This window comes from Geodermatophilus sp. YIM 151500, assembly GCF_025716945.1.
Lineage (GTDB): Bacteria > Actinomycetota > Actinomycetes > Mycobacteriales > Geodermatophilaceae > YIM-151500.
In genome coordinates this window covers 1-57,671 of the sequence record NZ_JAOVZT010000017.1, presented here as the reverse complement: position 1 = coordinate 57,671, position 57,671 = coordinate 1, and the positions used below count along the sequence as shown (strand labels likewise).

General features: G+C 75.4%; 49 protein-coding genes (1 of these 49 running past the window's edge). 42 read left to right on the top strand and 7 right to left on the bottom strand.

All coding sequences use genetic code 11. The features are described from left to right. The 5 genes from OF117_RS20510 to OF117_RS20490 form a co-directional block, all read left to right on the top strand. Positions 1 to 354, top strand: partial view of a YggS family pyridoxal phosphate-dependent enzyme gene (locus tag OF117_RS20510; RefSeq protein WP_263554709.1) — the 3' portion only. The gene continues 474 nt to the left of window position 1, outside the view; only the last 354 of its 828 coding nucleotides appear in the window; its start codon lies beyond the left edge, outside the window; its stop codon occupies positions 352 to 354. After that, complete coding sequence (sepF, locus tag OF117_RS22185) at positions 354 to 1,127, top strand: cell division protein SepF (protein WP_318014277.1); 774 nt, start codon at positions 354 to 356, stop codon at positions 1,125 to 1,127. Before OF117_RS20510 ends, sepF begins: the two co-directional genes overlap by 1 nt. Before the next feature lie 85 nt (positions 1,128 to 1,212). Next, a complete protein-coding gene (locus OF117_RS20500) occupies positions 1,213 to 1,506 on the top strand; it encodes a YggT family protein (protein WP_263554708.1) in 294 nt (97 codons plus the stop codon). A gap of 100 nt (positions 1,507 to 1,606) precedes the next feature. After that, positions 1,607 to 2,338 carry a DivIVA domain-containing protein gene (locus OF117_RS20495; RefSeq protein ID WP_263554707.1) on the top strand — a complete coding sequence of 244 codons (732 nt, stop codon included), beginning with the start codon at positions 1,607 to 1,609 and terminating at the stop codon, positions 2,336 to 2,338. 120 nt (positions 2,339 to 2,458) lie between these two features. After that, positions 2,459 to 2,947, top strand: coding sequence for a hypothetical protein (locus tag OF117_RS20490; protein ID WP_263554706.1), 489 nt, complete (start codon positions 2,459 to 2,461; stop codon positions 2,945 to 2,947). A gap of 66 nt (positions 2,948 to 3,013) precedes the next feature. Here OF117_RS20490 and ileS read toward each other — a convergent pair whose 3' ends face one another. Beyond that, complete coding sequence (gene ileS / locus OF117_RS20485; RefSeq protein ID WP_263554705.1) at positions 3,014 to 6,217, bottom strand: isoleucine--tRNA ligase; 3,204 nt, start codon at positions 6,215 to 6,217, stop codon at positions 3,014 to 3,016. A 115-nt stretch (positions 6,218 to 6,332) separates the two neighbouring features. On the opposite strand from ileS, the gene OF117_RS20480 reads away from it, so the two are divergent. The 13 genes from OF117_RS20480 (at position 6,333) to OF117_RS20420 (ending at position 23,304) form a co-directional block, all read left to right on the top strand. Further along, a complete protein-coding gene (locus tag OF117_RS20480) occupies positions 6,333 to 7,844 on the top strand; it encodes a potassium/proton antiporter (protein WP_263554704.1) in 1,512 nt (503 codons plus the stop codon). Positions 7,845 to 7,930: 86 nt separating this feature from the next. Further along, positions 7,931 to 9,289, top strand: coding sequence for a DUF4032 domain-containing protein (locus OF117_RS20475; protein ID WP_263554703.1), 1,359 nt, complete (start codon positions 7,931 to 7,933; stop codon positions 9,287 to 9,289). A gap of 71 nt (positions 9,290 to 9,360) precedes the next feature. Next, positions 9,361 to 10,710: an extracellular solute-binding protein gene (locus OF117_RS20470; RefSeq protein ID WP_263554702.1), complete on the top strand. Its 1,350-nt coding sequence runs from the start codon at positions 9,361 to 9,363 to the stop codon at positions 10,708 to 10,710. Next, positions 10,707 to 11,666 carry a carbohydrate ABC transporter permease gene (locus OF117_RS20465; protein ID WP_263554701.1) on the top strand — a complete coding sequence of 320 codons (960 nt, stop codon included), beginning with the start codon at positions 10,707 to 10,709 and terminating at the stop codon, positions 11,664 to 11,666. Before OF117_RS20470 ends, OF117_RS20465 begins: the two co-directional genes overlap by 4 nt. Beyond that, positions 11,666 to 12,499, top strand: coding sequence for a carbohydrate ABC transporter permease (locus OF117_RS20460; protein ID WP_263554700.1), 834 nt, complete (start codon positions 11,666 to 11,668; stop codon positions 12,497 to 12,499). Before OF117_RS20465 ends, OF117_RS20460 begins: the two co-directional genes overlap by 1 nt. 47 nt (positions 12,500 to 12,546) lie before the next feature. Continuing rightward, a complete protein-coding gene (locus OF117_RS20455) occupies positions 12,547 to 13,821 on the top strand; it encodes an ABC transporter ATP-binding protein (RefSeq protein WP_263554699.1) in 1,275 nt (424 codons plus the stop codon). A gap of 62 nt (positions 13,822 to 13,883) precedes the next feature. Next, positions 13,884 to 15,566 carry a glycoside hydrolase family 13 protein gene (locus OF117_RS20450; RefSeq protein ID WP_263554698.1) on the top strand — a complete coding sequence of 561 codons (1,683 nt, stop codon included), beginning with the start codon at positions 13,884 to 13,886 and terminating at the stop codon, positions 15,564 to 15,566. Positions 15,567 to 15,788: 222 nt separating this feature from the next. After that, on the top strand, positions 15,789 to 16,280 hold the full coding sequence (gene lspA, locus OF117_RS20445) for a signal peptidase II (RefSeq protein WP_263554697.1): 492 nt from the start codon (positions 15,789 to 15,791) through the stop codon (positions 16,278 to 16,280). A gap of 130 nt (positions 16,281 to 16,410) precedes the next feature. After that, on the top strand, positions 16,411 to 17,358 hold the full coding sequence (locus OF117_RS20440) for an RluA family pseudouridine synthase (RefSeq protein ID WP_263554696.1): 948 nt from the start codon (positions 16,411 to 16,413) through the stop codon (positions 17,356 to 17,358). 9 nt (positions 17,359 to 17,367) lie between these two features. Then, positions 17,368 to 18,165, top strand: a complete 798-nt coding sequence (locus tag OF117_RS20435; protein WP_263554695.1) for a CPBP family intramembrane glutamic endopeptidase — start codon at positions 17,368 to 17,370, stop codon at positions 18,163 to 18,165. Beyond that, on the top strand, positions 18,162 to 18,704 hold the full coding sequence (locus OF117_RS20430) for a GNAT family N-acetyltransferase (RefSeq protein ID WP_263554694.1): 543 nt from the start codon (positions 18,162 to 18,164) through the stop codon (positions 18,702 to 18,704). Before OF117_RS20435 ends, OF117_RS20430 begins: the two co-directional genes overlap by 4 nt. Positions 18,705 to 18,913: 209 nt before the next feature. Further along, complete coding sequence (gene dnaE, locus OF117_RS20425; protein ID WP_263554693.1) at positions 18,914 to 22,501, top strand: DNA polymerase III subunit alpha; 3,588 nt, start codon at positions 18,914 to 18,916, stop codon at positions 22,499 to 22,501. A 110-nt stretch (positions 22,502 to 22,611) separates the two neighbouring features. Next, the gene (locus OF117_RS20420) at positions 22,612 to 23,304 is read left to right on the top strand and encodes a hypothetical protein (protein WP_263554692.1); all 693 of its coding nucleotides are present in this window, start codon (positions 22,612 to 22,614) and stop codon (positions 23,302 to 23,304) included. Here the strand turns inward: OF117_RS20420 and OF117_RS20415 are convergent. Next, positions 23,297 to 24,193 carry an LON peptidase substrate-binding domain-containing protein gene (locus tag OF117_RS20415; protein ID WP_263554691.1) on the bottom strand — a complete coding sequence of 299 codons (897 nt, stop codon included), beginning with the start codon at positions 24,191 to 24,193 and terminating at the stop codon, positions 23,297 to 23,299. The two genes, OF117_RS20420 and OF117_RS20415, sit on opposite strands and share 8 nt — an antisense overlap. Positions 24,194 to 24,346: 153 nt before the next feature. Here OF117_RS20415 and hisD point away from each other — a divergent pair, with 153 nt between their 5' ends. The 5 genes from hisD to hisH all read left to right on the top strand — a co-directional run bounded on the left by hisD (position 24,347) and on the right by hisH (position 28,260). Continuing rightward, the gene (gene hisD, locus OF117_RS20410) at positions 24,347 to 25,651 is read left to right on the top strand and encodes a histidinol dehydrogenase (protein WP_263554690.1); all 1,305 of its coding nucleotides are present in this window, start codon (positions 24,347 to 24,349) and stop codon (positions 25,649 to 25,651) included. A 10-nt stretch (positions 25,652 to 25,661) separates the two neighbouring features. Next, complete coding sequence (locus OF117_RS20405) at positions 25,662 to 26,783, top strand: histidinol-phosphate transaminase (protein WP_263554689.1); 1,122 nt, start codon at positions 25,662 to 25,664, stop codon at positions 26,781 to 26,783. After that, complete coding sequence (gene hisB, locus OF117_RS20400) at positions 26,780 to 27,376, top strand: imidazoleglycerol-phosphate dehydratase HisB (protein WP_263554688.1); 597 nt, start codon at positions 26,780 to 26,782, stop codon at positions 27,374 to 27,376. Before OF117_RS20405 ends, hisB begins: the two co-directional genes overlap by 4 nt. 4 nt (positions 27,377 to 27,380) lie before the next feature. Beyond that, positions 27,381 to 27,557, top strand: a complete 177-nt coding sequence (locus tag OF117_RS20395; RefSeq protein WP_263554687.1) for a hypothetical protein — start codon at positions 27,381 to 27,383, stop codon at positions 27,555 to 27,557. 67 nt (positions 27,558 to 27,624) lie between these two features. After that, complete coding sequence (gene hisH / locus OF117_RS20390; protein WP_263554686.1) at positions 27,625 to 28,260, top strand: imidazole glycerol phosphate synthase subunit HisH; 636 nt, start codon at positions 27,625 to 27,627, stop codon at positions 28,258 to 28,260. 335 nt (positions 28,261 to 28,595) lie between these two features. On the opposite strand, the gene OF117_RS20385 is transcribed toward hisH, so the two are convergent. Continuing rightward, positions 28,596 to 29,663 carry a molybdopterin-dependent oxidoreductase gene (locus OF117_RS20385; protein ID WP_263554685.1) on the bottom strand — a complete coding sequence of 356 codons (1,068 nt, stop codon included), beginning with the start codon at positions 29,661 to 29,663 and terminating at the stop codon, positions 28,596 to 28,598. Between the two features lie 91 nt (positions 29,664 to 29,754). Here OF117_RS20385 and OF117_RS20380 point away from each other — a divergent pair, with 91 nt between their 5' ends. Beyond that, positions 29,755 to 32,085 carry a M28 family peptidase gene (locus OF117_RS20380; protein ID WP_263554684.1) on the top strand — a complete coding sequence of 777 codons (2,331 nt, stop codon included), beginning with the start codon at positions 29,755 to 29,757 and terminating at the stop codon, positions 32,083 to 32,085. Between the two features lie 43 nt (positions 32,086 to 32,128). On the opposite strand, the gene OF117_RS20375 is transcribed toward OF117_RS20380, so the two are convergent. The 3 genes from OF117_RS20375 to OF117_RS20365 are packed head-to-tail and all read right to left on the bottom strand — an operon-like array spanning position 32,129 to position 34,255. Further along, on the bottom strand, positions 32,129 to 32,905 hold the full coding sequence (locus tag OF117_RS20375; RefSeq protein ID WP_263554683.1) for an SDR family NAD(P)-dependent oxidoreductase: 777 nt from the start codon (positions 32,903 to 32,905) through the stop codon (positions 32,129 to 32,131). A 22-nt stretch (positions 32,906 to 32,927) separates the two neighbouring features. Then, positions 32,928 to 33,653, bottom strand: coding sequence for a sulfite exporter TauE/SafE family protein (locus OF117_RS20370; RefSeq protein ID WP_263554682.1), 726 nt, complete (start codon positions 33,651 to 33,653; stop codon positions 32,928 to 32,930). Then, complete coding sequence (locus tag OF117_RS20365; RefSeq protein ID WP_263554681.1) at positions 33,650 to 34,255, bottom strand: nitroreductase family protein; 606 nt, start codon at positions 34,253 to 34,255, stop codon at positions 33,650 to 33,652. The genes OF117_RS20370 and OF117_RS20365 overlap by 4 nt, the downstream gene beginning before the upstream one ends. A gap of 136 nt (positions 34,256 to 34,391) precedes the next feature. Between OF117_RS20365 and OF117_RS20360 the strand changes: the two genes are divergently transcribed. From OF117_RS20360 to hisF, 4 genes are all read left to right on the top strand, one after another. Continuing rightward, on the top strand, positions 34,392 to 35,315 hold the full coding sequence (locus tag OF117_RS20360; RefSeq protein WP_263554680.1) for an SDR family oxidoreductase: 924 nt from the start codon (positions 34,392 to 34,394) through the stop codon (positions 35,313 to 35,315). Between the two features lie 75 nt (positions 35,316 to 35,390). Next, a complete protein-coding gene (gene priA, locus OF117_RS20355) occupies positions 35,391 to 36,122 on the top strand; it encodes a bifunctional 1-(5-phosphoribosyl)-5-((5-phosphoribosylamino)methylideneamino)imidazole-4-carboxamide isomerase/phosphoribosylanthranilate isomerase PriA (RefSeq protein ID WP_263554679.1) in 732 nt (243 codons plus the stop codon). Positions 36,123 to 36,171: 49 nt separating this feature from the next. After that, positions 36,172 to 36,564 carry a RidA family protein gene (locus OF117_RS20350; protein ID WP_263554678.1) on the top strand — a complete coding sequence of 131 codons (393 nt, stop codon included), beginning with the start codon at positions 36,172 to 36,174 and terminating at the stop codon, positions 36,562 to 36,564. Between the two features lie 25 nt (positions 36,565 to 36,589). Then, positions 36,590 to 37,384, top strand: coding sequence for an imidazole glycerol phosphate synthase subunit HisF (hisF, locus tag OF117_RS20345; RefSeq protein ID WP_263554677.1), 795 nt, complete (start codon positions 36,590 to 36,592; stop codon positions 37,382 to 37,384). 58 nt (positions 37,385 to 37,442) lie between these two features. On the opposite strand, the gene OF117_RS20340 is transcribed toward hisF, so the two are convergent. Next, entirely contained in the window at positions 37,443 to 38,057 is a 615-nt protein-coding gene (locus OF117_RS20340) for a TIGR03085 family metal-binding protein (protein ID WP_263554676.1), read from the bottom strand. A gap of 102 nt (positions 38,058 to 38,159) precedes the next feature. Between OF117_RS20340 and OF117_RS20335 the strand changes: the two genes are divergently transcribed. The 14 genes from OF117_RS20335 to OF117_RS20270 form a co-directional block, all read left to right on the top strand. Continuing rightward, complete coding sequence (locus OF117_RS20335; RefSeq protein ID WP_263554675.1) at positions 38,160 to 39,947, top strand: ABC transporter ATP-binding protein; 1,788 nt, start codon at positions 38,160 to 38,162, stop codon at positions 39,945 to 39,947. Between the two features lie 55 nt (positions 39,948 to 40,002). Then, positions 40,003 to 41,868 (top strand): ABC transporter ATP-binding protein, encoded by a 1,866-nt coding sequence (locus OF117_RS20330; protein WP_263554674.1) that lies wholly within the window; start codon positions 40,003 to 40,005, stop codon positions 41,866 to 41,868. A 17-nt stretch (positions 41,869 to 41,885) separates the two neighbouring features. Beyond that, complete coding sequence (locus OF117_RS20325) at positions 41,886 to 42,317, top strand: hypothetical protein (protein ID WP_263554673.1); 432 nt, start codon at positions 41,886 to 41,888, stop codon at positions 42,315 to 42,317. 84 nt (positions 42,318 to 42,401) lie between these two features. Next, entirely contained in the window at positions 42,402 to 42,935 is a 534-nt protein-coding gene (locus tag OF117_RS20320) for a hypothetical protein (RefSeq protein ID WP_263554672.1), read from the top strand. Between the two features lie 48 nt (positions 42,936 to 42,983). Continuing rightward, positions 42,984 to 43,730: a hypothetical protein gene (locus OF117_RS20315; protein WP_263554671.1), complete on the top strand. Its 747-nt coding sequence runs from the start codon at positions 42,984 to 42,986 to the stop codon at positions 43,728 to 43,730. Positions 43,731 to 43,755: 25 nt separating this feature from the next. Continuing rightward, a complete protein-coding gene (hisI, locus tag OF117_RS20310) occupies positions 43,756 to 44,133 on the top strand; it encodes a phosphoribosyl-AMP cyclohydrolase (protein ID WP_263554670.1) in 378 nt (125 codons plus the stop codon). A 79-nt stretch (positions 44,134 to 44,212) separates the two neighbouring features. Beyond that, entirely contained in the window at positions 44,213 to 45,721 is a 1,509-nt protein-coding gene (locus tag OF117_RS20305) for an anthranilate synthase component I (protein ID WP_263554669.1), read from the top strand. Positions 45,722 to 45,773: 52 nt separating this feature from the next. Then, entirely contained in the window at positions 45,774 to 46,517 is a 744-nt protein-coding gene (locus OF117_RS20300) for a Trp biosynthesis-associated membrane protein (RefSeq protein WP_263554668.1), read from the top strand. A gap of 129 nt (positions 46,518 to 46,646) precedes the next feature. Continuing rightward, complete coding sequence (gene trpC, locus OF117_RS20295) at positions 46,647 to 47,456, top strand: indole-3-glycerol phosphate synthase TrpC (protein WP_318014278.1); 810 nt, start codon at positions 46,647 to 46,649, stop codon at positions 47,454 to 47,456. A 180-nt stretch (positions 47,457 to 47,636) separates the two neighbouring features. After that, positions 47,637 to 48,998, top strand: coding sequence for a tryptophan synthase subunit beta (gene trpB, locus OF117_RS20290; RefSeq protein WP_263554666.1), 1,362 nt, complete (start codon positions 47,637 to 47,639; stop codon positions 48,996 to 48,998). Then, positions 48,995 to 49,810: a tryptophan synthase subunit alpha gene (gene trpA / locus OF117_RS20285; protein ID WP_263554665.1), complete on the top strand. Its 816-nt coding sequence runs from the start codon at positions 48,995 to 48,997 to the stop codon at positions 49,808 to 49,810. Before trpB ends, trpA begins: the two co-directional genes overlap by 4 nt. Then, positions 49,807 to 50,916 (top strand): prolipoprotein diacylglyceryl transferase, encoded by a 1,110-nt coding sequence (gene lgt, locus OF117_RS20280; protein WP_263554664.1) that lies wholly within the window; start codon positions 49,807 to 49,809, stop codon positions 50,914 to 50,916. Before trpA ends, lgt begins: the two co-directional genes overlap by 4 nt. A gap of 522 nt (positions 50,917 to 51,438) precedes the next feature. Then, positions 51,439 to 56,112, top strand: coding sequence for a glutamate synthase large subunit (gene gltB / locus OF117_RS20275; RefSeq protein ID WP_263554663.1), 4,674 nt, complete (start codon positions 51,439 to 51,441; stop codon positions 56,110 to 56,112). Positions 56,113 to 56,162: 50 nt separating this feature from the next. Next, a partial coding sequence (locus OF117_RS20270) for a glutamate synthase subunit beta (RefSeq protein WP_263554662.1) occupies positions 56,163 to 57,671 on the top strand: 1,509 nt, incomplete at its 3' end.

Sequence of the window (57,671 nt, the reverse complement as noted above, 5' to 3'; positions counted from 1 at the left end):
CTGCGGCTGCGCGGGTTGATGGCGGTCGCACCCCGCGGGATCGAGCCGGGGCCCGCGTTCGCGGCGCTGGCCGAGCTCGCCGCGCAGGTGCGCGCCGACCACCCGGAGGCGACCGAGCTGTCGGCGGGGATGAGCGGCGACCTGGAGGAGGCCATCGCGGCCGGGGCGACCGTCGTGCGTGTCGGAACCGCGATCTTCGGCGACCGGCCCCTACCCTCCGGTCAGCATTCGGAAGTCACACCAGCCCCAGAGGTCCCGGGCGCCTCGGGGGCGACGACGTGGCAGGCGCCACGGAAGGCGCGACGGAACGCCGGACGGACGCCGCTGGGAGCAGCGGCGGAGGGGGAGGTCTGATGGCCGGAGCCATGCGGAGGATGGGCATCTACCTGGGGCTCGTCGAGGACGACGACGCGCGCGGCTACGCCCGCTACGACGCCCGTCAGCCCGAGCAGCCCGACCTCGACCGCCGGTACGGGCGCTACCCGGCCGGCGACGAGCGGTACGCCGACGACGACTACGACGAGCACTACGACGGGGAGTTCGCCTCCGACAAGTACGGCTCCGACGACTTCGCCACGGAGGGCTACGCGGCCGGCTCCTACGCTGCCGAGCCCCAGGCCGAGCGGCGCTCCGCCGTCCGCGAGGCCGACCCGCTGCCCGCGCGCCGTCCCGCGGCCGCCCGGTCGCTGGGCCTGGCGTCCCCGGCCGGCGCCCCGTCGTCCACGCGAGGCGCCGTCCTCGCCGGGTCCGCCGGCTCGGCCGGGTCGCTGGGCTCCGCCGGGCTGGCCGTCCGGGAGCCGGTGTCCGCCGCGCCCGAGCCGACCCCGGCGCCCACCCCCGCGCCGCAGCCCTACCGGATCACCACGCTGCACCCGCGCACCTACAACGAGGCGCGCACCATCGGCGAGCGGTTCCGCGACGGCATGCCGGTGATCATGAACCTCACCGAGATGGACGACGCGGACGCCAAGCGGCTGGTCGACTTCGCCGCCGGTCTGTCGTTCGGCCTGCGCGGTAGCATCGAGCGCGTCACGGCCAAGGTGTTCCTGCTGAGTCCGCAGAACGTCGACGTGACGGCTGAGGACAAGGCACGGATCCGCGAGGGCGGGTTCTTCAACCAGTCCTGAAGTCGTGGCAGGCTGGGCCCCGCGTGGCGGGTGACCGGCGCGCCCGTGCACACGGCACCGCTGGTGCCCCGAACGATCGAGGACCGTGGCTCTCTTCTGGCAGATCGTGTCGTCGGTCCTGCTCGTCTTCCTCGTGCTGCTGTTCGCGCGGTTCGTCGCCGACTGGGTCATGGTGCTGTCGCGCAACTGGCGCCCGTCCGGCCTGGTCGCCGCCGGGCTCGAGGTCGTCTACACGACCACCGACCCGCCGCTGAAGGCCGTCCGCAAGGTCATCCCGCCGTTGAACCTGGGGTCCATCAGGCTGGACCTCGGGTTTATGGTGCTGCTCATCGCCGTGCTGTTCCTGCGGAGCATCACGAGCTCGCTCGCGGTCGGGTGAGCGCCGGCCCCGGCGGGACCGTCGCCACCGCGCGGGCACCTGCAGCCCTGTCCGCCCGAGACCGATCCCGTGCCCGCCGCCCGACCCGAGGTGACCTCCGATGCCACTGACGCCTGCCGACGTGCACAACGTCGTCTTCAAGAAGCCGCCCATCGGCAAGCGGGGCTACGACGAGGACGAGGTCGACGCCTTCCTCGACGTCGTGGAGGCCGAGCTCGCGCGGCTCATCGAGGAGAACAACGAGCTGCGCGCCGGCGGCCTGGGCGGCCCGCGGAGCGACGAGCGACCCGAGCAGCCGGCGCCGGCCCCCCTGCCGGTCGCGCCCCCACCGCCGCCGGCCCAGCCGCAGCCGCGGGAGGACGACAGCGCCCGCGCGTCGCGGATGCTCGCGCTGGCCACCGAGACCGCCGACCGCTACGTCAACGAGGCCAAGACCCAGGCCGAGCAGATGGTCGGCAGCGCCAAGAGCAACAGCGACCGGATGCTGTCGGAGTCGCGGGCCAAGAGCGAGCAGATGGTCGCCGAGGCCAAGCACCGAGCCGACACGATGATCGGTGACGCCCGCACCCGCTCCGAGACGATGGAGCGCGAGGCGCGCGCCAAGGCCGCCGCGCTCGAGCAGGAGGCCGAGCGCCGCCACCGCGAGGTCATGGGCACGCTCGAGGAGAAGCGGAGCAGCCTCGAGCGCAAGATCGAGGAGCTGCGCACCTTCGAGCGGGAGTACCGGACGCGGCTGCGCTCCTACCTGGAGTCGCACCTGCGTGACCTCGACAGCCGCGGCTCCGCCGAGCCCGCGGCCGCCGGGCGGCAGAGCCAGCACGCCCCCGCCTGATCCGCGCGCCGAGCCCCGGCAGGGCCCCCGGACGACGCCGTCCGGGGGCCCTGCCGGGGCCGCGGCCGCTCGCGGTCAGGAACCGCGGATGCGGCCCGCCGCGGTCCTAGAGTCGTCGGGGTGGTCGTCGCCGCCGGCGTGCTCGTCCTGTCCGGCCTGGTCCTGTTCGCGGCCGGCATCGCCACGGGGGTGACGGTGCTGCACTGGGCCTGCGTCGCGGTCTGCGCCGTGGCGGGGTTCCTGCTGGTGCGGGCCCGGCGGCAGCTCGCGCGGGCCGCCGCGGGCGAGGGCGCTCGGCAGGGGTCGGGGGAGGGCGCGGCCCTCCGCCGGACGGCGGATCCCGGCGGGCCGGACGGCGAGCCGCCGGTCGAGCAGGTGGAGCCGCCCGACGCGCTGGCGACGACCGGCCTGGGTGACGAGGTGCTCGTCGTCGACGAGCGCCCGCGTTACCACCTCGACGGCTGTCCGGGGCTCACCGGCCGGGCCGCCGTCCCGCTCCCGCTGGACGAGGCGCGCGCCGACGGGTTCACCCCCTGCGGCGCCTGCGCGCCCGACCGGCACCTCGCCGCCCGCGCGCGGGCCCGCCGCGTCCCGCGCGACGGCAGCTGACCGCCGGCCCCGGCGCGCGCGGCGCCCCGGCCCCCGACGCGCGGCGCCGGCGCGCGGGCCGGACGCTCAGGAGTCGCGGGCCAGCCAGACGCGCAGCCCGGCCGGGCCCTCGACCGCCGCGCCGGGTCCCGGCTCGCCGGCGTGCACCCGTGTCGCCAGCACCTCGGCGGCCAGCTGCTCGGCGTGCTCGGCGAGCGCCTGCGCCACCTGCTGCGCGGGCTCCCGCTCCGGACCTGTCCCCTCGGCGGTCCACCACAGCTCGATCCGGTCGCTGACCTCGAGGCCGGCGTTCTTGCGGGCCTCCTGGACCAGCCGGACCACCTCCCGGGCCAGGCCGGCGCGCTCCAGCTCGGGGGTCACCGTGAGGTCGAGGGCGACGGTCAACCCGCTCTCGCTGGCCACGGTCCAGCCCTCGCGCGGCGTCTCGGTCACGACCAGGTCGCCGTCCTCCAGCGCCACCTGCGCGCCGTCCACGGACACCGAGGCGGTCCCGGCCCGGTAGGCCGCGACGAGCGCGGCCGCGTCGGCCGCCGCCACCGCGCGGGCCACCGCCTGCACCTGCCCGCCGAGCCGCCGGCCCACCGCACGGAAGTCGACCTTCGCGCTCACGTCCACCAGGTCGCCACCGACCGAGGCCAGCTCGGCCATCTCGACGACGTTCAGCTCGTCGGCCACCTCGGCGACCAGCTCCCGCGGCAGCTCGGCCCAGCCCGGCGCGGCGACGACGGCCCGGGCGAGCGGCTGCCGGGTCCGGACCTTCGCCGACGTGCGGGCCGCACGACCGAGCTCGACCAGCCGGCGGACCAGCGCCACCTGCGCGACCAGCGCATCGTCGCGGGCCCCCTCGTCGACCGCCGGCCACGACGCGAGGTGCACCGAGTCGACCGCGTCCTCGCGGCCGGGCGTCACCGCCCGCGTCCACACCTCCTCGGTGACGAACGGCGTGAACGGCGCCATGAGCCGGGTCAGTCCGTCGAGCACCTCGTGCAGCGTGCCCAGCGCGGCGGGATCGCCGTCCCAGAACCGCCGCCGCGACCGGCGCACGTACCAGTTGGACAGGTCGTCGACGAATCCGGCGAGCAGCCGGCCGGCGCCCTGGGTGTCGAAGTGCTCGAGGGCCTCGGTGACGTCGGCGGTGACCGAGGCCAGCTCGGCCAGCGCCCAGCGGTCCAGCAGTCCCCGCTGCTCGCGGGGCGGGGCGGGGGCGGCCGCCGGACCCCAGCCGTTCACCCCGGCGTAGAGGGTGAAGAACGACGCGGTGTTCCAGTAGGTGAGCAGCACCTTGCGGACGACCTCGGACAGCGTCTCGTGCCCGACCCGGCGGGCCGACCAGGGCGACCCGCCGGCCAGCATGAACCAGCGCACGGCGTCGGCGCCGTGCCGGTCCATCAGCGGGATCGGCTCGAGGATGTTGCCCAGGTGCTTGCTCATCTTGCGGCCGTCCTCGGCGAGGATGTGGCCCAGGCAGAGCACGTTCTCGTACGAGTTCTCCCCGAACACCAGCGTGCCGACCGCCATGAGCGAGTAGAACCAGCCGCGCGTCTGGTCGATCGCCTCGCAGATGAACTGCGCCGGGTAGGCCGCCTCGAACTCGTCCTGGTTGCGGTACGGAGCGCCCCACTGGGCGAACGGCATCGACCCGGAGTCGTACCAGGCGTCGATGACCTGCGGCACCCGCCGGTAGGTGCCCTCCTCGCCGGGGCGCGTGAAGGTCACCTCGTCGATGAACGGCCGGTGCGGGTCGAGCCCGGACAGGTCGCGGCCGGCCAGCTCCGACAGCTCGGCCAGCGAGCCGACCACCACCATCTGGTCCGGATCGGCGTCGTTGCGCCAGATCGGGAGTGGCGTGCCCCAGTAGCGGTCGCGGGACAGCGCCCAGTCGACGTTGTTGCGCAGCCAGTCGCCGTAGCGGCCCCAGCGGATGGTCTCGGGGTGCCAGGCGGTCTTCTCGTTCTCCGCGAGGAGCTGGTCCTTGATCGCCGACGTCCGGATGTACCAGGACGGCTGCGCGTAGTACATCAGCGGCGTGTGGCAGCGCCAGCAGTGCGGGTAGCTGTGCTCGTAACGCTGCTCGCGGAACAGCACGCCGCGGGACTTCAGGTCCTCGACCAGCGCCGGGTCGGCGGCCTTGAAGAAGTGCCGGCCGACCAGGCCCACCTCGGGCAGGAAGTGGCCGGTCGCGTCGATCGGGTTGACCACCGGCAGCCCGTAGGCGCGGCAGACGGCGAGGTCGTCCGCGCCGAAGGCGGGGGACTGGTGGACCAGCCCGGTGCCGTCGTCGGTGGTCACGTAGTCGGCCAGGACGACGATGTGCGCCGGCTCGGGGAACTCGACCAGCTCGAACGGACGGCGGTAGGTCGCCCGCTCCCAGTCGCGGCCGGTGGTGCGGGCCAGCACCTCGATCCCGCTGTCGGGGCCCTCGCCCCCGAGCACCGCGGCCAGCAGCGGCTCGGCGACCACGACCGGCGTCTCCTCGCCGCGGCGGGCGACCAGGTAGGTCACGTCGGGGTGCACGGCGACGGCGGTGTTCGAGGGCAGCGTCCACGGCGTCGTCGTCCAGACCAGCAGGTCGGCCCTGCCGGCCCACTCGCCGCCGGTCACCGGCAGCCGGACGTACACCGACGGGTCGGTGATGGACTCGTAGCCCTGGGCGACCTCGTGGTCGGACAGGCCGGTGCCGCAGCGCGGGCAGTACGGCGCCACCCGGTGGTCCTCGACCAGCAGCCCCTTGTCGAAGACCTGCTTGAGCGACCACCAGACGCTCTCGATGTAGGCCGGGTCCATCGTCCAGTAGGCCTCGGACAGGTCGACCCAGTAGCCCATGCGCCGGGTGAGGTCGGCGAACGCGTCGACGTGCCGCTCGACGGACTCGCGGCAGCGGGCGTTGAACTCGGCGATGCCGTACCGCTCGATGTCGGGCTTGCCCGCGAAGCCGAGCTCCTGCTCGACGGCGATCTCCACCGGCAGCCCGTGGCAGTCCCAGCCGGCCCGACGGGGCACGTGCCAGCCCTGCATGGTCTTGAACCGCGGGAAGACGTCCTTGAACGCCCGGGCCTCGATGTGGTGGGTGCCCGGCCGCCCGTTGGCCGTGGGCGGCCCCTCGTAGAAGTTCCACTGCGGGCGGCCCGTCGACGCCTCGAGCGACCGGGCGAAGACCTTGTCGGCCTCCCACCGCTGCAGGATGCGCTGCTCGAGCGCGGGCAGGTCGACCTGCGGCGGCAGGGCCGAGAAGGGGCCGGACGGCCGGGCGGCGGGGGCGGCTTCGGTCACGCCGGCCATTCTCCCCGAACGGTCGACCGCGACCGCCGTCACGTCCGGCCGGCGGCCCGGTGCGGCGTCCGGCGACCTGCCGGTACGGGAGACTGCGCGGCATGGCGGGCGCGCGGTGAACGACACGGTCACCGTCGCCCTGGCCCTCGGCGCGCTCGTCGTCCTGGTCTCCGCCGTCGCGCTGCGGCTGGCCGACCGGCTGGGCCTGCCCAGCCTGCTGCTGTACCTGGCGCTCGGGGTGGCCCTGGGGGAGCGGGGGCTCGGGATCCCCTTCGAGGACGCCGAACTGACGCTCACCCTGGGATTCGCCGCGCTCGTCGTCATCCTCGCCGAGGGCGGCCTCACCACCCGGTGGTCCGACGTGCGGCGGGCCATCGGCCCCGGCGTCACCCTGGCGACGGTCGGCGTGGCGGTCAGCGTCGGGGCGACGGCCGCGGTCGTCGTCTGGCTGCTCGGCTTCGACTGGCCGTTCGCCCTGCTGCTCGCGGCGGTGATCAGCTCGACCGACGCGGCCGCGGTCTTCGCCACGCTCCGCCGGCTGCCGCTGCCGCGCCGGGTGGCCGCCTCGCTGGAGGCCGAGAGCGGGCTGAACGACGCCCCGGTGATCCTGCTCGTGACCATCCTGGCCGAGTTCCTGACCGGGGAGGCCCCCGGGGTCTGGTGGGTGGCCGCGCTGATCGTGGCGGGCGAGCTGGCCGGGGGTGCCGTCGTCGGCGTCGGCTTCGGCTTCGCCGGGGCGGCGCTGCTGCGACGGGTGGCGCTGCCGGTCGCCGGGTTCTACCCGCTCGCGACGCTCGCGCTGTGCGTGCTCGCCTACTCCTCGGCGGTGCTGCTGCACACGTCGGGCTTCGTGGCGGTGTACCTCTGCGGGGTGGTGCTGGGCAACGCGGCACTTCCGCACCGCACCGCCAGCGTGGGGTTCGCCGAGGGCATGGCCTCCCTCGCGCAGATCGGGCTGTTCGTGCTGCTCGGACTCCTGGTGTCGCCGTCCCGGCTGCCCGATGCGCTGGTGCCCGCGCTCGTCGCCGGCGCCGCGCTGCTCCTCGTCGGCCGGCCGCTCTCGGTGCTGGTGAGCCTGGTCTGGTTCCGCTTCCCGTGGGCCCAGCAGGTGTTCATCTCGTGGGCGGGACTGCGCGGCGCGGTCCCGATCGTCGTCGCCACCATCCCGTTGACCGTCGGGGCACCCCGGGCGCCGCTCGTGTTCGACACCGTGTTCGTCCTCGTCGTGGTGTTCACCCTCGTGCAGGGCTGGTCGCTGCCGTGGGTGGCCCGGCGACTGGGCATCGGGGCGCCGGTGACCCCGCGGGAGGTGCAGGTCGAGGCCGCGCCGCTGGGGGAGCTCGACGCCGAGCTGCTCCAGCTCACGGTGCCGCCCAGCTCCCGGCTGCACGGCGTCTACCTGCCCGAGCTGCGGCTGCCCGAGGACGCCGCCGTCGTGCTCGTCGTCCGCGACGGCCGGCCGTTCGTGCCCGACCACACCACCCGGCTGATGCGCGGCGACCAGGCGTTGCTGGTCTCCGCGCGCCGGTCCCGGGCCGAGGCCGAGCGGCGGCTGCGGGCGGTGAGCCGCGCGGGCCGGCTGGCCACCTGGCGCGGCGAGCGCGGCGCCGCCTCGGGGACCGATTGAGGGTGCCGGCCCTCCGGCGTGGGATGGTGACCCCGGTCACCGCCGGGTGCGGCGCTGACCCGTGACCCGCCGTCCCCGGAGCAGCCATGAGGTTCCTGTTCCGTCCCCCGGCCGCCGAGGCCGCCGGGCTGCTGAGCATGCCCTGGGAGCAGCCGCTGGAGGAGTGGGACCCGGAACTGCTGCTGCGCATCCCGCAGCGCGGCATCTCGCGGCACGTCGTCCGTTTCGTCGCCTGCGAGGGGCAGGTCTACGCGCTCAAGGAGATCAACGAGTCGCTGGCCCGGCACGAGTACGCGCTGCTCGGCGACTTCCAGGAGGAGGGCCTGCCGGCCGTGTCGGTGCTCGGCATCTGCGTCGACCGCCCCGACGAGCAGGACGCCATCCTGGTGACGCGCTACCTCGAGTACTCGATGTCCTACCGCTACCTGTTCTCCAGCCCCCGCATCGGCCACTCGCCCGACCGCCTGCTCGACACCCTCGTCGAGCTGCTCGTCCGGCTCCACCTGGCCGGCGTCTTCTGGGGTGACTGCTCGCTGTCGAACACGCTGTTCCGGCTCGACGCCGGCCGGTTCGCCGCCTACCTCGTCGATGCCGAGACCGCCGAGCGCCACCACCCGCTGTCATCGGGCAAGCGGGCCTACGACGTCGACCTGACCCGGGAGCGCGTCGGCGCGGAGCTGCTCGACCTGCAGTTCGGCGGGCTGCTCCCGGAGGGCATCGACCCCATCGAGGTCGCCGACAGCGTGCCGGACCGCTACGCGGCGCTCTGGGACGAGGTGACGCGCGAGGAGGTGTTCCGGCCCGAGGAGCAGCGCTACCGGGTGGCCGAGCGCCTGCGGCGGCTCAACGACCTCGGGTTCGACGTCGGCGAGGTGGAGCTGGTCACCGACGCCGAGGGCGCCCGGCTGCGGGTCGAGACCCGCGTCGCGGAGCCCGGTCAGCAGCGCCGCGAGCTGTTCCGCCTCACCGGCATCGAGGCGCAGGAGAACCAGGCCCGGCGGCTGCTCAACGACCTGCGCTCGTTCCGCGCCTGGCTGGAGCAGCGCGCCGGCGGCCCGGTGCCGGAGAGCATCGCCGGGCACCGCTGGCTGGCCGAGGTGTACCAGCCGGTCGTCGACGCCATCCCGGCCGACCTGGTCGGCCGGCTGGCGCCGGCCGAGGTATTCCACGAGGTGCTGGAGCACCGGTGGTTCCTGTCCGAGCGGGCCGGGCGGGACGTCGGGACGACGGCCGCCGTCCGGTCGTACGTCGAGACCGTGCTCCCGCGGACGCCGGAGGAGCTCACCACCGCCTCCGCGCTCGCCGACCGCTCGGCGGCCGCGGTGCGACCGGTGCCGCCCGCCGCCCAGGTGGCGCGCCCCGAGGAGCCGGCGGCCGGGCACCCGGCCGGAGGCCCGGCCGCGCCGGCGGACGGCCGTGTTGCACCAAGGTCACGCTCCGGTTGACACCCCCTGTGAGCTGGGCCACGCTCCGGGGACGGCGGTGACGGTGGGTCACCGCGAACCGGGAGGAGGCGGTGTCCGTGCCCGACGGGGCGACCGGCGCGCGACGAGGGAGGACGGTCACCACCCGGTCGGCCGAGCACCGCCGGGGGCGGCTGGCGGGGGCGTCCGCGGCCGCACTGCTGGCCTCGACGCTGGCCGCCTGCGGGGGCGACACCGGGGCGTCGTCGCAGCTGACCTGGTACATCAACCCGGACTCCGGCGGCCAGGCGGAGATCGCCAGCCGCTGCACCGAGGCGGCGGGCGGGGCCTACACGATCGAGGTCGCCCAGCTGCCCCGTGAGTCGAACGCGCAGCGTGAGCAGCTCATCCGCCGGTTGGCGGCCGAGGACGACTCGATCGACCTAATGAGCCTCGACCCGCCCTACATCCCGGAGTTCGCCGAGGCGGGTTTCCTGGCGCCGGTCCCGGAGGACGTCGCCCAGCGCGTCACCGAGGGTGTCGTCGAGAGCGCCGTGCAGGGTTCGACGTGGGACGACGAGCTCGTCGCCGTCCCGTTCTGGGCGAACACCCAGCTGCTCTGGTACAAGAAGTCGGTCGTCGAGCAGGCCGGGCTGGACATGGAGCAGCCGGTGACCTGGGAGCAGATGGTGCAGGTCGCCGAGGACCAGGGCACGACCATCGCCGCGCAGGGCATCCGGGCGGAGGCGCTCACCGTCTGGCTCAACGCGCTCGTCGAGTCGGCGGGTGGGTCGATCATCACCGAGACCGCCGAGAACCCGGAGGACATCCAGCTCGGGCTGACGGAGGACCCGGCGGTGCGGGCCGCCGAGGTGATGAACGCGGTCGCCCCGGTCGGGGGGCCGGCGTTCTCCACCGCGGGCGAGGACGCGAACGTCACCGACTTCGAGGAGGGTGACGCCGCCTTCATGGTCAACTGGCCGTTCGTCTGGCCGCGGGCGCTGAGCGCCGTCGAGGCCGGCACGCTCGACGCCTCGGTCCCCGAGGACTACGGCTGGACGCTGTACCCGCGGGTCGACGAGGGCGAGCCGAGCGCTCCGCCCTACGGCGGCATCAACATCGGGGTCGGTGCCTTCAGCCGGAACGTCGAGGCCGCCTACGAGGCCGCCGAGTGCATCGTCTCCGAGGAGAACCAGTCCTACTACTTCACGACCAACGGCAACCCGGCGTCCAAGGCCGCGGTCTACGACGATCCCGAGGTCCTCGAGATCTTCCCGATGGCCCCCGCCATCCGGGAGTCGCTGGAGCTGGCGGCGCCACGGCCGCAGACGGTCTATTACAGCGAGGTCTCCGGCGCGCTGCAGCGGGTGTACCACCCCGCGAGCGCGGTGGTGCCCGGGGAGACCGGCGCGGAGGCCGCTGACCTCATCCTGGCCGTCCTGCGAGGGGAGCAGCTGCTGTGACCACGACCACGCTTCCACCGACCGAGAAGACCCGACCGAAGTCGGCGCCACCGTCGGTGAGCGACCGGGCGCGGGCCGAACGGCGGCTCGGCTGGATGCTGGCCGGCCCGGCGTTCGTGATCATGCTGCTGGTCACGGCCTACCCGATCCTCCAAGCCGTCTACGAGTCGCTGTTCTCCTACCGGCTCACCGACCCGGCGAACCGGGCGTTCAACGGGCTGGGCAACTACGTCGTGGTCCTCACCGACCCGATCTGGTGGCAGTCGATCGGTGTCACGCTGCTCATCACCGTGGTCACCGTGGCCGTCGAGCTGGTCCTCGGCTTCGCGCTGGCGATGGTGATGGCGAAGGCGCTGCAGAGCCTGCGACCGATCCTCCGGGCCGCCATCCTCATCCCGTACGCGGTGATCACCGTGGTGTCGGCCTTCGCCTGGCAGTTCGCCTTCGACATCAACACCGGCTTCGTCAACAGCTGGTTCGCCTGGCTGCCCGGCATCGCCGAGACCACGGACTGGTTCGGCGGGTGGGGCACCTCGATCCTGGTGATCTGCCTGGCGGAGATCTGGAAGACGACGCCGTTCATCTCGCTGCTGCTGCTCGCGGGCCTCGCCCAGGTGCCCGAGGTGCTGCAGGAGGCGGCCAAGGTCGACGGCGCGAGCTGGTGGCAGCGGCTGTGGCGGGTGACCGTCCCGAACATGAAGGCGGCGATCATGGTCGCCCTGCTGTTCCGCACCCTGGACGCGTTCCGGGTCTTCGACAGCATCTTCATCATGACGGCCGGCGCCAACGGCACCGAGTCGGTCTCCTTCCTGGCCTACCGCCAGACCATCGCGCGGCTGGAGATCGGCCTCGGGTCGGCGGTGTCGGTGCTGCTGTTCGTCGCCGTGGTGATCATCGCCTTCGGCTTCATCAAGGGCTTCAGGGTCGACCTGTCGCAGGCGAGAGGGGACAAGTGATGTCGCGCCGGGAGAAGACCTGGTGGATCGTCGGCGGCGTCGCGATCATCGTCTACGCGCTGTTCCCCATCGCGTGGATCATCTCGATCTCGCTCAAGGCGCCGTCCGACATCGCCAACGGCCAGTTCACGCCCACCGACGTGTCCTTCACCAACTACAGCACCATCCTCACCGGTAGTGCGAGCGAGCTGTTCCTGCCGGCGCTGCGGAACTCCTTCGGCATCTGCCTGATCGCCACGGCGATCTCCTGCGTGCTGGCGATGTTCGCCGCCTACGCCATCGCCCGGCTGGACTTCCCGGGCAAGCGGGTCATCCTGTCGACCGCGCTGGCGGTGGCGATCTTCCCGGTCATCTCCATCGTCACGCCGCTGTTCAACGTGTGGCGCCAGATCGGGCTGTACGACACCTGGCCGGGGCTGATCCTCCCCTACCTGTCGCTCACCCTGCCGATCTCGATCTGGACCATGTCGGCCTTCTTCCGCGAGATCCCGTGGGAGATGGAGCAGGCCGCCCAGGTCGACGGGGCGACCACCTGGCAGGCCTTCCGCCGGGTGATCGTGCCGCTGGCCGCGCCGGGTGTCTTCACCACCGCGATCATCGCCTTCTTCATCGCGTGGAACGACTTCGTCTACGGCATCGTGCTGACCTCCACCGAGGCCGCCCGGCCGGTGCCCGCGGCGCTCGGCCTGTTCTCCGGTGCCTCGCAGTTCGAGGACCCGACCGGGGCGATCGCGGCCGCCGCGGTCATCGTCACCATCCCGGTCGTCGTCCTGGTGCTGCTGTTCCAGCGCCGCATCGTCGCCGGCCTCACCAACGGTGCCGTCAAGGGCTGACGCCCCTCCGATCCTGCACACCTCCCGACTCCGAGGGGACACCCACCATGGCCTCGATCGAGATGAAGAACATCGTCAAGCAGTACGGCGACGGCTTCCCGGCCGTGAACGACGTCAGCCTCGACATCGCCGACGGGGAGTTCATGATCCTCGTCGGCCCGTCCGGCTGCGGGAAGTCGACGCTGCTGCGGATGATCGTCGGGCTGGAGGACATCACCAGCGGCGACATGGTCATCGGCGGCACCCGGGTCAACGACAAGGCGCCGCGCGACCGCAACCTGTCGATGGTGTTCCAGAACTACGCGCTCTACCCGCACATGAGCGTCTTCGAAAACATCGCCTTCCCGCTGCGGCTGTCCAAGACCCCCGACGACGAGGTGCGCAAGCGGGTCACCGAGGCCGCTGACGTGCTCGAGCTCAAGGAACACCTGGAGCGCAAGCCGGCCAATCTCTCCGGCGGCCAGCGGCAGCGGGTGGCGATGGGCCGGGCCATCGTCCGGCACGCCGAGGCCTTCCTCTTCGACGAGCCGCTGTCGAACCTCGACGCCAAGCTCCGCGGGCAGATGCGCACGGAGATCTCCCGGCTGCAGCGCCGGCTGGGCATCACCACGGTGTACGTCACGCACGACCAGACCGAGGCCATGACCCTCGGCGACCGGGTCTGCGTGCTGCGCAAGGGCGTCATCCAGCAGGTCGCCTCGCCCCGCGAGCTCTACGAGCAGCCGGTCAACCTGTTCGTCGCCGGCTTCATCGGTTCTCCGCCGATGAACTTCCTGCCGGCGACCCTCGACGGTCGCACGTTGACGACCCCGTTCGGCGACATCGAGCTCGACGAGGAGCGCGCCGCCGCCGTCGCCGGCCGCGACCTGCTGCTCGTCGGCATCCGCCCCGAGCACTTCGAGGACGCCTCGTTGGTCGACGAGGCCAAGCGCCCCCACGGCACCACCTTCCGGGCGCAGGTCGACGTCACCGAGTGGCTCGGCGACCAGCAGTTCGCCTACATCCCCTACGACGCGCCCGAGCAGATCCAGGCGCAGCTGCGGGATCTCTCCCGCGAGCTGGACTCCGAGGCGCTGCGCACCCAGGCGGTCATCGGCATCGACTCCACCAGCCGGATCCGCGAGGGCCGCGAGGCGGAGTTCTGGATGGACAGCCGCAAGGCGCACGTCTTCGACCCGAAGACCGGCGAGAACCTCACGCGCGACGCCGAGGCCGGCGCCCGGCTCACCCGCGAGGCCGAGGAGGACCGGCAGGAACAGGTCGAGGAGGCGCGCGCCCACGGCGGCGGCATCAGCGGGCCGGAGGGCGCCGAGGTCGCCTGAGGGTCGCCCCGCCCACGGACCCCGCCTCGGCGAGGCGGGGCCGTCCGGGCAGACTTCTGCCCGTGACGTCCTTCCAGCCGGCGGAGCCGGGCACGATCGACGGCGCGCGCGCCCCGTGGTGGCGCTCGGCCGTCGTCTACGAGGTGTACCTGCGCAGCTTCGCCGACGGCGACGGCGACGGGGTGGGCGACCTCGCCGGCCTGCGCTCGCGGCTGGACCACCTGGCCGACCTCGGCGTCGACGCCGTCTGGATCACGCCCTGGTACCCGTCGCCGATGGCCGACGGCGGCTACGACGTGAGCGACTACCGCGACATCGACCCGCGCTACGGCACGCTCGCCGACGCCGACGCGCTGCTCGCCGCGGCGCACGACCGCGGCCTGCGGGTCGTGGTCGACCTGGTCGCCAACCACACCTCGGTCGAGCACCCGTGGTTCCGCGCGGCGCTGGCCGCGGGCCCCGGCTCGCCCGAGCGGGCGCGGTACTTCTTCCGCGACGGCCGCGACGGCGGCGAGTCCCCGCCCAACGACTGGATCAGCGCCTTCGGCGGGCGGGCGTGGACGCGGGTCACCGAGCCCGACGGCCGGCCCGGCCAGTGGTACCTGCACCTGTTCGCCCCCCAGCAGCCCGACCTGGACTGGGAGAACCCTCAGGTCCAGGCGGACTTCGACGACATCCTCCGGTTCTGGTTCGACCGCGGCGTCGACGGCGTCCGGGTCGACGCCGCGCCGGCGATGGCCAAGGAAGCCGGGCTGCCCGACGCCGGCCACGGGCCCGGCGCGGTGTTCGACTCCGCCCGCTGGGTGGGCAACCCGCACTGGGACGTCGACGGCGTGCACGAGGTCCTCCGCCGGTGGCGGCGGCTGGCCGACGCCCACGGGGACCGCCTCATCGTCACCGAGTCGGTGGTCAACGGGCCCGAGCGGCTGGCCCGCTACGTGCGCCCGGACGAGGCGCACACCACCTTCAACTTCGACTACCTGCACGCCCCCTGGGACGGCCCGACGCTGCGGGCGGTGGTCGACGCGACGCTGGCCACCCTGGAGCCGCACGGTGCTCCGGCGACCTGGGTGTTCTCCAGCCACGACGAGACCCGGCACGTCACCCGCTTCGGCCGGGCCGAGACCGGGGTGGCGCTCATGGGCACCGGCTCGACCGGCGAGCCCACCGACCTCGCCCTCGGTCTGCGCCGCGCCCGGGCCGCCGTGCTGCTCACCCTCGCCCTACCCGGCGGCGTCTACCTGTACCAGGGGGAGGAGCTGGGCCTGCCCGAGGTGGAGGACCTGCCCGAGGAGGTGCTGCAGGACCCGACGTGGGAGCGCTCCGGCCGCACGGTGCGCGGCCGGGACGGCTGCCGGGTGCCGCTGCCGTGGTCGGGCACCCGCCCGCCGTTCGGCTTCGGCCCGGACGGAAGCGTGCCCTGGCTGCCGCAGCCCGCGACCTGGGCCGCGCTCACCGCCGAGGCGCAGCGGGCCGACCCGGGTTCGACGCTCTCGCTCTACCGGTCCGCGCTGCACCTGCGGCGCCGCCGGGCCGAGCTGCACGAGGCGCCGCTCACCTGGGTCGACGACCTCGCCGGGCGGCCGGGGGTGCTCGCGTTCGACCGCGGTCCGGCGTTCCGCTGCCTGGTCAACCTGTCGGCCGAGCCGCTGCCGCTCGCCGGGCACGGCCGCGTGCTGTTGGCCAGCGGGCCGGGCGACGGCGCGCTGGCGCCCGACACCGCCGTCTGGCTCGACCGGGGCTGACCGGCGGTCCGGCTCGACCGGGGCTGACCGCGAGGTCCGGCTCGACCGGGGCTGACCGCGAGGTCGGCCGGCGGCGCGGCCCGGGCGGCTATCGTCGTCGGCACCGGCGCCCCCCGGCGTCCCGACAGAGGAGCCGTCCTGGCCGAGTCGCCCGACACCCCGTCCGGCCCCGAGCCCACGGGGCCGCGCCGCACGCGGCTGCTGGCCGCCCTGGCCGCGGCCGTGTTCGCGGCCGACCTGCTCACCAAGGTCGTGGTCGTCGCCACGATCGAGCCCGGCGCGGACATCCGGGTGCTCGGGGGCCTGCTCTACCTGACCCAGCTGCGCAACCTCGGCGCGGCCTTCTCCTTCGCCGAGGGCGCCACCGTCCTGTTCAGCCTCATCGCGATCGCGGTGTCGGTGGTCATCGTGCGCACCGCCCGGCGGCTGCACTCCGCCGCCTGGGCGACGGCTCTCGGGCTCGTGCTCGGCGGTGCGCTCGGCAACCTGGTCGACCGGCTGTTCCGGGCGCCGGGTTTCCTGCGCGGCGGCGTGGTCGACTTCCTCTCCGTCCTCGCTCCCGACGGGCGGATCTGGCCGGTGTTCAACGTGGCCGACTCGGCCATCGTCTGCGGCGGCGTCCTCGGCGCCCTGCTCGCCGTCCGGGGGATCGAGTTCGACGGCAGCCGCAGCGCGGGGAGCACCCGTGCCCGCCGGGAGGACCGGTCGGCCTGAGCGCCGCGTCCACGCCCGGCCCGTCCGCGCCCGGCCCGTCCGCGCCCTGCTCGTCCGCGCCGGGCCCGTCCGCGCCCGGCCCGTGCCTGCCCGGCCGGGCACGGCCCGGTCCGTCGGCCCGCCCGTCACAATGGACGTCGTGACCTCGTCGGCCGGCCTGCACCGTGCGCTGCCCGTGCCGGACGGCCTGGAGGGCCAGCGGGTCGACCAGGCGCTGTCCCGGCTGTTCGGGCTCTCCCGCGCCGCCGCGGCCGAGGTGGCCGACGCCGGGCTCGTCGTCGTCGACGGGCGCGTCCGGGGCAAGGGCGACCGGCTCGCCGGGGGCAGCTGGCTCGAGGTGGAGCTGCCCCCGCCGCCGGGGGAGCCCCCGGCGCCGCAGCCGGTCGAGGGGATGACCGTGCTGTACGACGACGACGACGTCGTCGTCGTCGACAAGCCGGTGGGCGTGGCCGCGCACCCGAGCCCGGGCTGGGACGGGCCGACCGTCGTCGGCGGGCTGGCCGCGGCGGGCTACCGCATCGCCACCTCCGGTGCCGCCGAGCGGCAGGGGGTCGTGCACCGGCTCGACGCCGCCACCACCGGCGTGATGGCCGTCGCCAAGAGCGAGCGCGCCTACACCGCGCTCAAGGCGGCCTTCCGCGAGCGCACGGTCGAGAAGCACTACGCCGCCCTCGTCCAGGGCCACCCCGACCCGTCCCGCGGCACCATCGACGCGCCGATCGACCGGCACCCGACGAAGGACTGGCGGTTCGCCGTGGTCAGCGGCGGCCGCCCCTCGGTGACCCACTACGAGGTCGTGGAGGCCTTCCCGGCCGCCAGCCTGGTCGACATCCGGTTGGAGACCGGGCGCACGCACCAGATCCGCGTGCACTTCGCCGCGCTGCGCCACCCCTGCGTCGGCGACCTGACCTACGGGGCCGACCCGGCCCTGGCCGCCCGGCTCGGCGTCGACCGCCAGTGGCTGCACGCGGTCCGGCTGGGTTTCCCCCACCCCGCCGACGGCCGGTGGGTCGAGGTCACCAGCGACGTCCCACCCGACCTCGCCGGCGCGCTGGCCGTCCTGCGGGCCGAGGCCTGACCGCCGTCCGTGACCGGGCTGCCCACCTCGCTGGCCGACTTCGGGCCGGCCGCGCTGGCCGCCGTCGTCGTGGCGGGCTACCTCGTGGTCGGCGAGCCGGCGGTCGGCGCGGTGCTGCACCGCCGCTTCGAGGGCCGGCTGCGCACCGACCCCGGTGCCCGGCGGTCGTTCTACCGTCGACTCCTGGTGCTCGAGTGGGGTCTCGCGGTGCTGGTCCTGGTGACGTGGCTCTCGGCGCCCGCCGTCGGCGCGGCCGCCGTCGGCCTGCGGTGGCCGCAGGCCCTGCCCGGCCCGGTCCCGCTGGCGCTGGTCGCGCTCGTCCTCCTGTTCGTGGTCGTCTCGACGCGGGCGCTGCGCTCCGGCGCCCTGCTGCAGGCGGCCGCCGAGCGTGCGCGGCGGCCGAGGGAGGGCCGGCACGCCGCGGCCGAGCCGCCGAGCTCGGCCACGCTGGCGCTGCTGCCGCGCAGCCCCGCCGAGCGCCGGCTGTTCACGGTGGTCGGAGTGACCGCCGGCATCTGCGAGGAGTGGCTCTACCGCGCGTTCTTCCTGGCCGTGGTGAGCGCCGCCGCCGGCGGACTGCCGACGCCGGCGCTCGTGCTGGCCGGGGCGGTGGCCTTCGGCGTGGCGCACGCCTACCAGGGGGTGGCCGGGATCGCGCTGACCGGTGTGCTGGGCGGCGTGTTCGCGGCGCTCTACCTGCAGACCGGGTCGTTGTTGCTGCCCGTCCTGCTGCACGCGCTGGTCGACCTGCGGTTCCTGCTCGTCCCCGCCCGGATGCTGCCGGCGGTCAGCGGGGGAGCCCGGTGACCGGCCCCGTCCTCCCGCCCGGCCCCCCGCCACCGGCGGACGCGGACGCGGGTGCGCCCGTCGCACGCCTGGCGACCGCGGCGGACCTGCCCGGGCTGACCGCCCTGCGCACCCGCGTCTTCGTCGAGGAGCAGGGCGTGCCACCGGAGGTCGAGCGCGACGACCGGGACGCCACGGCGGTGCACGTGGTGAGCCTCGGCCTGCCCGCCGACGGCGCGCCGGCCGGCCGGGTCGTGGCCACCGGCCGGCTGCTCGTCGACGGCCGGCGCGCGAGCATCGGCCGGATGGCCGCGGACGCCGCCGTCCGCGGGCGGGGGCACGGCGCCGCCGTCCTCGCGGAGCTGCACCGGCAGGCCCGGCTCCGCGGAGCCACCGAGGTCGAGCTGCACGCCCAGGTGACCGCCCGGGGCTTCTACGAGCGCGCCGGCTACGCCGCCGTCGGCGCGGAGTACCTCGAGGCGGGCATCCGGCACGTGACGATGCGCCGCACGCTCGCGCCGGACGGCGACGACCGTCACGCGGACCGCGCGGCACCGTGACGGGCAGGTCCGGCCGGCCGGGACACGCTTCTGTCAGACCCCCCGCGTACACCTCCGGGGGTGCGAGGATCGACGCCACGGGCGGGCCGGCCGGACCGGTCGCCGCCGGGGCGCCGACCTCGCAGCCGCCCCGCCGGTCTTCCCCGCCGGTCGCCCGCCGCCGTCCTGCCGGACGGGCACGCACGACCAGTTGAGGAGCGCAGACCCAGGTGAGCAGCACCGCCGAGCCCCGGCCCGCGAGCGACTCCTTCGTGCACCTGCACGTGCACACCGAGTACTCGATGCTCGACGGGGCGGCCAAGCTGCCCGAGGTGACCGCGGCGGCGGCCGCCGCCGGGATGCCGGCGCTGGCGATGACCGACCACGGCAACGTGTTCGGCGCCTACGACTTCCACAAGCAGGCCACCGCGGCCGGGGTCAAGCCGATCATCGGCATGGAGGGCTACTACACCCCGGGCTCGCGGTTCGACCGCGCCCCCTTCGACTTCGGCGACAACCTGGTCGACGAAGAGGGTGAGGGAGCCGGCGAGGGTTCCAGATCCCGCGGCAAGGCCGCGTACACCCACATGACCCTGCTGGCCCGCACCACCGAGGGCATGCACAACCTGTTCCGCATCTCCTCGCTGGCCAGCCTGGAGGGGCAGTACCGCAAGCCGCGGTTCGACCGCGACCTGCTCGAGCGCTACGGCACCGGCCTCGTCGCCACCACCGGCTGCCCGTCGGGCGAGGTCAACATGTGGCTGCGCGCGGGCAAGGAGGACCGCGCCCGCCAGGCGGCCGCCGACTTCCAGGACATCTTCGGCAAGGAGAACTTCTACGCCGAGCTGATGGACCACGGGCTGTCCATCGAGAAGAAGACCCGCCCGGCGCTGCTGGCCATCGCCCGGGACCTCGGCATCCCGCTGCTGGCCACCAACGACCTCCACTACACCCACCGCGACGACGCCGAGGCGCACGACGCGCTGCTGTGCATCCAGACCGGCTCTCGCCTCAACGAGCCCAACCGCTTCAAGTTCAACGGCGACGGCTACTACCTGAAGTCGGCCGCCGAGATGCGGGCGCTGTTCACCGACCTGCCCGAGGCCTGCGACAACACCCTGCTCGTCGCCGAGCAGTGCGAGGTGTCGTTCACCGAGGGCGCCGACCTCATGCCGCGCTTCCCCCTGCCGCCGGGGGAGGACGAGACCTCCTGGTTCGTCAAGGAGGTCGAGCGGGGCCTGCACAAGCGGTGGCCTGGCGGCGTTCCCGACCACGTGCGCACGCAGTCCGACTACGAGGTCTCGATCATCACCCAGATGGGCTTCCCGGGGTACTTCCTCGTGGTCGCCGACTTCATCAACTGGGCGAAGGACAACGGCATCCGGGTCGGCCCGGGCCGCGGTTCGGCCGCCGGGTCGCTGGCCGCCTACGCGCTGGGCATCACCGACCTCGACCCGTTGGCCCACGGGCTGATCTTCGAGCGGTTCCTCAACCCCGAGCGCGTCTCCATGCCGGACGTCGACATCGACTTCGACGAGCGCCGGCGCGGCGAGGTCATCCGGTACGTCTCGGAGAAGTACGGGGAGGAGCGGGTCAGCCAGATCGTCACCTACGGCACCATCAAGGCCAAGGCGGCGATCAAGGACGCCGCACGGGTGCTCGACCGCCCCTACTCCGTCGGTGACGAGCTCACCAAGCTGATGCCGCCGGCGGTCATGGGCAAGGACATCCCGCTCGCGGGGATCTTCGACCCGGCCCACCCGCGCTACAAGGAGGCCGCGGAGTTCCGCGCCCGCTACGAATCCGACCCGGGCGCCGCCGAGGTGGTCGACCAGGCCCGCAAGCTCGAGGGCCTCAAGCGGCAGTGGGGGGTGCACGCCGCCGGAGTCATCATCGGCCGCCACCCGCTCATCGACAGCATCCCGATCATGCGGCGCGAGGCCGACGGTGCGGTGATCACGCAGTTCGACTACCCGACCTGCGAGACGCTCGGCCTGCTCAAGATGGACTTCCTGGGGCTGCGCAACCTCACCGTCATCGACGACGCGCTGCGCAACATCGTGGCCAACGGCAAGGAGCCGATCGACCTCGACGCCATCAGCAAGGACCTGACCGACAAGAACACCTACGACCTGCTCGCGCGGGGTGACACGCTCGGCGTCTTCCAGTTCGACGGCGGGCCGATGCGCTCGCTGCTGCGGCTCATGCGGCCGGACAACTTCGAGGACATCTCCGCGGTCGGCGCGCTCTACCGGCCCGGTCCGATGGGCGCCAACTCGCACACCAACTACGCGCTGCGCAAGAACGGCCAGCAGGAGATCACGCCGATCCATCCGGAACTGGCCGAGCCGCTGGCCGAGATCCTCGGCCAGACCTACGGCCTGATCGTCTACCAGGAGCAGGTCATGGCGATCGCGCAGAAGGTCGCCGGGTACTCGCTCGGCAAGGCCGACCTGCTGCGGCGCGCCATGGGCAAGAAGAAGAAGTCGGTGCTCGACGCGGAGTTCGTCGGCTTCGAGGCCGGGATGAAGGAGCGCGGCTACTCCGACGCGGCGATCAAAACGCTCTGGGACATCCTCGTCCCGTTCGCCGACTACGCCTTCAACAAGGCGCACTCGGCGGCCTACGGCCTGGTCTCGTACTGGACCGCCTACCTGAAGGCCAACTACCCGGCCGAGTACATGGCCGCGCTGCTCACCAGCGTCGGCGACGACAAGGACAAGCGGCCCATCTACCTGGCCGAGTGCCGCCGGATGGGCATCAAGGTGCTGCCGCCCGACGTCAACGAGTCCGCCGCGGACTTCACGCCGGTCGGCACCGACATCCGCTTCGGGCTGGCCTCCATCCGCAACGTCGGGCGCAACGTGGTCGACGCGGTCGTGCGCGCCCGCGAGGAGCAGGGCGCCTTCGCGGGCTTCGCCGACTTCCTGCGCAAGGTCGACGCCGTCGTCTGCAACAAGAAGGTCATCGAGTCGCTGTGCAAGGCCGGCGCCTTCGACTCGCTCGGCCACTCGCGGCAGGGGCTGGTCACCATCCACGCCAACGCCGTCGAGCTCGCCATGGGGCTCAAGCGGCGCGAGGCCGAGGGGCAGTTCGACCTGTTCGGCGGCTTCGGTGGCGGCGACGGCGCCGACGACCCGTTCGGGTCGACGCTGGACGTCGCCATCCCCACGGCGGACTGGTCGAAGTCCGAGCGGCTGATGTTCGAGCGCGACATGCTCGGCCTCTACGTCTCCGACCACCCGTTGCACGGCGTCGAGCACGTCCTCACCGCGCACGCCGACACCCCGATCGCCGAGATCAACGCCGGCGGGGTGGAGGACGGCGCGAACGTCACGATCGCCGGGATCCTCACCTCGGTGGCCCCGCGCACCAACAAGCAGGGCGCACCGTGGGCGATCGCCACGCTGGAAGACCTCGAGTCCGGCATCGAGGTGCTGTTCTTCCCGAAGACCTGGGCGGACTTCTCGGAGAAGGTCGTGCGGGACCAGATCGTCGTCATCAAGGGGCGGATCAGCCGCCGCGACGACCAGCCCTCGCTGTTCGCCGCCGAGGTCACGGTCCCCGAGCTGACGGAGGGCCCGCGCGGACCGGTGCTGGTCTCGATGCCGGCCGCCCGTTGCACGCCGCCGGTCGTGGAGCGGCTGCGCGAGGTGCTCGGCAGCCACCCGGGCACGACCGAGGTCCAGCTGAAGCTCGTCAACGGCAGCCGGGAGACGGTCCTGCGACTCGACCAGGGCCTGAGGGTGCGGCCGAGCACCGCGCTGATGGGCGACATCAAGGCCCTGCTCGGGCCGACCAGCGTGGCCATCCTCTGAGCGGCACCGCCTCCTCGAGCCTGCCGCGCGGCGCCGCCCGGTCCGCGGCGACGGTGCCGACCACCGCCGCCGACGTGCTCCGCGCCCGGACCGCGGGGTTCACTGGACGCGTGAGCTCCCCCTACGGTTCCCGCCCCGGCCCGTCCGACCCGGTCCTCGGGCCGGCGCCCGACGGGAGGCGGGTGCTCCTCGGCAGGGGCGCGGTGCCGCCGGAGGACCGCTGGGGCGGATGGCCGGAGGTGCGGGCCGATCTGCGGGCCGCGGTCGTCGTGGTCGCCGTCCTGACGGTGGCCGGTGCGCCCCTGGGCGTGGCGTGGTGGGCGCTGGCGCCCCGCGCCGACTTCCGCGTCACCGAGGACGGGCCGCAGCCGGTCGGCGATCCTCCGCTGGAGCTGGCGGTCGCGGACGACGGCGTCCTGGTCCTGCTGCTGCTCGCCGCCGGTCTGCTGGCCGGCGCCCTCGCCTGGCTGCCGCGTCGACGACGCGGGGTGGCCCTGCTGGCCGCCCTGGCGCTCGGCATGGTCTCCGCCGGCGTCGTGGCCTGGCAGGTCGGGGAGATGCTCGCTCCCGGGCCGACGGACGCGCAGCTGGCCGAGGTGGGCGCGGTGGTGACCACGCCGCTGCACCTGGCGGCGGTGCCGGCCCTGGCCGCCGGGCCGTTCGCCGCGGCGCTGGCCTACGTCCTGGCCGCGCTGCTGACGCGCACCGACGACCTGCGCCGCACCCGGCTCCCGGCCGGCGCGGAGCGCGCGCCCGACGGCACCGGCGCGCAGAGCCCCGAGGAGGCGGGCGCGCTCAGTTGACCGTCATCGGCGCGGCGAACTGGGCGAGCGGGACCGGCACCGCACCGAGCGCCCGCAGCAGGGTCAGCTCACGGCGGAGCATGCGCGCCTCGGCGGCCAGCCGCCGGCGGGTCGCCGACTCCGCGAGCAGCGCCTGCCGGTCCTCGGTGGTGAGCAGGGCCGTGGAGGCGACCAGGTAGGACAGCGCCGTGGGGTCGCCGGCGACGGCCCTCAGCAGTCCGGCGACCTCGGGGTCGTCGGTGTCCCCGGCGGCGGACACCGCGGCCGGTGCGAGCTCCTCCAGCCCGCCGGCGTCGTCCCCGGGCCTCCCACCGCCGTCGTCCTCGCGGCCGGTCCGGAGTGCGGCGACCTCGGTGACGTAGCGGGCGAACAAGCCCCCGACCACCCGGACCAGCACGCGCATCGACCCGCGCGCCACCGACGAGGCCACCTCGTCGACCTCGTCGCGCGCGCTGCCCGGGCCGCCCAGCGCGGGCGGGCCGACGAGGCCCTCGTGGTCGCCGGCGGCCTCCTCCGCCGCCTCCTCCTCGGCCAGCCACTCGATCTCGGCCTGGAGGTACGGCGGGTCCTCGCCGGCGACGACGTCGAGCAGCCGGAAGCGGTCACCGCCGACGGTGACCAGCTGGAAGGTGCCGTCCTGCTGCGGGCGGACCACCTGCAGCCGCGCGGTGCAGCCGATGTCGTACAGCGCCTCCGCCGGCGCCACCTTCTCGACCTCCCAGCCCTGCCGGATCGCCACGACGCCGAAGAACTGCCGGTCGCTGCCGGCGGGCAGGGCGAGCAGGTCCCGCACGAGCCTGCGGTAGCGCGGCTCGAAGATCCGCAGGGGCAGGACCACCCCCGGGAACAGGGGCGTCCCGAGCGGGAACAGCGGGATCAGCTCGCCCATCCCGGCAGCCTACGGTCCGCCGCGCGCTCCGCGCCGGGCGCGGGCCCGGCCCCGCGCCACGGGTGCCCGACCGGCGCCGCGAGCGGGCCCGGCGCTCCGGTGGGCCCTCCTGGCTACCCTGGGGTTCCCGCCCGCCCGCCTCGGAGGTGGCCCGTGCTCGCCCGCATCGACCTGCGTGGATCCGCGCTGCCCGGGCCGCGCGCCCTCGCCGGACTGCTCCCGCGGGCCGCGACCGACATCGACTCCGTGTTGGCCACGGTCCGCCCGCTGTGCGAGGACGTCCGCGTCCGGGGCGCCCAGGCGGTCCGCGAGATCACCGCCCGCCTCGACGGGGTCGACCTGGAGGACTTCGCCGTCCCACCGGCGGCGCTGCAGCAGGCGCTCGGCGCGTGCGACCCCGCCGTCCGCGCCGCGCTGGAGGAGGCGATCGCCCGCGTCCGGCGGGTGCACGCCGACCAGCGGCGGACCGACGTCACGACCGAGGTCGTCCGCGGGGGCACGGTGACCGAGCGCTGGCTGCCGGTGCGCCGGGTCGGTCTGTACGTGCCGGGTGGGCTGGCGCCGCTGCTGTCCAGCGTGGTCATGAACGTCGTGCCCGCGCAGATCGCCGGCGTCGAGTCGATCGCGGTCGCCTCCCCGCCGCAGCGCGACAACGGCGGGCTGCCCGACGCCGGCGTGCTGGCCGCCTGCGCGCTGCTCGGCGTGACCGAGGTGTACGCCGTCGGCGGGGCGCAGGCCGTCGCCGTCTTCGGCTACGGCGCGGGCTCCTGCGAGCCGGTCGACATGGTCACCGGACCGGGCAACGTCTACGTCACCGCGGCCAAGCGGCTGCTGCGGGGCCTCATCGGGATCGATTCCGAGGCCGGGCCCACCGAGGTGGCCATCCTGGCCGACGACACCGCCGATCCTGCGCACGTGGCCGCCGACCTGATCAGCCAGGCCGAGCACGATCCGCTCGCCGGCGCCGTCCTGGTCACGACGAGCGAGCGGCTCGCCGACGCCGTCCTCGACCTGGTGCCCGCACAGGTCACGGCGACCAAGCACAGCGACCGCATCCTGACCGCGCTCGACGGCCGCCAGTCGGGCATCGTCCTCGTCGACGATCTCGACGCCGGGCTCGCCGTCGTCGACGCCTACGCCGCCGAGCACCTCGAGATCCAGACCGCCGGCGCCCGCGAGGTGGCGATGCGGGTGCGCAACGCCGGGGCGGTGTTCGTCGGGGCCTGGTCGCCGGTCTCCCTCGGTGACTACGTCGCCGGCTCCAACCACGTCCTGCCCACGGGCGGGTGCGCCCGGCACTCCAGCGGGCTCTCGGTGCAGTCGTTCCTGCGCGGCATCCACGTGGTCGAGTACGACCGGCAGGCGCTGGCCGAGGTGGCCGGCCACGTCGACGCGCTCGCGGGCGCCGAGGACCTCCCCGCGCACGCCGCCGCGGTGCGCATCCGGCAGAAGCGGTGACCGGGTGCGCATGACCTCCCTCGACGGGCTCCCGCTGCGGCCGGAGCTGCGGGGGCGCACGCCCTACGGCGCCCCGCAGCTGCAGGTGAAGCACCGGCTCAACACGAACGAGAACCCGCACCCGCTGCCCGATGCGCTGCTGGCCGACCTGGCCGACGCGCTCGGCCGGGCCGCCGCCGGCCTCAACCGCTACCCCGACCGCGACGCGCTCGCGCTGCGCGGCGACCTGGCGCGCTACCTGAGGCAGACCTCCGGGGTGGCGCTGGAGCCGGCCCAGGTGTGGGCGGCCAACGGCTCCAACGAGGTGCTGCAGCAAGTCCTCCAGGCCTTCGGCGGCGCCGGCCGGACGGCGCTGGGCTTCACACCGTCCTACTCGATGCACCCGATCATCTCCGCGGGCACCGGCACCGGGTGGGTCGACGGGCGGCGCCGGGCCGACTTCACCATCGACACCGCCGACGCGGTCGCGCAGGTGCGGGCGGTGCGCCCGGACGTCGTCTTCGTGACCAGCCCGAACAACCCGACCGGCACCGCGGTGGCGCTCGGGACGATCGAGGCCATCCACGACGCCACGGAGGGCATCGTGGTCGTCGACGAGGCGTACGCCGAGTTCGCCCGCGCCGGTACGCCGTCCGCCCTGACCCTGCTGGCCGGCCGGCCACGGCTGGTGGTCAGCCGGACGATGAGCAAGGCCTTCGGGATGGCCGGGCTGCGCCTGGGCTACCTCGCGGCCGACCGCGCCGTGGTCGACGCGCTCCAGCTGGTCCGGCTGCCGTACCACCTCGGCTCGCTGACGCAGGCGGCCGCCCGCACCGCGCTGGCGCACACCGACGCGCTGCTGGCCACCGTCGACGCGGTCAAGGCCGAGCGCGACCGGATCGTCGCCGCGCTGCCCGCGCTCGGGTTGACCAGCGTGCCCAGCGACGCCAACTTCGTGCTGTTCGGCCGGTTCGCCGACGCCCGCGCGGCCTGGCAGGCGCTGCTCGACCGCGACGTCCTCGTCCGCGACGTCGGGTTGCCCGGCTGGCTGCGGGTGACCGCCGGCACCGCGGAGGAGACGGATGCCTTCCTCACCGCGCTGGGGGAGGTCGCCGCGACGGCGGCCGGGCATGGGGGAGGATCGGCGGCATGAACCGCACCGCGCGCGTCGAGCGGGCCACCAGCGAGACCAAGCTCGTCGTCGAGCTCGACCTCGACGGCACCGGCCAGAGCAGCATCAGCACCGGCGTCGGCTTCTACGACCACATGCTGACCTCGCTGTCCAAGCACAGCGGCATCGACCTGACCGTGCGGGCCGACGGAGACCTGCACATCGACGCGCACCACACCGTCGAGGACGTCGCGATCGCGCTGGGCCAGGCGTTCGCCGAGGCGCTCGGCGACAAGAGGGGCATCACCCGCTACGGCGACGCGACGGTGCCGATGGACGAGGTGCTGGTGCAGGCCGCGGTCGACCTCTCGGGCAGGCCGTACTTCGTGCACGCCGAGCCCGAGGGCATGACCCCGGTGATCGGGCCGGACTACCCGACGTCGCTGACCCGGCACGTGCTCGAGTCGTTCGCCTTCAACGCCCGGATCAGCCTCCACGTGCGGGTGCTCTACGGCGGCCGCGATGCCCACCACATCGTCGAGGGCCAGTTCAAGGCGCTGGCCCGGGCGCTGCGGGCCGCGGTGGCGATCGACCCGCGGGTGGCCGACGTGCCCTCCACCAAGGGCGCGCTGTAGCGGCGTGACCTTCGGCGTCGTCCTCGTCGTGCTGGGCGGGTTCCTGCTCGGCGGGGCGTGGAGCATCTGGAAGGCCGACTCGGAGACCAGGGGGCGGACCGGCCCGCAGGTCGCCATCGCCGTCGTGCTGCTGGCCGCCGCGCTGCTGGCCACCGTGTCCGGCGTCCTGCGGCTGGTGTGAGCGACCGCCTGCGGGCTGCGCCGGAATGCCGGCGGAGTGGTGTCGGCTGTTGGCTAGCGTGGGAAGCGTGAAGAAGGTCGTCGTCCTCGATTACGGGTCGGGCAACCTGCGTTCGGCCGAGCGCGCCCTGGCGCGCGTGGGCGCCGACGTCACGGTCACCTCGGACTTCCGGACCGCCATGGACGCCGACGGCCTCGTGGTGCCCGGCGTGGGTGCGTTCGCCGCCTGCATGACCGGCCTGCGCGCCGTCGACGGGCCGAAGCTGATCGGCCGGCGGCTGGCCGGCGGTCGCCCGGTGCTCGGCGTGTGCGTCGGGATGCAGGTGCTCTTCGAGCGCGGCGTCGAGCACGGCTACGACGCCGAGGGTTGCGGGGAGTGGCCCGGGGTGGTCGAGCAGCTGGACGCGCCGGTGCTGCCGCACATGGGCTGGAACACGGTGCAGGTGCCGCAGCGGAGCGTCCTCTTCGACGGTCTGGCCGACCAGCGCTTCTACTTCGTGCACTCCTACGGTGTCCGCACCTTCACGCTCGGTGCCGAGGGGCCGCCGAGCCCGTTGGCGCCGCCGCTGGTCACCTGGGCGGAGCACGGCGACCGGTTCGTCGCCGGGGTCGAGAACGGTGCGTTGTCGGCCACGCAGTTCCACCCCGAGAAGAGCGGGGACGCCGGGGCCGCCCTGCTGGCCAACTGGCTGGGCACGCTCTGAGCTGCCCGTGCCGGGCCTGCTTCCGTCACGGCGGTGGGTGTGAACAGCCGGCCCGCAGAGAACCAGGTCGTCGGTCTCGCGCTGGTGATGTACGACACCTCGTTCGCCCAGGAGGTGCTCCCCGTGCCAGCGACCGCGGGCGCAGCAAGCTGACGCGCGGGGCTCCGCGCGCCTGGCCTCGCCGGCGACGAGATCGGTGGGGCCCCGACCACGGCTGACCATGGTCCGGGTCACGGCTCGACCGTCGACGCCCACGGGCCGCCCACGGGCCGACCACGGATCCGGCGGCCGAACACGGGGCGGACCATGGTCCGGTCGGGGTGCGGGTGGGCCGGTCACTGCAGCGGGAACGGCGGCTGCGCCCACGACGGCGCGTCGACGACCTCGATACGCGCCACCCACTTGACCCACCAGAAGCCGCGTCGTCCGGGCGCCACCAGGCGGACCGGAGCTCCGTGACCGGCCGACAGGGGCCGGCCGGCCGCCGAGGTGGCCAGCAGCAGGTCGGCGGCGTCCCGCAGCGGCAGCCGTCGCCGGTAGCCGGTCACCGACACGACCTCGATGCTGCCGTCGTCCGGCAGCCGCACGTCGCCGAGGTGCTGCGCCAGCACCCGGTCCAGCCGGGTGCCACGCCAGGTCTGGACGGCGTACCAGCCGCCGGTGCAGTCGAGCGCCGCGCGCACCGCATCGTCCCCGGCCAGGTCGGCCACCGGCACCCGGACCACGCGGCCTCCGCCGGCGATCGCCACCGCGTCGTGGTCCACCGCCGGCACCGCATCGGTGAACCACTGGGTCACCGGCATCGCCGCCGGATCGTCGGTGCCGCGCTCGAACGACCCCGTGACCCGCCGCTCGGCGCCGGGCGCACCGGTCAGCCGCAGCAACCCCTCGCCGGCACCCCAGACCGCCGCCGCGCCGGCCACCAGTGCCGACGTCCGCAGCAGCGAGCGCCGCGACAGATCGGTCCGGCGCGGACGCTGCCGCCGCCCCCGGGCGTGCGCGACCAGGGCGACCAGCGTGGCGACCGCCAGTCCCACGTGCAGGTGGAGCACCGGCAGGCCGGCCGTCGCCGGCCACGGGCCGGTCGCACCGGCCGAGTGCAGCACCCCGGTCAGCAGGGTCAGGACGGCGAGCCCCGCCAGTGCCCACGCCCCGACCGGCGCCCGGGCGACGAGCGGACGACGGGCCGCCCGCCGGACCACGACCGACTTCCACGGCACGAGCAGCAGCAGGCCGAGCCCGGCCGCTCCGTGCGCCGCGACCACCCAGCGGGCGGGCCCCGGTGCGCCCACGCCGAACGCCAGCACACCGGTGCCGCCGGCGGCGAGCGACAGCCCGAGCAGGCCGAGGTTGGTCCGCCGCCCGGCGCGCTCGGGCAGGCGCGCCCGCAGGAACGGGGACATCTCCTCAGTCTGCGCCGGGCGCGCGTACCGGGGAGTCGTCGCCGGCACACCTAGGGTGACGGCATCCCGTCCCCGGCCCCAGGAGGCAGCGTTGCCCGCCGGACGCACCCCGACCGGTGCTGCCGTCCGCCGTCCGGCGCGGCTGGCGGGCGTGGTCGTCGTCGCCCTCCTGCTCGGGCTGACGGCGTGGAGCGTCCTCGCCCTCCGCCCGCCAACGCCCGCGGCCGCGGACGCGCCGGCAGACACCTTCAGCGCCGCCCGTGCCTTCCCGCACGTGCAGGCGATCGCCGACGACGTCCACGTCGCCGGCAGCGCGGCGAACGACGAGGTCGTCGAGTACCTGACCGCCACGCTCGCCGGACTGGGCCTGGACACCCGGGTGCAGAACGCCGTCGGCACCTGGCAGGCGGGACCGGGCTCGGCGGAGATGGCCCGCGTCCGCAACGTCGTCGCCGTCCTGCCGGGCAGCGACTCGACGGGCCGGCTGTTCCTCGTGGCCCACCACGACTCGGTCGAGACCGGGCCCGGCGCGGGCGACGACGCGGCGGGCGTCGCCGCGCTGCTCGAGTCGGTCCGCGCCCTCACCGCCGGCCAGCCGCTGCGCAACGACGTCGTCGTCGTGCTCACCGACGCCGAGGAGGCGTGCCTCTGCGGGGCCGAGGCGTTCGCATCGAGGCACGCCCTCGCCGGTGAGGGCGGGGTGGTGCTCAACCTCGAGGCCCGCGGCACCACCGGGCCGCCGATCCTGTTCGAGACCTCGCCCGGCAACGCCCGGCTGGCCGAGGCCTACGCCGCGGCGGCCCCGAACCCGGTGGCGACGAGCTTCGCCGTCGAGGTCTACCGCACCCTGCCCAACGACACCGACTTCAGCGTGTTGCTGGCCGACGGCCGCTTCACCGGCCTCAACACCGCCTTCATCGACGGCGCCGCCGCGTACCACACCCCGCAGGACACCCCCGAGCGGCTGGACCGCCGCACCCTCCAGGCCCTCGGCGACAACACCCTCGCGCTGGTGCGCGAGCTGGGCAGCCGCGACCTCGCCCCGCTCGCCCGGCCCGCGGAAGAGGACGCCACCTACTTCCCGGTGCTCGACCGCGTCGTGCACTACCCCGGCTCGCTGGTGCGGCCGCTCGCCGCCGGAGCGCTGGGCGCGGTCGCCGTCCTCGTGCTCGTCGTCCGCCGCCGGGGCCTGGCCTCGCTGCCGCGGACGGCGGCCGGCACCGCCGCGGCCACCGTCCCGCTGGTGCTCGCGCCGCTCGCGGTGCACGGCCTCTGGCGGCTGCTGGTCGCCGCGCGGCCCGGCTACGCGGCGATGCTGGACCCCTGGCGTCCCGGCGCCTACCGGCTCGCGGCCGTCGTGCTCGTCGCCGCCGTCGTGCTGGCCTGGTACGCGCTGCTGCGCCGCCGCGTCGGCCCGACCGCGCTGGCGGTCGGCGCGCTCGTCTGGCTGGCCGTGCTGGGCGCCGTCCTGGCGGTGGTGGCCCCGGGCGGCTCCTACCTGACCGCGCTGCCCGCCCTCGCCGGGGCGGTCGCCGGCCTGCCGGTGGCGCTGACCTCCTCCCGTCCGGTTGCCGCGCTCGGCGCCGTGGCCGCCGGCGCGGTCGCCGTCGTCGTCCTCGCCCCGACCGTCGCCTTGTTCCTGCCGGCGCTCGGGATGTCGGACGCGGTCGCGCCCGCCGCCGTCGCCACGCTGCTCGCGCTGGCCCTGCTGCCGGCCTTCGAGCTGCTGTTCCCCGAGCCCGGACGCCGCCTCGCGTCGGCGCTGGTCCCGGCCGCGGCGGTCGTCCTGGCCGCCGTCCTCACCGCGGCGGGCCTGGCGGCCGACCGCTCCGGCCCCGACCACCCGGTGCCCAGCCAGCTGGCCTATGCGCTCGACGCCGACGCCGGCCGCGCGTGGTGGACCAGCACCGAGGAGCGGCCCGGCGCGTACACGGCGCGCTACGTCGGCGGTCGCGCCGACCTGCCGGTCGACTTCCCGTACCTGGACGGCGAGCTCGCCGTCGGACCCGCCGAGGTCGCCGACCTCCCGCCGCCGGAGGTCGCGGTCGTCTCCGACGTCGTGACCGGCGCCGGCCGGCAGCTCACCGTCCGGGTCGATCCCCGGCGCGACGTGCGGCTGCTCGCTCTCGAGCTGGCCACGGACGGCGGCACGGTCACCGGGGCGCAGGTCCAGGGCCGGCACGTGCCGGAGGTGGCGCTGGGCGGCGAGCGGTTGACCGTCACCTTCCACGCCCCGCCGGCCGACGGCGTGGAGGCGGTGCTCACCGTCGAGGGCGGCGGGTCGCCGTCGCTGCGCGCCGTCGACGGCAGCGACGGGCTGGCCGGCCTGCCCGGTTTCGAGCCGCGCCCGCCGGGCGTCGACGCGGCCGGCACGCACAGCTCCGACCTCGTCGTCGTCTCCCGGACGACGTCCCTCGGGTGACCGGGCCGGGTGCCCGCACCCGCCCGGCGAGGGCCCCGCTCCCTCAGCTGCGCAGGTAGGAGGCCCCGTTCACGTCGACGATCGTCCCGGTGCTGAAGCGGGCCTCCGGCGAGGCCAGCCAGAGCACGGCCGAGGCGACCTCCTCCGGCCGCGCCACCCGCCCGAACGGCGACTGCGCGCGGACGGCGGCCCCACCCGGGCCGTCCAGCACCTCGCGGGCCATCTCCGTCTGCACGAACCCCGGGGCCACGCAGCTCACCGAGATGCCGAGCGGGGCCAGCGCGACCGCCATCGACTGGGCGAACGCGTTGAGCCCGGCCTTCGACGCGCCGTAGGCCGGGTTGTCCGGCTCGCCGCGGAAGGCGCCGCGGCTGGAGACGTTCATGACCGCCCCGCCGCCGGCGGCACGCAGGTGCGGGACGGCGCGGAACGTGGCGTTGGCCGCGCCGACCAGGTTGACCGCGAGGGTCCGCGCCCAGACCTCCTGCCACCGCTCGTAGGACGACGACAGCGGCGGGGAGGCGGTGAACACCCCGGCGTTGTTCACCAGGACGTCGAGGCCCCCGAGCGCGTCCGCGGCGGAGTCGACCATCGCGGCGACCGCCCCGGCGTCGGTCAGGTCGGCCTGCACCAGCACGTGCCCCGAGCCGGGCAGCTCGGCCAGCACCGCCTCGGCACGGTCCCGCGACTCGCCCCAGTGCACCGCGACCCGGTCGCCCCGCGCGGCGAAGGCCCGCGCGATCGCGCGACCGATGCCGCGCGAGCCACCGGTGACCAGCACGGCGCGGGAGGACGGGGGAGGCGTCGGGTCGTTCGTCACGAGCGGGCAGTCAACCAGCCGGTCACAGCTCGGCCAGACCCCGGACCACGGCCGCCACCCCGCCGGCCAGCGCGACGGCGATCACCAGCCGCAGGCCCCGCGCGGCGTCGAGGCGGCGGCTCACCGCCTCACCGGCCACCAGCCCGGCGACCAGGGCGCAACCGGAGACCGCCCACACCGCCGCGCCCAGTGACGGGACACCCTTGCCGAGCAGCGAGGCCACGTTGACGGTGAGCAGGGTGGCCTGCGCGGTCGGGATGAACACCGGCAGCGGCCAGCGCCGGGACACCGCGTACGCGCTGACCATCGGGCCGCCGACGCCGGCGGTCACGTTCATGAAGCCCGACAGCGCCCCGGCCAGCAGCGCCGACCGGCGGCCCGGCAGCAGCTCCCGCCGCCGGCCCACCGCGACGACCAGCACGGCGGCGATCGACAGCGTCCCGACGGCGACGAGCAGCGGCCCGTCCGGCAGGGTGCGCACGACCAGCACCCCCAGCGGGATGACCAGCAGCGCCGGCACGGCGAGCAGCGCGACCTCCCGCCACAACGCCCGCCGCCAGGTCCGGGCCAGGACCAGCGCGCACAGCGAGGCCGAGAGCGCGTTGCTGAGCGAGACGCCGACGGCCGGCCCGGTGACCAGCACCAGGAACGGGGCGGCGACCAGGGCGAACCCCAGGCCGGTGGCCCGCTGGGTGAGTGCGCCGAGCAGGACGGCGGCGGCCAGCAGGCCGGTCTCGAGCCCGCTCACCAGCGACCGCGGTGGACGACCTCGTCCAGCGGGCGCCGCCCGCGGCGCAGCGACGGCGACCGGCGGTCGTCGGACCCGGGGTAGCCGACCGACACGACGCCCACCGGCCGGTGACCCTCCGGCACGCCGAACGCGGCGCGGAAGGCGTCGACCCGCTCGGCGGGCACGCCGAAGAAGCAGGCGCCCAGCCCCTCGTCGACCGCGGTCAGCAGCATGAGCAGCGCGGCCATGCCGGTGTCGACGTCCCAGTAGGGCACCGGCCAGCGGGCCTCGTCGCGGTCGGTCCAGCCCTTGTCCGGTTCGGCGTACCGGTCGAGGTACGCATCCCGGTGCGAGAGCGCCACGACCAGCAGGGGAGCCCGGCGCATCCGGGTCAGCCAGCGGTCCGGCCGGGCCGGGGGAGGCGGCGCCGTGGCCGTCCAGAACCGGCCCCGCTCCTCGGCGGTCTCCAGCACCAGGAACCCCCAGCCCTGGCTGAAGCCGGCCGACGGGGCGCGGACCGCGTGCGCGAGCAGCCGGTCGCGCACCTCCGGGGGCACCGGCCGGTACGGGTCGTAGTCGCGCACCATCCGGCGCCGCCGCACCACCTCTCGGAACTCCACCGGGTCACCCTGTCACCCGGCCGGCCGCGGCCCCACGCACGCCACCGGCGACCACGGGTCCCCGGCGCCCGGGGGCCCGGCGCCCGGGGGTGCCCGGCGCCCGAGAAGTGTCACCGGTGCCTGGCACCGTGACCCCGTGGACTACACCGCACCGGACCTGAGCGGCCGCGTCGCGCTGGTGGCGGGTGCCACCCGCGGCGCCGGCCGGGGGATCGCGGTCGCGCTGGGCGCCGCCGGGGCCACCGTGTGGTGCACCGGGCGGAGCACCGCGGGACGGCGGTCGGAGTACGACCGCCCCGAGACGATCGAGGAGACCGCCGAGCTGGTGACCGCGGCCGGCGGCCGGGGGCTGCCCGCCGTCGTCGACCACCTGGATCCCGGGCAGGTCGACGAGCTGGTGAGCCGGATCGAGCAGCGCTCGGGGCGGCTCGACGTGCTGGTCAACGACGTCTGGGGCGGTGAGCGGCTGTTCCAGGAGGGCGTCCCGCTGTGGGAGAGCGACCTGGTCCGCGGGCTGCGGCTGCTGCGCCTGGGCGTCGAGACCCACCTGGTCACCAGCGCGCACGCGCTGCGCCTGCTCGTCCGCCGGCCCGGCGGGCTGGTGGTCGAGATGACCGACGGGACCGCCGCCTACAACGGCCGCACCTACCGGGTCTCGGCCTTCTACGACCTGGTCAAGGTCGCCGTGACCCGGCTGGCGTTCTCCCAGGCCCACGAGCTGCGCCCGTTCGGGGGCACGGCCGTCGCCCTGACGCCGGGCTGGCTGCGCTCGGAGATGATGCTCGACCTGTTCGGCGTGACCGAGCAGAACTGGCGCGACGCCACCGCCGACCAGCCGCACTTCTGCATCTCCGAGAGCCCGCTCTTCGTGGGGCGGGCGGTCGCCGCGCTCGCCGCCGACCCCGACCGGGGGCGGTGGTCGGGGACGTCGACGTCCAGCGGTGAGCTCTCCCGGGTGTACGGCTTCCCCGACGTCGACGGGACCCGGCCCGACTGCTGGCGCTACCTCGTCGAGGTGCAGGAGGCCGGGCGCCCCGCGGGCGACGTGGGCTACCGCTGACGCGCTCCGGGTGAGGGGCGGCGCCGCGGGACACGGTGATCCCGGCCACGGGCCGCCGGTCCCTACGCTGTCGGCGTGCCGAAGCTGCAGCTGCTGCCCGCCGTCGACGTCGCCGACGGCCAGGCCGTCCGCCTCGTGCAGGGGGAGGCGGGCAGCGAGACCTCCTACGGCGACCCGCTCGAGGCCGCGCTGGCCTGGCAGCGGGACGGCGCCGAGTGGGTGCACCTGGTCGACCTGGACGCCGCGTTCGGCCGGGGCGGCAACCGGGAGCTGCTGGCCCGGGTGGTCGGCGAGCTCGACGTCGACGTCGAGCTCTCCGGCGGCATCCGGGACGACGAGTCGCTGGCCGCCGCGCTGGCGACCGGCTGCCGCCGGGTCAACCTCGGCACCGCCGCGCTGGAGTCGCCCGAGTGGTGCGCCCGGGCCATCGCCGAGCACGGCGACCGCATCGCGGTCGGCCTCGACGTCCGCGGCACCCGGCTGGCCGCCCGCGGGTGGACCCGCGAGGGCGGCGAGCTGTACGAGACGCTCGCCCGCCTCGACGCCGAGGGGTGCGCGCGCTACGTGGTCACCGACATCACCAAGGACGGCACGCTGCGCGGCCCCAACCTCGACCTGCTGCGCGAGGTGTGCGCCGCGACGCCGCGGCCGGTCGTCGCCTCCGGCGGGGTGAGCTCGCTCGACGACATCCGGGCGCTGGCCGGGCTGACCGCCGTCGGCGTCGAGGGCGCGATCGTCGGCAAGGCGCTCTACGCCGGTGCCTTCACGCTGCCCGAGGCGCTGGCCGTCACGGAGGAGGCCGCATGACCGACCGGGCGGGGGACGGGACGTCCCGCGGGAGCGACCGGGGCACGGCGTGAGCGTCGTCCGCCTCGGCTCCGGCACGCCCTGGGAGGGCGTGGTCGGGTACAGCCGGGTCCTGGTGCGCGGTGACACGGCCTGGGTCAGCGGCACGACGGCGGTCGTGGACGGCGTCGTCGTCCACCCCGGCGACGCGGCGGGCCAGACCCGCCAGATCCTGGCCGCCATCGAGGAGGCGCTCGCACGCGCCGGCTTCTCCCTGGCCGACGTCGTCCGCACCCGCATGTACGTCACCGACATCACGCGCTGGGAGGAGGTCGGCCGGGTGCACGGCGAGTTCTTCCGCGAGATCCGCCCGGCCACCTCGATGGTGCAGGTCGCGGCCCTCATCGATCCAGCGATGCTGGTCGAGATCGAGGCCGAGGCGGTCCGGTCGGTGCCGGCGTGAGCGACCCGGACCGCGGAGCCGGGAGATGAGTCTGGCCGTCCGCGTCATCCCCTGCCTGGACGTCGACGCGGGGCGGGTGGTCAAGGGCGTCCGGTTCGTCGACCTGCGCGACGCCGGCGACCCGGTCGAGATGGCCCGCGTGTACGACGCCGAGGGCGCCGACGAGCTGACCTTCCTCGACATCACGGCCAGCTCCGGCGACCGGGAGACCACCTACGACGTGGTCCGCCGGACCGCGGAGAGCGTGTTCATCCCGCTCACCGTGGGCGGCGGGGTGCGCAGTCCCGACGACGTCGACCGGCTGCTCCGCGCCGGCGCCGACAAGGTGGCCGTGAACACCGCCGCCGTCGCGCGGCCGGAGCTGATCGCCGAGATCGCCGACCGGTTCGGCCGCCAGGTGCTGGTGCTCTCCCTCGACGCCCGCCGCTGCCCGGAGGGCACGAGGACGGACTCGGGGTGGGAGGTCACCACGCACGGCGGCCGGCGCAGCACCGGCATCGACGCCGTCGGGTGGGTCGTGCGGGCGGCCGAGCTCGGCGCGGGGGAGGTCCTGCTCAACTCCATGGACGCCGACGGCACGCAGGCCGGCTTCGACACCGAGCTGATCCGGGCCGCGCGGGCGGCGGTGACCGTGCCGCTGATCGCCAGCGGGGGAGCCGGCGCGGTCGAGCACTTCCCGCCCGCGGTCGAGGCCGGCGCCGACGCGGTGCTGGCCGCGAGCGTCTTCCACTTCGGCCGGCTGCGGATCGGCGACGTCAAGGCCGGTCTCGCCCGCGCCGGCATCCCGGTGCGCGAGGGGGGCGACTCGCCCCTGACCTGAGCCGGACGCGCGTGACCGGAGACAGGACGTGCGCGTGACCCGCACGGATCCACTCCGGTCAGGTGACGTCGACGCGGGCCGCGTCGCGGCGGCCGCCGGCCCACAGCAGCAGCTCGAGCGGCTCGCCGCGCACCGTCGTCACCGGTCCCGAGCCGAACCGGCGGTGCTGGTCCGGCGCGTCCGAGCGGGCCAGCACCAGCGCGCCGGGCGCGCGGCCGGCGGCCGCCCGGCCGAAGACGGCGACCTCGCGCCACAGCCGGTCCTGGTCGGCCCGCGGCAGGACGCGCGGCTCCCACTCGCGCTGCGCGCGGCGGACGTCCTCGTGGTGGATCGCGAACTCCACGGTGTTCACCAGCCCGGCGAGCACCGGCCAGCCGACCGGCGACCACGCCGGCGGGCCGGAGCGCACCCGCGCCACCAGCTCGGCGTAGGGCAGCGACGCCCGCAACCGGTCCTCCAGCGCGTGCGCCCGGTCGGTCAGCCGACGCGCGGCGCGCACACCCTCCAGCGCGAAGCCGGGCATGGCGTCGGGCCGGGAGTCGCGGACGACGACGTGCGCGGCCAGATGCGCCGTGCGCCAGCCCGCGCAGCGGGTCGGTGCGTCCGGACCCAGCCGGTCGAGGAGGTCGGCCAGCGCCGCGCGCTCGCGCGCGGCCAGGGAAGAGTCGCCCACCGCCGGTGGTTACCGCCCCTGCGGTCCCCGAAAACGAGTGGTTAGCGGAGCTAACGAAAGCGTAGGGTTCCGCAGGAGACCGTGCGAGACCCGAGGAGTGCCGTGCCCCGCCGTCCAGACGCCGCCGTCCTGCGGCGCGGGCTCCGCCACGCGGGCCGGGCCATCCGCGAGCAACGCGGCATGTTCGCGCTCGCCTTCACCGCGAGCTGCCTGTACGGCGTCATGACCGTGGCCAGCGCCTACGTCATCGGCGAGGTCACCGACGGGGTCCTGCTGCCCGCCTTCGAGAACGGCGCCACGACCGCGGGCGCGCTCGCGCTGGCGGCGACGGCGATCCTCGGGGTCGCCGTCCTGAAGATCCTGGGCATCCTCGGCCGCCGGCTGTTCGCCGGCGTCATGGGCTACCGCCTGCAGGCCGACTACCGGCGCCGGGTCACCGGCCAGTACCTGCGGCTGCCGCTGTCCTGGCACACCCGGCACCCCACCGGGCAGCTGCTGTCCAACGCCAACGCCGACGTCGAGGCGGCCTGGTTCTTCGTCGCGCCGCTGCCCTTCGCCTGCGGCGCCATCGTGATGATCGCGATCACGGCCGTGGTCCTGGTGCTCACCGATCCACTGCTCGCGCTGGTCGGCCTGGTCGTCTTCCCCGCCGTCCTGCTCGCCAACTACTTCTACTCCCGGGCCATGTCGCCGCGGATGCGGCGGGCACAGCAGCTGCGCGCCGAGGTCAGCGAGATCGCGCACGAGAGCTTCGACGCGGCCCTGGTCGTCAAGACCCTCGGGCGCGAGGGCGGCGAGACCGACCGCTTCGCCGCCCGGGCCGGGCAGCTGCGCGACGGGCTGGTCGCCGTCGGCCGGGTGCGCGGCCTGTTCGACCCGATCATGGAGGCGCTGCCCAACCTGGGCGTCCTCGCGGTGCTGCTCCTCGGCGCCGGCCGGGTCGTCGACGGCGTCACCGGCGCCGGCGACCTGGTGTCGATCGCCTACCTGTTCACGCTCCTCGTGCTCCCGATCCGCGCGATCGGCTGGGTGCTCGCCGACCTGCCGCGCGCCCTGGCCGGCTTCGACCGGGTCGCGCCGGTGCTCGCGGCGACCGGCGAGACGCCCTTCGGCACCGAACCGGCCCCGCGCGGGACGGCGGGGGCCGGGCTCGACGTCCGCGGCGTCGGCTTCGCCTTCGACGGGTCGCCCCGCCGCACCCTGGACGGCGTCACCTTCGACGTCGCCGCCGGCAGCACGGTGGCCGTCGTCGGGCCCACCGGCTCGGGGAAGTCCACCCTCGCCGGCCTGCTGGTCCGCCTGGTCGACCCGGCCGACGGCGCGGTGCTGCTCGACGACGTCGACCTCCGCCGCCTGCGCGAGGGCGAGGTGAGCGGCGCGGTCGCGTTCGTCGCGCAGAGCACCTTCCTGTTCGACGACACGGTGCGCGAGAACGTCACGCTCGGCGGGCCGTACGACGACGAGCAGGTGCGGGCCGCGCTGCGGGTGGCCGCCGCCGAGGAGTTCGTCGACGCGCTGCCCGACGGTCTCGACACCCGGGTCGGCGAGCGCGGCGCGTCGCTGTCCGGCGGGCAGCGGCAGCGGCTGGCGCTGGCGCGGGCGGTCGTCCGGCGCCCCCGGCTGCTGGTCCTCGACGACGCGACCAGCGCGGTCGACCCCGCGGTCGAGGCGCAGATCCTCGACGCGCTGCGCGCCGCCGACCGCCCCTCCACGGTCGTCGTGGTCGCGTACCGGCAGGCCACCATCGCGCTGGCCGACGAGGTGGTGTGGCTCGAGCACGGGCGGGTGCTGGCCCGCGGCAGCCACGAGCAGCTGCTCGCCGAGGTGCCCGGCTACGCCGCGCTGGTGCGGGCCTACGCCCAGGCCGACGGCGTCGGGGTGTCGGCGTGACCGGCGGGGGACGAGCGGGCAGCGGAGCGCCCCGCGGGAGCGAACGGACGGACCGGTGAGCGAGATCGACCTGCCCGCCGACCGGCGCCCCGAGGGCGCGCTGGCCACGCTGCGCCGGGGCCTGCGGATGATGCCCGAGTTCCGCCGGGGACTGCCGGTGACCTTCGCCCTGGCGCTCCTGGCCACCGCCGGGCGCGTGGTGGTGCCGATCGCGGTGCAGCAGACGATCGACCGCGGCCTGACCGCGCCGGGTGGCCCGGACGTCGAGCTGGTCCAGCGCCTGGTGCTGGTCAGCGCCGCCGTGGTGCTGCTCACCGCGGTGGCGGTCTACCGGATGAACGTCCGGTTGTTCAGGACGACGGAGACCGCGCTGGCCGGTCTGCGGGTGCGGGCCTTCCGGCACGTGCACGACCTGTCGGTGCTGCACCAGCAGGCCCAGCGGCGCGGGTCGCTGGTCTCCCGGGTCACCAGCGACGTCGACCAGCTGTCGACGTTCATGCAGTGGGGCGGCGTGCTCGGCGTCATCAGCCTCGGGCAGCTGACCGTGGCCACCGTCGTCATGGCCGTCTACTCCTGGCAGCTGACGCTGCTCGTGCTCGCCTGCTTCGTGCCGCTGACCGTCGCCGTCCGCCTCTTCGCCCGCCGGCTGGCCACCCGCTACGGCGTCGTCCGCGAGCGGGTCGGCGACGTGCTCGCCGCGGTCTCCGAGTCGGTGGTCGGCGCCTCGACCGTGCGGGCCTACGGGGTCCGCGAGCGCACCGCCGCCCGCATCGAGCGGGCGATCGACCGGCACTACCGCGCCTCGGTCCGCGCCCAGCGCACCACCGCGGCGGTCTTCGTCACCGGCGAGTTCGTCGCCGCGGTGGCCAACGCCGCCGTCGTCGTCGTCGGCGTGTGGCTCGGCCTGGCCGGCGACATCACCGCGGGCACGTTGGTCGCCTTCCTCTTCCTCGTCACGCTGTTCGTCGCCCCGGTGCAGATGGCCAGCGAGGTGCTCACCGAGGCGCAGAACGCCCTGGCCGGCTTCCGCCGCGTGCTCGACGTCCTCGACACCGCCCCCGACGTCGCCGACCCCGCGACCTCCGGCACCGGCGCGGCGCGGGAGCTGCCGGACGGCCCGCTGGGCGTCCGCTTCGAGCGGGTGTCCTTCCGCTACGCGCCGGCGGCGCGCAACGCCCTGGACGGCGTCGACCTGACCATCGCCCCCCGCACGCGGGTCGCCGTCGTGGGGGAGACCGGGTCGGGCAAGACCACCTTCGCCAAGCTGGTGACCCGGCTGATGGACCCGACCGAGGGACGGGTGCTGCTCGGCTCCGACGCCGGCTCGGACGCCGGTGGCGACGCCGCACCCGGCGGCTGGGTCCCGCTGCCGGAGGTCGCCTTCGCCTCGCTGCGCGAGCGGGTCGTCATGGTCCCGCAGGACGGCTTCCTGTTCGACGCGACGGTGGCCGACAACGTCCGCTACGGAAGGCCCGGGATGACCGATGCGCACGTGGCCGCCGCCTTCGACGAGCTCGGGCTCGGCGCCTGGGTCGAGGGCCTGGCGCAGGGGGTGGCCACGCCGGTCGGGCAGCGCGGCGAGTCGCTGTCGGCGGGCGAGCGCCAGCTGGTCGCCGTCGCCCGGGCGTACGTGGCCGATCCCGACCTGCTCGTGCTCGACGAGGCGACCAGCGCCGTCGACCCGGCCACCGAGCGCCGGCTCACCCGGGCGCTGGACACGCTGACGGCGGGGCGGACGACGCTGACCATCGCCCACCGGCTGTCGACCGCCGAGCGCGCCGACGAGGTGCTCGTCGTCGACGCCGGCCGCATCGTGCAGCGCGGCACGCACGCCGAGCTGGTGGACGCCGAGGGCCCCTACGCCCGGCTGCACGCCTCCTGGCGGCGGTCCTCGGCCGGTGAGCCGGAGCCCGTGGGCTGACCACCTAGGCTGCGCCCGTGCCCGACCAGCCGCCCGCCGGCTCCGTTCCGCGCCGCCCTCCGGCCGCCGCGATCGCCGCCGCCCTCCTGGCCCTGGTCAGCGCCCTGGTGCCCGCGGCGTTCGCCTTGGTGGCGGTCGCCTTCTCCGGCGGCTCGCCGGGAGCGGCGGGGGTGGCGCTGATCGCGCTGCCGCTCGTGGTGCTCGCCGGGCTGCTCGTCGGAGCGGTGCTGCTGCTGCTCGGCCGGTCATGGCTGCCGCTCGCCTTGTCGGCCGCGCTGGTCACCGGCGTCGTCCTGTTCGGCCTGCTGTCCGGCGGCCTGAGCGGTGACGACCGGGCGTTCGCGCTGCCGTCGCTGCTCGTCCCGGGGGCGGCCGTCGTGCTGGCGGTGCTGCCCGGCGTGCGCCGGTGGGTGGCCGCCCGGCGCGCCGAGCGCGTCGCCCGGCCCTGAGGCCGCCCGGGCGGGAGGGTCGTCCGGCCCTGACGCCCTCGCCGGCCGCGGCGCCGGCCGGGGACGGCGACCTACCCTCCGGGCATGCCGTCGTCCCGGAGACCGCCCCGGTCGGCACCGGCCCGTCGGTCCCCGCGGGCCGCGCCGGTCCGCCGGTCCCCGCGGGCGGCGCCGCGTGCGGTCGCGCCGACCCGACCGCAGGCCCGGCCGACCGCAGCCGTCCTCGCCGCGGTCTTCGGCGTGCTCGTCGCGGTGGTCGACGGGTACCTGGCCTGGCTCCTGCGCGAGCCCGGGGCCGGGCTGGACCGCTTCCTCGCCGTCCCCCTCGTCCTCGCCGCCGTCGCGCTCGCCGGCTCGGTCCTCGTGTTCACCGGCCGCGCGCGGGGCTGGCTCGTGCTCGCCGTCGCCAGCGCCGTCCCGCTCGTGTCGCTGCTCGGCCTGGCGCTGCTCTTCGGCGCCCTCGGCGGGGGCGCGCCGCTGTGGTCGTCGCTGCTGCTGCTCGTCGCCCCGGTCGGGGCGCTGGCCACCTGCCTGCGGCGCCCGGTCCGCGCGTGGAGCGCCCCGGCCGCGGTGCGCCGTCCCGCCCGGGGAGGGCGTCGCGGTCGGACGGGCGGCTAGCGTCGCGCCGAGCGCGGAGCGGAGCGCCCCGCGGGAGGGAGGGGTTCGGTGACGCGCTGGGAACCGGACGGCGGGGACGGCGGGCGGTCGCCGTCCGGGGACCCCTGGGCCGACCCGGCCACGGTGACCGAGCCGGGGCCGCCGTACACCGGCCCGCCGCCGACCGCGCCGCCGCCGCACCCCTACGCGGGATGGGGCCGGCCCGCCGCCGCCCTCGGCCCCCCGTACGGGCCGGCGTGGGAACCCGTCCCCGGCTGGCCCGGCTGGACGACGCCTCGGCGCCCGGCCGCCCCCTCCCGCCCGGGACGGCTGGTGGCCGCGGCCGTGCTGGCCTTCGTGCAGGCGGGGCTCGTGCTGCTCGCCTCGCTCTACGTCTGGTTCTTCGCCTCGCTGGCCGAGCTCGCGGTCAGCGGCGCGCCGGGTTACTCGTCGGCGCGCACCACCGCGCTGGCGAGCGAGGGGACGGTGCTCGCCGCCGTCCAGCTGGTGTCGGTCGTCCCGCTGGTCGCGGGCGGGGTGCTCGTGCTGCAGCGCCGCGCGAGGCCGGTCCGCCTCGGTCGGTGGACCGTGCGGCTCGGTCCGCGGGCCGCCTGGCGCGCGCTGGTCGCCGGGCTCGGCGGCCAGGTCGCGCTGGCGCTGTACTGGGCGGTGCGGCTGGTCGGCCTGGCCGGCGACGGTCTCGGGGGACTCCTGCTCGTGGGCGCCGGCCTCTTCGCCGCCGCCCCGCTGGTCGCCCTCGGGCTCCTGGCGAGCGGCGAGGTGCGGCGCTGGTCCCGCGGCGGCGCGCGGTCCTGACGGGGAGGTGCGGGACACTGGCGGCATGTCCGCCGCACCGCCCACCGAGCCCGCCCTCGACCCGCGGGTGGCCGCCCTGCTCCGTCGCGATCCGGCGGGCCTGGTCGCCGCCCTCGTGCAGCAGCACGACACCGGCGAGGTGCTCATGCTCGCCTGGATGGACGACGAGGCGCTGCGCCGCACGCTGACGACCGGGCGGGCGACCTACTGGTCGCGCAGCCGCGGCGAGCACTGGGTGAAGGGCGAGACGTCGGGGAACCGGCAGTGGGTGCGCGACGTGCGGCTGGACTGCGACGGCGACGCGCTGCTGGTCCTGGTCGACCAGGAGGGCCCGGCCTGCCACACCGGCACCCGCAGCTGCTTCTCGCGGGAGCTGCCGGCCGTGCGCGGAGCGGCGGCGTGACGACGGGTTCGCGAGCACCGCGGCGAGGTCGGCGGTCGAGCGGCGGAGCGGCTCCCGGGACGCGCGGAGGAGGTGCCGCGTGAGGCTCGGGGGGACCGCGCCGACCCGCGAGGAGTTCGCCGCGTGCGACGCACCCGTCGTGCCGGTGACCCGGCGGCTGCTGGCCGACGGGCAGACCGCCGTGGGCATCTACCGCGCCCTGGCGGCCAACCGGCCCGGCACCGTGCTGCTGGAGTCGGCCGAGCAGGGCAAGCGGTGGGCGCGGTACAGCTTCGTCGGCGTCCGCAGCGCCGGGGTGCTCACCGAGCGGGACGGAGCGACGCTGTGGGTGGGCGGACCGCTGCCCGGGCTCACCGACGCGCTGCCCGACGACCCGCTCGACGCCGTCCGCGTGCTGGCCCGCCGGCTGCGCTCGCCGCGGACGCCGGACCTCCCGCCGCTGACCGGCGGCCTGGTCGGCTACCTCGGGTACGACGTGGTCCGGCGGCTGGAGCGGCTGCCGGTCACCAGCACCGACGACCTCGGCATGCCGGAGGTGGCGCTGATGCTGGTCACCGACCTGGCCGTGCTCGACCACTCCGACGGCACGGTGCTGCTGATCGCCAACGCGCTGCGCGACGCGGCCGACCCCGGCTCGGCGTGGGACGACGCGGTCGCCCGGCTCGACGCCATGGCCGCCGACCTCACCAAGGCCGCGCCGCCCGGCGTGGCGGTGCTGTCGACCGCCGAGGCGCCGCCGGTGCGCAGCAACATGCCGCCCGGTGTCTTCCAGGAGGGGGTCGAGCGGGTCCGCGAGCACATCCGGGCCGGCGACGCCTTCCAGGTGGTGCTCAGCCAGCGCTTCGAGCTGACCACCGACGTCGACGCGCTCGACCTGTACCGGGTGCTGCGGGCGACCAACCCCTCGCCGTACATGTACCTGCTGCGCTTCGCCGGCCGGGAGACGCCGTTCGACGTCGTCGGCTCCTCGCCGGAGGCGCTGGTGACGGTCACCGGCACGTCGGCGGTGGTGCACCCGCCGGCCGGCACCCGGCCGCGCGGGGCCACGCCCGAGGAGGACGCCCGGCTCGCCGAGGGGCTGCTGGCCGACCCCAAGGAGCGCGCCGAGCACGTCATGCTGGTCGACCTGGCGCGCAACGACCTGGGCCGGGTCTGCGTGCCCGGCTCGGTCGAGGTGCCCGACTTCATGCGGGTCGAGCACTACAGCCACGTCATGCACCTGGTGTCCACCGTCGCCGGCGAGGTGGCCGCCGACCGCGACGCGCTCGACGTGCTCGACGCGACGTTCCCCGCGGGCACCGTCTCCGGCGCCCCCAAGCCGCGGGCGATGGAGATCATCGAGTCGCTGGAGCCCACCCGGCGGGCGCTGTACGCCGGCACCGTCGGCTACGTCGACGCCAGCGGCGACATGGACATGGCGATCGCCATCCGGACGGCGGTGCTGCACCAGGGGCGCGCCTACGTGCAGGCCGGCGCCGGCATCGTGGCCGACAGCGACCCGGCGACCGAGGAGGCCGAGACGCGGCACAAGGCCCGGGCGGTGCTGTCGGCGATCGCCACGGCCGAGGGGCTGCGGGAGGTGCGGTGAGCGGCTCCGCCGTCGTGCCGGCCCCGCGGGGCGGACGCGGACGGGGAGCGCGGTGAGCGCACCGGCACCGGCGTCGCGGACCGGACGGCGGGAGCTCGCCGTCGCCGTCGCGGCCGCCGTGCTGGCCGGGGCGCTCGCCCTGGCCGCCGGTGGCCGGCCCTGGGCCGATGTGACCGCCGACCGCCGCCCGCCGCTGCCCCCGGTGTCGGCCACCGTCACCGGGGCCGAGGCGGCGCCGCTCGTCCCGGCCGCCGGGCTGCTGCTGCTCGCCGCCGCGGTGGCGCTGCTCGCCGTCCGTGGCGCGGGCCGGATCGCGGTCGGCCTGCTGGTGGTGCTGGCCGGGGCCGCGCTCGGCTGGTCGGGCGTGCGGGCCCTGGTCGACCCGGAGGTGCTGGCCGCCGAGCTCGCCGGCGTGGTCGCCGGAGGGCGGTCGAGCAGCGACGTGGCCGCCGCCTGGCCGGCGGTGGCGGCCGTCGCCGGGGGCATCGCCGCGCTCGGAGGAGCGCTGGCCGTCGTCCGCGGCCACCGCTGGCCGGCGATGGGACGGCGCTACGAGCGGCCGGCCGCGGTCGCCGCGCCGACCGCGCCGGCCACCGACGAGGAACGGGCCCAGGACGCCTGGCGCGCGCTGGACCGGGGCGAGGACCCCACCCGCGACGAGGCGCCCACCCGCGACGAGGCGCCCACCCGCGACGAGGCGCCCGACCCCGGCGGGGCCGCGCCCGGCACCGGCGGACACGTCGTCCCGGGGACCCCGGATGCACGCGGAGGGCCGGCGGCGGACCGGGCACGGTAGCGGGACCCGGCCGTGCCGGTGCACCCGCCCCCCGGCGAACCCGGCCACTTACCCCCCTTACAGTTGGCCCACCCATCCGACTGGTGAGGGGACGAACCGGTGCCACATCCGCAGGACCTCGGGCAGGGCGTGAACTTGCTGGCCGAGATCGTGGCCGGGGTCCGCGAGGACGTCGCCGCTCGCGAGGCGCTCACGCCGCTCGACGAGGTGAAGGCGGCCGCGCGCGACGGGCGGCCCGCGCTCGACGCGCTGGCGGCGCTGCGCGCCCCGGGCGTGGGTGTGATCGCGGAGGTCAAGCGGCGCAGCCCGTCGAAGGGAGCGCTCGCCGACATCCCCGACCCCGCGACGCTGGCCCGCCAGTACGCCGCCGGCGGCGCCCGGGTGATCAGCGTGCTCACCGAGCGGCGGCGCTTCGGCGGTACGCAGGCCGACCTGGTCGCCGTCCGCGCGGCGGTCGACGTCCCGGTGCTGTGCAAGGACTTCGTGGTCAGCACCTACCAGGTGCACGAGGCCCGGGCGCTCGGCGCCGACGTCGTCCTGCTCATCGTGGCCGCGCTGGAGCAGAACGCGCTCGTCGGCCTGCTCGAGCGGGTCGAGTCGCTGGGCATGACGGCGCTGGTGGAGGTGCACACCGAGGCCGAGGCCGACCGGGCCCTGGAGGCCGGCGCCGCCGTGATCGGCGTCAACGCCCGCGACCTGACCACGCTGCAGGTCGACCGCTCCACCTTCGAGCGGATCGCGCCCGGGCTGCCCTCGGAGGTGGTCAAGGTCGCCGAGTCCGGCGTCCGCGAGCCGCACGACCTCCTCGCCTACGCGGCCGCCGGCGCCGACGCCGTGCTCGTGGGGGAGGGGCTGGTCACCGCCGGCGACGCCCGCCAGGCCGTGGCCGACCTGGTCACCGCCGGGGCGCACCCGGCCACCCCGCGCACGAGCCGCTGACGCCCGACGTCGCCGGCTCGCCGTCCGCGCATCCCGGGCGCTGCTCGCGCCGGGCGGGGCCTGCGTGACACGCGCCGCGCGAGGAACGCCGTCGATGCGGGGCGCGGCGTCCGGTGGGCGGACGGCGACCCGCCGGAACCCGCTCACCGGCAACGGCGCGATGCGCGGGACACTGGGGCCATGACCAGCAGCGCCGTCCAACCGCCCGTCGACCGCCTCGTGCCGACCCGGCCGGGCTGGCCCGACGCGACCGGTCACTTCGGCGTCTTCGGCGGCCGGTTCGTGCCCGAGGCGCTCGTCGCCGCGCTCGACGAGCTGACCGAGGCCTACGAGGTCATGCGGGCCGACCCGGCGTTCGTCGAGGAGTTCGACCGGCTGCAGCGCGACTACACCGGCCGGCCGAGCCCGATCACGGAGGTGCCGCGCTTCGCCGAGCACGCCGGCGGCGCCCGCATCCTGCTCAAGCGGGAGGACCTCAACCACACCGGCTCGCACAAGATCAACAATGTGCTGGGACAGGCGCTGCTGACCCGGCGGATCGGCAAGACGCGCGTCATCGCCGAGACCGGCGCCGGCCAGCACGGCGTGGCCACCGCGACCGCGGCGGCGCTGATGGGGCTGTCCTGCACCGTCTACATGGGCGAGGAGGACACCCGCCGGCAGGCGCTCAACGTCGCCCGGATGCGGCTGCTCGGCGCCGAGGTGATCCCGGTGACCACCGGCTCGCGCACGCTCAAGGACGCCATCAACGAGGCGTTCCGCGACTGGGTGACCAACGTCGAGACCACCAACTACGTCTTCGGCACCGTCGCCGGCCCGCACCCGTTCCCTGCGATGGTCCGCGACTTCCAGCGGGTGATCGGCGACGAGGCCCGCCAGCAGGTGCTCGAGCGCGTCGGCCGGCTGCCCGACGCCGTGCTCGCCTGCGTCGGCGGCGGCTCCAACGCCATCGGCATCTTCACCGCCTTCGTGCCGGACGAGGAGGTGCGGCTGATCGGCCTGGAGGCAGGCGGTGACGGCCTGGACACCGGTCGGCACGCGGCGACCATCACCGGCGGCAGCCCCGGCGTGCTGCACGGCGCCCGGTCGTACCTGCTGCAGGACGAGAACGGGCAGACGATCGAGTCGCACTCGATCAGCGCGGGGCTGGACTACCCCGGCGTCGGGCCCGAGCACAGCTACCTGCACGACATCGGCCGTGCCGAGTACCGCCCCGTCACCGACGCCGAGGCGATGGAGGCCTTCGCGCTGCTCTGCCGCACCGAGGGGATCATCCCGGCCATCGAGTCGGCGCACGCCCTCGCCGGGGCGCTGACCGTCGGCCGCGAGCTGGGTGGGCGGGGCGGGGACCCGGCGGTGCTGCTGGTCAACCTGTCCGGCCGCGGCGACAAGGACGTCGAGACCGCGTCGGCCTGGTTCGGCCTCGGCGACCGCGACCACTCCGCCCCCGGGGCGGGCCTGGACGAGCACCAGCGCGCCACCGAGGGGGCGGTCACCCGCGGCGAGGCGGTGCCCGGCCCGGCGGCGGGCCAGCAGGCATGAGCGCCCTCCGGCGGAGGATCCGCGCGGCCAACGGCGAGGGCAGGGCGGCGCTCGTCGCCTACCTGCCGGTCGGCTACCCGAGCGCGCCCGGCTCGGTCGCGGCGATGGTCGCCTCGGTCGAAGCGGGGGCCGACGTCGTCGAGATCGGTGTCCCGTACTCCGACCCGGGCATGGACGGCCCGGTCATCCAGCAGGCGGTCGACGTCGCCGTCCGGGCCGGGATCGGCATGCGCGACGTGCTCACCGCCGTCGAGGCGGTGGCCGAGGCCGGCGCCGTGCCGGTGGTGATGAGCTACTGGAACCCGATCGAGCGCTACGGCGTCGACCGGTTCGCCGCCGACCTGGCCGCCGCCGGGGGAGCCGGGGCGATCACGCCCGACCTCATCCCCGACGAGGCCGGGCCGTGGCTGGCGGCCTCCGACGCGCACGACCTCGACCGCGTCTTCCTCGTCGCGCCGTCGTCGACCGACGCGCGGCTGCGCTCGACCGCCGCCGCCTGCCGCGGCTTCGTGTACGCCGCCTCCACCATGGGCGTCACCGGGACGCGGGCGACCGTCAGCGACGCGGCCGAGCGGCTGGTCGCGCGCACCCGCGCGGCCGCGCGGGACGTGCCGGTGTGCGTCGGGCTGGGCGTCTCGAACGCCGACCAGGCCGCCGAGGTCGCCGGCTTCGCCGACGGGGTCATCGTGGGCTCGGCCTTCGTGCGCGCGCTGCTGGACGCCGGCGACGAGCGGGCCGGCGCCGACGCGGCCGGGCGGCTGGCGGGTGAGCTGGCCGAGGGCGTGCGCCGCCGGGCCCGCGTCGCGCCGTGACGCCGCTCGCCGCCCTGCCCAGCCCGACCCAGGGGGTCTGGGAGATCGGCCCGCTGCCGCTGCGGGCCTACGCGCTGTGCATCATCGCCGGCATCCTGCTGGCCGTCTGGATCGGCGAACGCCGCTGGCGGGCCCGCGGCGGCGCACCGGGCACGGTCACGGACGTCGCGATGTGGGCGGTGCCCTTCGGCATCGTCGGCGGTCGCATCTACCACGTGCTCTCCAGCCCCCGGCCCTACTTCGGCCAGGGCGGCGACCCGCTGCGCGCCTTCGCCATCTGGGAGGGCGGCCTGGGCATCTGGGGCGCGATCGCCTTCGGCGCGCTCGGCGCCTGGATCGGGTGCCGGCGCCGCGGCGTCCCGCTGCCGCCCTACGGTGACGCCATCGCGCCGGGGCTGCTCGTGGCACAGGCCGTCGGCCGGCTCGGAAACTGGTTCAACAACGAGCTCTACGGCAGCGCGACGGACCTGCCGTGGCGGCTGCGCATCTACGAGTGGAGCGGTGGCCGGGCGGTCGTGGGGCCCGACGGCGATCCCGTGGTGCTCGGTTACTTCCACCCGACCTTCTTGTACGAGCTGCTGTGGAACCTCGCCGCCGCCGCGCTGGTCGTGTGGGCCGACCGCCGCTTCCGGCTCGGGCACGGTCGCGCCTTCGCGCTGTACGTGGCCGCGTACTGCGCCGGGCGGGTGTGGATCGAACTGCTGCGGACCGACCCCGCCGAGACGTTCTTCGGCGTCCGGCTCAACGTGTTCACCTCGGTCGTCGTCGGTCTGCTCGCGGTCGTCTACCTGGTCGCGCTGCGCGGCCGGCCGCGCGAGTCGCTGGCCGGGACGCGCGGCGGTTGGCCGGCGGAGCCCGCGGCACGGCCCGGGGAGGTGCAGCCCGCCGCGGATAGCGGGGGAGCGGCCGGGAAGGGCGGGGCACCCGGCGACGGCGGGGCAGCCGGGGACGGCGGGGCAGCCGGGGACGGCGGAGCAGCCGGGGACGGCGCCGGCGACCGCGGCGGGGACGGCGAGGGGGTGCTCCGGAGCGGTCGGGACCGGTCGGCCGGCTCCGGCGAGGACGGCCCGTCACCCGGGCAGCGGCCGCCGACCGGGCCGGGGTGAGGACCGGCGCGCAGCGGCACCGGCCGCCCGCCCGCCCGGACCCGGTCCCGGCCGCCCGCCCGCCGGACGGGCCCGGTGTGACGGCCTCGTGACAGGGGCCGCGACCGGCATCACGCCACCGTGCCCCGCCCGGCGCGCTGTGTACCCTTCCATCCAGGCCCGCCAGCGATCCTGGCCGGGCCGGACCCGTCGGAACCGGGCCAGCGACGCCCCGCGGACGACGGCCCACCGGCCACCCCGCCGGTGGGCTCGCGCGCCTGCGCCGGGCCGGGGAGACGTCGTCCTCCCGGTCGCCCGGCCCTTCCGCAGTGCCGTCCACCGCAGTGCCCCGCTGTGCCCACCCACCGCAGTGCTCTCCACCGCAGTGCCCACCAACCGCAGTGCCCACCAACCGCAGTCCCCGCCACCGCAGTGCCGCCCAGCGCAGTGCGGCCCGCTCGACCCAGCCCACCTTCCGGCCCGGGCCCCCGCCCGCACCCGGACCTCGCCGAGGTCCGTCAGGCCGCCGACGACGGGAGTGACATGTCCGACCGCTCCGCCCCCGCCGCTGCCGTCCCCGCCGCCGGTCCCGCCGGGACCGTGCCCTTCTCGGCGGTCCCGGCGCCCTCGGGCCTGTACGACCCGGCCAACGACACGGACGCCTGCGGCGTCGCGTTCGTCGCCGACGTCCGCGGGCGGCGGTCGCGAGCCATCGTCGCCGACGGGTTGACCGCGCTGCACAACCTCGACCACCGCGGCGCCGCCGGGTCCGAGCCGAACTCCGGCGACGGCGCGGGGATCCTCACCCAGGTGCCCGACGCGCTGCTGCGCGCGGCGGTCGACTTCGACCTGCCCCCGCTGGGCGAGTACGCCGTCGGCATCGCCTTCCTGCCGGTCGACGAGGCCGAGCGGGCCGCCCGGGTCGACGACCTCGCCCGGCTGGCCGGCGAGGAGGGCCTGACCGTCCTGGGCTGGCGGGACGTCCCGGTGGACCCCGACCGTGCCGACGTCGGTCCCACGGCGCGGGCGGTCATGCCGCACTTCGCCCAGGTGTTCGTGGCCGAGACCATGGGCGGTCGCGCCGACGCGCGCGCCTTCGGTGGCACCGCGGCGCCGCACGGCGTCACCCGGCTGGAGCGGCGCGCCTTCGTGCTGCGCAAGCGGGCCGAGCGGGCCGCCGTCGAGGCCGGCAGCTCGCTCTACCTGGTCTCCCTGTCGTCACGCACGCTGACGTACAAGGGCATGCTGACCACCGACCAGCTGCCGCTGTTCTTCCCCGACCTGCGCGACGAGCGCTACGAGTCGGCGATCGCGCTGGTGCACAGCCGCTTCTCGACCAACACCTTCCCGAGCTGGCCGCTGGCCCACCCGTTCCGGCTGATCGCCCACAACGGCGAGATCAACACCATCAAGGGCAACCGGAACCGGATGCGGGCCCGCGAGGCCAAGCTGGACACCGAGCTGTTCGACGGCCCCGCCGGCCCGGCCGCCGAGCTGGGCCTGGAGCGGATCTTCCCGCTGACCGCGAGCGACTTCAGCGACTCGGCGACCTTCGACGAGGTGCTCGAGCTGCTGCACCTGTCCGGCCGGTCGCTGCCGCACGCCGTGCTCATGATGATCCCCGAGGCGTGGGAGAACCACGACGAGATGGACCCGGCCCGGCGGGCCTTCTACCGGTTCCACTCGTCGATCATGGAGCCGTGGGACGGCCCGGCCGCGGTCGCGTTCACCGACGGCACCGTCATCGGTGCGGTCCTCGACCGCAACGGCCTGCGCCCGGGCCGCTGGTGGCACACGAAGGACGGCAAGGTCGTGCTGGCCAGCGAGGTCGGCGTGCTCGACATCCCGGACGCCGACATCGTCGCCAAGGGCCGGCTGCAGCCGGGCCGCATGTTCCTGGTCGACACCTCGGCCGGGAAGATCGTGTCCGACGAGGAGGTCAAGGGCGCCCTGGCCGCCGAGCACCCCTACGAGGACTGGCTGCACTCCGGGCTGGTGCACCTGCCGTCGCTGCCCGAACGCCGGCGCTCCCGGCCCAGCCACGAGTCCGTCGTCCGGCGGCAGCAGCTGTTCGGCTACACCGAGGAGGAGCTGCGCGTCCTGCTGACGCCGATGGCCTCCAGCGGCGCCGAGCCGATCGGGTCGATGGGCACCGACACCCCGGTCGCGGCCCTGTCGGACCGGTCGCGGCTGCTCTACGACTACTTCGGTCAGCTGTTCGCCCAGGTGACCAACCCGCCGCTGGACGCCATCCGCGAGGAGCTGGTGACCAGCCTGGGCCGCACCTTCGGCCCCGAGCAGAACCTGCTGCGCGCGACCCCGGCGTCCTGCCGGCAGGTGTTCCTGCCCTACCCGGTCATCGACAACGACGAGCTGGCCAAGATCCTGCACATCGACGACGACGGCGACCTGCCCGGCTTCGCCGCCGTCCGGGTGACCGGCCACTACGACGTCACCGGCGGCGGGCCCGCGCTGGCCCAGGCCGTCGACGAGCTGCGCACGAAGGTCTCCAAGGCCATCGCGGCCGGCGCGCGGAACATCGTGCTGTCCGACCGCGACTGCGACGAGCGGCGAGCGCCGATCCCGTCGCTGCTGATGACCTCCGCCGTCCACCACCACCTGGTGCGCGAGAAGACCCGCATGCAGGTGGGCCTGGTCGTCGAGTCCGGCGACTGCCGCGAGGTGCACCACGTCGCGCTGCTGCTCGGCTACGGCGCCGCCGCGGTCAACCCCTACCTGGCGTTCGAGTCGATCGAGGACCTCATCCGCGACGGCGCCCTCACCGGGGTCCAGCCGGCGCAGGCCGTGCGGAACATGGTCAAGGCGCTCGGCAAGGGCGTGCTCAAGGTGATGAGCAAGATGGGCATCAGCACCGTCGGCTCGTACACGATGGCGCAGATCTTCGAGGCCGTCGGCCTGTCGCAGGACCTGGTCGACGAGTACTTCACCGGCACGGCCAGCCCGCTGGGCGGCGTGGGCATCGACGTCCTCGCCGAGGAGGTGGCCATGCGCCACCGCCGGGCCTACCCGCCGAACCCCGCCGAGCGGGCGCACCGCCGGCTGGAGACCGGCGGGGAGTACCAGTGGCGCCGCGAGGGCGAGGTGCACCTGTTCAACCCGGAGACGGTGTTCCTGCTCCAGCACGCGACCCGCTCGCGGCAGTACGAGGTGTTCGAGCGGTACACGCAGACCGTCGACCGGCTGTCGGAGGAGAGCGCGACGCTGCGCGGCCTGTTCCGGCTGCGCACCGGCGTGCGCCCGCCCGTGCCGCTGGACGAGGTCGAGCCGGCCAGCGAGATCGTCAAGCGGTTCTCCACCGGCGCGATGAGCTACGGCTCCATCTCGCAGGAGGCGCACGAGACGCTCGCCATCGCGATGAACCGGATCGGCGGGCGGTCCAACACCGGCGAGGGCGGCGAGGACCCCGACCGCTACACGCCCGACCCGAACGGCGACCTGCGCCGCTCGGCGATCAAGCAGGTGGCCAGCGGCCGGTTCGGTGTCACCAGCGAGTACCTGGTCAACGCCGACGACATCCAGATCAAGATGGCCCAGGGCGCCAAGCCCGGCGAGGGCGGCCAGCTGCCCGGCCAGAAGGTGTACCCGTGGGTGGCCCGCACCCGGTACTCGACGCCGGGCGTCGGCCTGATCAGCCCCCCGCCGCACCACGACATCTACTCGATCGAGGACCTCAAGCAGCTGATCCACGACCTGAAGAACGCCAACGACCAGGCGCGGGTGCACGTCAAGCTCGTGTCCGAGGTCGGCGTGGGCACGGTCGCGGCCGGGGTCAGCAAGGCGCACGCCGACGTCGTCCTCATCTCCGGGCACGACGGCGGCACCGGCGCCGCGCCGCTGACCTCGCTCAAGCACGCGGGCTCCCCGTGGGAGCTGGGCCTGGCCGAGACCCAGCAGACGCTGCTGGCCAACGGGCTGCGCGACCGGATCGTCGTGCAGGTCGACGGGCAGATGAAGACCGGCCGGGACGTCGTCGTCGCGGCGTTGCTCGGCGCCGAGGAGTACGGCTTCGCGACCGCGCCGCTGGTCGTCTCCGGCTGCGTGATGATGCGGGTCTGCCACCTCGACACCTGCCCGGTCGGCGTGGCGACGCAGAACCCCGAGCTGCGCAAGCGGTTCACCGGCCGGCCGGAGTTCGTGGTCACCTTCTTCGAGTTCCTCGCCGAGCAGGTGCGGCACCACCTGGCCGAGCTGGGCTTCCGCTCGATCGACGAGGCCGTCGGCCGCGCCGAGCTGCTCGACGTCCGCGCCGCCGTCGACCACTGGAAGGCCGCCGGGCTGGACCTCGCGCCGGTGCTCACCGTCCCCGAGCTGCCCGACGGTGCGCCGCGGCACCGGGTGCGCGAGCAGGACCACGGCCTCGACGTGGCGCTGGACCAGACGCTCATCCAGCTGTGCGAGGGCGCGCTGCTCGACGCGCGGCCGGTCAGCCTCGAACTGCCGGTGCGCAACGTCAACCGCACCGTCGGCACGATGTTGGGCGCGATGGTCACCCGCCGCTTCGGCGGGGAGGGGCTGCCCGACGGCACGATCGACCTCACCCTGACCGGGTCGGCCGGCCAGTCGTTCGGCGCCTTCCTGCCCCGCGGCATCACCATGCGGCTGTTCGGCGACGCCAACGACTACGTCGGCAAGGGGCTGTCCGGCGGGCGGATCGTCGTCCGGCCGTCGCGGGAGGCGACCTTCGCCGCCGAGGACAACGTCATCGCCGGCAACGTCATCGCCTACGGCGCCACCGGCGGGGAGGTCTTCCTCCGCGGCCGCGCCGGCGAGCGGTTCTGCGTGCGCAACTCCGGTGCCCTGGCCGTCGTCGAGGGCGTGGGCGACCACGCCCTGGAGTACATGACCGGCGGCCGCGCGGTGATCCTCGGCCCGACCGGGCGCAACGTCGCGGCCGGCATGTCCGGCGGCATCGGTTACGTCCTCGACCTGGCCCGGCACCGGGTCAACGCCGAGATGGTCGACGTCGAGCCGCTGGACGGCGAGGCGTCGCAGTGGCTGCGCGACGTGCTCGTCCGCTACGCCGCGGACACCGAGTCGCCGGTGGCGCACGCGCTGCTGGCCGACTGGGGCCGCTGGTCCGAGCGGTTCAGCGTGATCATGCCCCGCGACTACCGCCGCGCCCTGGAGGCCCGCCGCGCCGCGGAGGCGGCCGGCTACGACGTGGACCGCGCGCTCATGGAGGCCGCGCGTGGCTGAGCGCCGCCGTCGCCCCCACCCCTGCCGCACCGACCGACCGGAGATCGACCGTGGCTGACTCCACCGGGTTCCTGAAGTACGAGCGGGCGTTGCCGCCGCGCCGCCCGGTCGAGGTCCGCATCCTCGACTGGAAGGACGTCTACCTCTCCCGCCAGGAGGGGGAGGACGCCGTCTACCCGGTCGCGGCCCTGCGCGAGCAGGCCGCCCGCTGCATGGACTGCGGCATCCCGTTCTGCCACCACGGGTGCCCGCTGGGCAACCTCATCCCGGAGTGGAACGACCTGGCCCGCCGCGACGACTGGCGCGAGGCCATCGAGCGGCTGCACGCCACCAACAACTTCCCGGAGTTCACCGGGAAGCTGTGCCCGGCGCCGTGCGAGGGCTCGTGCGTGCTGGCCATCACCGAGTCGCCGGTGACGATCAAGCAGATCGAGTGGGAGATCATCGACCGGGCCTTCGCCGAGGGCTACGTCCAGCCGCAGCCGCCGCAGGAGCGCACGGGGAAGTCCGTGGCCGTGGTCGGCTCCGGTCCCGCCGGCCTCGCCGCCGCGCAGCAGCTCACGCGGGCCGGCCACGACGTGACCGTGTACGAGCGGGCCGACCGGATCGGCGGGTTGCTCCGCTACGGCATCCCCGAGTTCAAGATGGAGAAGCGGGTCCTCGACCGGCGGCTGGACCAGATGCGCGCCGAGGGCACCCGGTTCGTCCCCGGCGTCGACGTCGGCGGCTCCGGTCCCGACGACCTGTCGGTCGAGCAGCTGCGGGCGGACTTCGACGCGGTCGTGCTCGCCGGCGGGGCGACCGTCGGACGCGACCTGCCGGTCCCCGGCCGGGAGCTGTCGGGCATCCACCTGGCGATGGACTTCCTGCCCTTCGGCAACCGGCAGGCGCTCGGCGAGCTCGACGCCCCGCCGATCACCGCGCAGGGCAAGCACGTGGTGATCATCGGCGGCGGCGACACCGGGGCCGACTGCCTGGGCACCTCCCACCGGCAGGGTGCGGCGTCGGTCACGCAGCTGGAGATCATGCCGGCGCCGCCGGACAAGCGGGCCGCCGGCAACCCGTGGCCGACGTACCCGATGATCATGCGCGTCTCCAGCGCCCACGAGGAGGGCGGGGAGCGGCTGTACTCGGTCAGCACCGAGCGCTTCCTCGGCACCGACGACGGCCGGGTGCGCGCGCTGGTCGTGCACGACGTGCAGCAGGTCGACGGCCGGTTCCAGAAGGTCGAGGGCTCCGAGCAGGAGATCCCGGCCGACCTGGTGCTGCTGGCCATGGGCTTCACCGGTGCCCAGCGGGAGGGGCTGGTCGACGGGCTCGGCGTCGAGGTCGACGGGCGGGGCAACGTCGTCCGCGACCGCGACTTCATGTCGACCGTGCCCGGCGTCTTCGTCGCCGGCGACATCGGTCGCGGCCAGTCGCTCATCGTCTGGGCGATCGCCGAGGGCCGGGCCGCCGCCGGCGCCGTCGACACGTGGTTGACCGGCGGCTCCATGCTGCCCCGGCCGATCGCCCCGACGACGTCCGCGTCGGTGACCGGCTGCTGGTGGACGACGGGA

Coding starts and splice junctions, on each gene's coding strand:
- sepF (WP_318014277.1), top strand. CDS start 354: ATGGCCGGAGCCATGCGGAGGATGGGCATCTACCTGGGGCTCGTCGAG.
- OF117_RS20495 (WP_263554707.1), top strand. CDS start 1,607: ATGCCACTGACGCCTGCCGACGTGCACAACGTCGTCTTCAAGAAGCCG.
- OF117_RS20475 (WP_263554703.1), top strand. CDS start 7,931: ATGAGGTTCCTGTTCCGTCCCCCGGCCGCCGAGGCCGCCGGGCTGCTG.
- OF117_RS20460 (WP_263554700.1), top strand. CDS start 11,666: ATGTCGCGCCGGGAGAAGACCTGGTGGATCGTCGGCGGCGTCGCGATC.
- OF117_RS20455 (WP_263554699.1), top strand. CDS start 12,547: ATGGCCTCGATCGAGATGAAGAACATCGTCAAGCAGTACGGCGACGGC.
- OF117_RS20440 (WP_263554696.1), top strand. CDS start 16,411: ATGGACGTCGTGACCTCGTCGGCCGGCCTGCACCGTGCGCTGCCCGTG.
- OF117_RS20415 (WP_263554691.1), bottom strand. CDS start 24,193: ATGGGCGAGCTGATCCCGCTGTTCCCGCTCGGGACGCCCCTGTTCCCG.
- OF117_RS20405 (WP_263554689.1), top strand. CDS start 25,662: ATGACCTCCCTCGACGGGCTCCCGCTGCGGCCGGAGCTGCGGGGGCGC.
- hisB (WP_263554688.1), top strand. CDS start 26,780: ATGAACCGCACCGCGCGCGTCGAGCGGGCCACCAGCGAGACCAAGCTC.
- OF117_RS20385 (WP_263554685.1), bottom strand. CDS start 29,663: ATGTCCCCGTTCCTGCGGGCGCGCCTGCCCGAGCGCGCCGGGCGGCGG.
- hisF (WP_263554677.1), top strand. CDS start 36,590: ATGAGTCTGGCCGTCCGCGTCATCCCCTGCCTGGACGTCGACGCGGGG.
- OF117_RS20320 (WP_263554672.1), top strand. CDS start 42,402: ATGCCGTCGTCCCGGAGACCGCCCCGGTCGGCACCGGCCCGTCGGTCC.
- hisI (WP_263554670.1), top strand. CDS start 43,756: ATGTCCGCCGCACCGCCCACCGAGCCCGCCCTCGACCCGCGGGTGGCC.
- trpB (WP_263554666.1), top strand. CDS start 47,637: ATGACCAGCAGCGCCGTCCAACCGCCCGTCGACCGCCTCGTGCCGACC.
- trpA (WP_263554665.1), top strand. CDS start 48,995: ATGAGCGCCCTCCGGCGGAGGATCCGCGCGGCCAACGGCGAGGGCAGG.
- gltB (WP_263554663.1), top strand. CDS start 51,439: ATGTCCGACCGCTCCGCCCCCGCCGCTGCCGTCCCCGCCGCCGGTCCC.